A 57671-nucleotide genomic window follows, 5' to 3' on the forward strand; every position below is an offset into this window, starting at 1 on the left:
TTCGCTCGACTTGCATGTATTAGGCACGCCGCCAGCGTTCATCCTGAGCCAGGATCAAACTCTCCAATAAAGTTAGTTTGTCTAGCATCTAAAATAAAAATTGACGTTTCACGTTGTTTGTTTCGTTTAGTTTTCAAAGTTCAATATCGCGTTTCAGCGACTTTTATAATATATCATAGTATATTATTTTCGTCAACAAGTTTTTTCGATAAATTGTATCTCTCATTTGCTGACTCTGCCTATTATATAGGCTTTCTCTTCCCTATGCAAGTATTATTATAAAAAAATAAAGAGAGGGAAAATCCCCTCTCTTATTCTTCTGAAGAAACCTCTTCACTCGTTTCTTCCTCTTCATCTTTTTGTGCTTTTGCTACCGTCGCTACCTCTTGGTCTTCCTCTAATCGAATTAGACGAACACCTTGTGTATTACGTCCCATTTGAGAGATTTGATCAACTGGCATACGAATAATAACGCCTGCCGCTGTAATTAACATAATATCTTCTTCACCTGTAACAGATTTAACAGCTACTAATTTACCGTTCTTATCTGTAATGTTACAAGTTTTCAGACCTTTACCACCGCGGCTTTGCAGACGGTATTCATCAATCGGTGTACGCTTTCCGTAACCATTTTTCGTTACAATTAGAACATTTACATCCTCTTCGACAATTTCCATACCTACAACTTGGTCTTCATCGCCCAACGTAATAGCTTTAACACCTGCAGCATTACGTCCCATAGAACGAACATCTTGTTCATTGAAACGAATTAGCATACCGTTACTTGTCCCGACAATAATATCCTTATCACCCGATGTTAAACGTACAGATATTACCTCATCCTCTTCACGAAGAGAAATTGCAATTAAACCATTTGTACGTATATTTGCAAATGATGAAAGTGGCGTTCTCTTAGAAACCCCTTGTTTTGTCGTAAAGAATAAGAACTGATCGTCACCAAATTCGCGAATCGGAATAATAGCGTTAATCCACTCACCCTTATCTACCCCTAATAGGTTAATAATTGGTAGTCCTTTTGCAGTACGACTATACTCTGGAATTTCATATCCTTTCGTACGGTATACTTTACCCTTGTTTGTAAAGAATAAAATATGATCATGAGTAGACGTTGTTAATAAATGTTCAACAAAGTCATCATCATTCGTACCCATTCCTTGCACACCACGTCCCCCACGGTTCTGTGTTTTGTACGTAGAAGCTGGTAACCTCTTAATATAACCGTTATGAGTTAACGTAATCGCAATGTTTTGTTCAGGAATTAAATCTTCATCTTCAATAAATTCCATACCGCCAATTGTAATTTCTGTTCGTCTCTTATCATTGAAACGCTCTTTTACTTCTGTTAATTCTTCACGAATAATCTCAAGAACTTTTTCTTCATCTGCTAAAATCGCTTTTAATTCAGCAATTAACTTCATTAAGTCTTGATATTCTTGCTCAATTTTTTCACGTTCTAATCCAGTTAAGCGTTGCAGACGCATATCTAAAATTGCTTGCGCCTGTTTCTCACTTAAACCAAAACGTTCCATTAAGCCTTGCTTGGCAATATCTGCCGTTTTTGAACTACGAATTAACGTAATAACTTCATCAAGATGATCTAAAGCAATTCGTAATCCTTCTAAAATATGAGCACGTGCTTCTGCTTTTTCTAATTCATAAGCAGTACGTCTACGAATTACTACCTTCTGATGCTCTAAATAATGATATAGATTTTGTTTTAAATTTAGTACTTGTGGCTCCCCATTTACAAGAGACAACATATTAATACCGAAACTTGTTTGAAGCGCTGTATGTTTATATAGATTGTTTAATAGTACGTTTGCATTAGCATCACGACGTACTTCCATGACAATACGCATACCATTACGATCTGATTCATCACGTAAATCTGTAATACCTTCAATTTTCTTATCGCGAACTAATTCTGCGATTTTTTCAATTAATCGTGCCTTATTAACTTGATAAGGTAGTTCAGTTACGATAATAGATTGTTTACCGTTTGACTTCTCTTCAATTTCAACCTTAGCACGAAGCATAATGGAACCGCGACCTGTTTCATAAGCTCTTCGAATTCCACTTCTTCCTAAAATTAAACCTGCCGTCGGAAAGTCTGGACCGGGAATATATTCCATTAATTCTGCGATAGTAATATCAGGATTATGACTTAATGCCAGCACACCATCAATTACTTCGCCAAGCTGATGCGGCGGTATATTTGTTGCCATACCAACAGCAATACCTGTTGTACCGTTTACTAATAAATTAGGGAAACGCGCTGGTAGTACTATCGGTTCTCTTTCGGAACCATCATAGTTATCTTGATAATCAATTGTATTTTTTGAAATATCACGTATTAATTCCATAGAAATCTTAGACATTCTTGCCTCTGTATAACGCATTGCAGCTGCTGAATCTCCATCTACAGAACCGAAGTTACCATGCCCATCTACAAGCATATAACGTTGACTAAAATCTTGCGCCATACGTACCATTGTTTCATAAACGGCTGAATCACCATGAGGGTGATACTTACCGATTACTTCACCGACAATACGTGCTGATTTCTTATACGCTTTATCAGCTGTAATTCCTAAATCATTCATCGCATATAAAACCCTACGATGCACAGGTTTTAATCCATCACGAACATCTGGTAATGCACGAGATACGATAACACTCATTGCGTAATCTAAAAATGAGGTACGCATTTCATGACTAATATTAATTTCTCGAATTCGTGCTTGTTGTTGATTGTCTGACATCAACGAGCACCTCCTCTTACATTTCCGTTACACATACATTGATTTATATGTAGAAGACAGGAATACTTAGATTCCTGTCATTACTCATTTAAATATCAAGGTTCTTCACGTATTTTGCATTCTCTTGGATAAAGTTACGACGTGGCTCTACTTTATCTCCCATTAAAATTTCAAATGTTTCGTCTGCTTCAATTGCATCTTGAAGGGAAACTTGAAGTAATGAACGTACTTCTGGGTCCATTGTCGTCTCCCATAGCTGAGTTGGATTCATTTCCCCTAGACCTTTATAACGCTGAATCCCTGGCTTAGGTTGGGCCGGTAATTCTGCTAAGATTTTTTCAAGTTCCTTATCGTTGTAAGCATATTGAATTTTTTTACCTTGTTGTATTTTAAACAACGGCGGCTGTGCAATATAGATATAACCACACTCAATTATTTGACGCATATAACGATAGAAGAACGTTAATAATAGGGTACGAATATGTGCACCATCAACATCGGCATCGGTCATAATAATAACCTTATGATAGCGTGCTTTTTCAATATCGAAGTCTCCACCAATATTTGTACCAATCGCCGTAATAATTGTACGAACTTCATCATTTGATAAAATCTTATCTAAGCGTGCCTTTTCCACATTAATAATTTTACCCTTCAGCGGTAAAATTGCTTGGAAATGACGATCGCGTCCTTGTTTTGCAGATCCACCCGCAGAGTCACCCTCTACGATGTAAATTTCACTAATTGCTGGATCTTTCGAAGAGCAATCAGCTAATTTACCAGGTAAACTTGAAACTTCTAACGCACTCTTTCGACGTGTCAATTCACGCGCTTTTTTCGCAGCTACACGTGCACGTGCAGCCATCGTACCTTTTTCTACAATTTTTCGCGCTACATTAGGATTTTCTAGTAAGAACTTTTCAAACGCCTCTGAGAATACAGACTCTGTAATTGTTCTCGCTTCACTATTCCCAAGTTTTGTCTTCGTTTGTCCTTCAAATTGTGGATTTGGATGCTTGATTGATACAATTGCTGTTAAACCTTCACGAACATCCTCACCAGTTAAATTACTGTCCGCATCTTTTAAAATGCTATTTTTACGACCATAGTCGTTGATTACACGAGTTAAAGCTGTTTTAAAACCTACCTCATGTGTACCACCTTCATACGTATGGATGTTATTCGTAAATGAGTAAATATTATTTGTGTATCCCTCGTTATATTGAAGAGAAACCTCAACCTGAATACCATCTTTTGAACCTTCTACGTACACAGGCTCTTCATGAATCGGTTGTTTTGAGCGATTTAAATGCTCAACGTATGATTTAATTCCACCTTCGTAATGGAATTCTTTCTTTTGCTTATGTTCACGTTTATCTTCAATTGTTAATTTAATATTACGATTTAAAAACGCTAATTCACGCATACGAGTTGCTAGCGTATCAAAATCGTATACTGTTGTTTCTTGGAAAATTTCTGGATCTGGTTTAAATCGAGTTATTGTTCCTGTTTGATCTGTGTCACCAATGACTTTTAAATCCGCAACCGGAATACCTCTTTCGTATTTTTGGTAATGGATTTTACCTTCACGATGTACAAATACTTCTAATTCTGTTGATAGAGCATTTACAACCGATGCCCCAACACCATGTAAACCACCAGAAACTTTATAACCGCCACCGCCAAATTTACCACCGGCGTGGAGAACAGTCATAATAACTTCTACAGCTGGACGTCCCATTTTTTCTTGTATACCAACCGGAATACCACGCCCATTATCCGTTACACGAATACTATTATCTTCTTCGATACTAACATTAATTTCATCACAATAACCTGCAAGTGCTTCATCAATACTATTATCTACGATTTCCCACACAAGATGGTGAAGCCCTTTTCCACTTGTAGATCCAATATACATACCAGGGCGTTTCCGAACTGCCTCTAGTCCTTCAAGCACCTGTATCTGACTTTCATCATATGCATTTTCTTGCATTTGCTTTTGTTCCATTGACACAAAGATCACCTACTTTTCCATTTAAACAGGGGTTATTCCCTATCTATTTCACAATCTACAGTGCCGTTCGTTACATGAATTGTTTTCGCTTCTTTTAATGTTTCGTGTTCAATTCCGTCGACACTCGTCGTTGTAACAAATGTTTGCACTTTTCCTTGAATTGTATTTAAAAGATGTGATTGACGATAATCATCTAATTCTGATAAAACATCATCCAACAAAAGGATTGGATATTCTTTAACCTCTGAATAAATCAATTCAATTTCAGCTAATTTTAGGGATAGTGCGGTCGTTCGTTGTTGTCCTTGCGAACCAAAGACTTGAACATTTTTACTATTAACGAAGAATTGTAAATCGTCACGATGAGGACCAATTAAAGTCGTACCACGGAAAATTTCACGTTGTTTCACAGATTGAAAACTTTCATAGTATACTTCTTTTATTTTCGACAAATCCATTGATTCTGATACATCTACACTTGGTTTATAGACAATTTCTAACTCTTCTAATCCACGGCTTATACCTCGATGAATTGGAGCTGCCCATTCCTGTAGCAAATGCAAAAATTCAAAACGTTTTTGCAGTATTTTCGCACCATGCTCAATTAGTTGAAGTGTAAATACATCCAACATCGTTTCCTCATTCTTACTATTCCCTTGCATTTTTTTCAACAAGTGATTTCGTTGCGTGAGCACCTTTTGATATTGACTTAATTCATACAAATATACAGGAGCTATTTGTCCTAATTCCATATCTAAAAAGCGTCTTCTTACTTGAGGGCTTCCTTTTACAAGATTTAAATCTTCTGGGGCAAACATGACAACGTTCATCACGCCAATATATTGACTTAACTTTTGTTGTTCAAGTTGATTTAATTTTGCCTTTTTACCTTTTTTCGAAATATTTAATTCCAAAGACAAAGAACTGTTTCTTTTTTGTAATTTCCCCTTTATTTGACCAAAATCTTCATCCCAGCGGATAAGTTCGCGATCATTAGAGGTTCTATGAGATTTCGCCATCGCTAAAACATAAATAGCTTCCATCAAATTTGTTTTCCCTTGTGCATTTTCGCCGATAATTACATTTACCTTATCTTCAAAGGAAAGCTCTAATTTTTCATAATTGCGATAGTTTTTTAATTGTATTTCTGAAATAAACAAAGGGCTCCCCCTTTATGCCTGAACTTGGAAAGTTCCGCTTCCTGGAATTTCAATAACATCATTCGCATATAGTTTGCGACCTCTTCTATTTTCAAGTTCGTTGTTCACGTACACTTCATATTCTTGTAAAAACCATTTTACAGCGCCACCTGTATCAATTACATCAGCTAACTTTAAAAATTGTCCTAGTGTAATATACTCTGTTGAAATTTTAATACGTTTCATAAAATCGCTCACTTTCTGAAAGTGTTCATTCTTTCATTGTACTAAATAAACTAGCATTAGGAAAGTAATACCCAAAAATCAAATAAGGGCCACTAGCATCTTTAAACTAGCAACCCTTATTCCTTACCTAGTAAGTACGAACCGGTAAAATTAATTGAATAATTGAATCATCATTTACTGTACGAATTAAGAACGGTCTCATTGCCCCAGTAAAGCTAACTTTAATCTCTGTACTATCCAAAGCTTTTAATGCATCCATCATATATTTTGCACTAAAAGATATTTTTAACTCTTCTCCATCTACTTTTTCGCATTGTACTTCTTCGACAACTTTTCCGATTTCTGGTGAATTCGAAGAAATCTCTAGCATTTCTTGCTCTAAAGTTGATAATTTAACAACGTTATTGCGGCCATCTCTTGCTAATAGTGAAGCACGATCAATTGCTTGTAGGAATTCTTTTGTATTTACAAAAATATCCGTTTTACTCTCTGCTGGAATTAAACGTGTCGTATCAGGATAATTTCCTTCTAACAATCTTGAGAAGAATAATAAATGTTTTGTACGGAATAATACTTGATACTCCGTAATAACGATATCTACCATTTCTTCAGACTCATCTAAAATTTTACTTAATTCATTTAAGCTCTTACCTGGAATAACAACATTAGCTTGGAATTCATCTGCAATGTTATGTCCTTCAATTTTTGCTTTTCGAAGTGCCAGTCTATGACTATCTGTTGCAATACAAGTTAACTCGCTGTTATATACCTTCCAGTTTACACCTGTCAAGATCGGTCTTGTTTCAGAAGTAGAAACTGCAAATACAGTTTGTCTGATCATATGCTTAAGTAAATCTGTTGGTATCTTAAATACATGATGTTCTTCAATCTGTGGCAATAACGGATATTCTGCAGAATCTAAACCATTTAAGTTAAACTCTGATTTTCCAGATTTTATTTTTGTCATAAAATGATTTTCTACAGAAATTTCGACAGTGTCTTTAGGTAGTTTTTTTACAATCTCACTAAAATATTTTGCCTGTAAAACAATGCTTCCTGATTGAACAATTTCTACGATTTCTTTTCCATCTTCTTCGACTGGAATAAACGATTCAATAGAAATATCAGCATCGCTTCCTGTTAATGTAACCCCTTCTTCAGTAGCTACAACTTTAATTCCCGTAAGGATGGGGATTGTTGTACGAGAAGAAACTGCCTTCATTACATCTTGTACACCTCTTACAAGATAGTCTTTTTGTATTGTAAAACGCATAAAGAAAAACCTCCGGTAAGTATAAGATTTTATTTAATTAATAAAGATAAAAAAATAGTAGTAATAGTAATAGGGCTTGTGGATATGTGGATAACCCCTATAAAGGATGTAAAAACAGTCTATCTACATGTGGATAGACTGTGCGTAAAACAAGGTAAGTTATTCACACTATTCAGCTACTACTTTAAAATACCATTAATTTCTTCAACTTGCTTTTGTAATTGCGTATCGGTTTTTAGTAGTTTAGAGATTTTTTCATGGGCATGGATAACTGTTGTATGATCACGTCCACCAAATTCTTCACCTATTTTTGGTAAAGAGGAATCTGTAAGCTCGCGCGATAAATACATTGCAATTTGGCGAGGAAACGCAACTGATTTGGTACGTTTTTTCGCTTTAAAATCTTCTAATTTCACTTGATAAACATCCCCGACAGCTTTTTGAATATCATAAATAGAGATAATTTTTGGCTTAGAATTTGGAATAATATCTTTAAGTGCTTCAGCTGCTAAATCAGCATTAATATCTTTATTAATTAAAGATGAATAAGCTACAACTCGGATAAGTGCACCTTCTAATTCACGAATATTTGAATCAATTTGATTTGCGATATAAAGCATAACTTCATTTGGTATATCAAGCCCTTCAGCTTTTGCTTTTTTGCGTAAAATCGCAATTCGTGTCTCTAAATCTGGCGGCGTAATATCTGTAATAAGCCCCCATTCAAAGCGGGAACGAAGACGATCTTCTAAAGTCGGAATTTCTTTTGGTGGTCGATCACTAGAAATTACAATTTGTTTACTTTCTTCGTGTAATGCATTAAATGTATGGAAAAACTCTTCTTGAGTTTGTTCTTTTCCAGCAAGAAATTGAATATCATCTATCAATAAAACATCTACGTTGCGATATTTATTACGAAAATCAACAGCCTTATTATCACGAATAGAGTTAATAAATTCATTTGTAAATTTTTCTGATGATAAATATACAACTTTTGCATTTGGATTATGTTCAATTACATAATGACCAATTGCGTGCATTAAATGCGTCTTTCCAAGCCCAACTCCCCCGTAAATAAAGAGTGGGTTATACGCTTTAGCTGGCGCCTCGGCTACAGCTAATGAAGCTGCATGGGCAAAACGGTTACCAGAGCCGATAACAAATGTATCAAATGTATATTTTGGATTTAACATGCTCTGTGGTAAATGAGCTGAATCATCTTGTGCTGGATTCGGCTTAACTGGAGGCAGATCAATATCCTCTTCAGCTTGACTTTGGGGAATAATAAAGCGAATTGCTAATTTTGCCCCTGTTAAATCGTATAGTGTTTCTGAAATTAGTTCGGAGTAATGAGATTCTAGCCAGTCACGAGCAAATTCATTTGGAGCTGTAATCGTTAATACGTCTTTCTTCAAGTTATGAGCCGTTGTTGATTTTAACCATGTCTCATAACTAGGCTTGCTTACCTTTTTTTCTAATTCTTTTAAGGCACTATTCCATAAATCAGAGATATTTTCCAAAGGTGTCCCTCCTTTACTAAGATGGTAAAAGAATAAGGTTGCGCAACAAATGTACAACCCAATAAATATAAAATGTATATTTATACGAAACGTATTTTAAAACCTAAAAACGTCGTTTGTATATGAGATAGGGTTTTCGACAAAAAAAGCAAATGTGGACAACTATTTACCCACATGTGATTAAAACTGTCCACATGTTATACACAAACTGTGGATAAAATAAAGGTGTGGAAAACTTATTCAAAGTGAAAACACAACTATAATATCAAAAAAAAGTGGCTATAGCAATGAATTTAAGAAAGTTATCCACAAAATCAATACCTTGTGGAATAAACTTGTCCACAACACGATATACTGTGTAAAAGTGCGAAAAAAGTTTGTGGATATAAAAAACGTGAAAAAACATTTATCCACAAGGAAATATAGGTGCTGTGTAAAAGTATGTGAATAGGTTCAAAATGAATATTTGATGAAAATTTCTAGAACCATTGACATTTTCCTAGTTGATTAACTATAATTTATAGGACTGTCTTTAACAGATATTCCTCAGGGAGGTGTCATATAATGAAAAGAACTTACCAACCAAATAAACGTAAGCGCAGCAAAGTACATGGTTTCCGCAGCCGTATGAGCACAGCGAACGGACGTAAAGTGCTAGCAGCTCGTCGTCGTAAAGGAAGAAAAGTATTATCTGCGTAGACCACTGATCGTTCAGTGGTCTTTTTTTCTAATAATAGTGAATTTCCGCTGATGAAATACAGGAGTGTCAATTGATATGAAGAAAAAACATCGTATAAAGAAGAATGATGAATTCCAGGCGGTTTTTCAAAAAGGAAAATCAAATGCGAATCGTCAGTTTGTTGTATACCAATTAGATAAAGAAGAACAGCCAAACTTTCGCATCGGCCTTTCTGTTAGCAAGAAAATTGGAAATGCAGTAGTTCGTAATCGAATTAAGCGCATGGTCCGTCAGGCTATTACAGAGTTAAAAGATGAGATAGATTCTGGGAAGGATTTTGTTATAATAGCAAGGAAGCCTTGTGCAGAGATGACATATGAAGAAGTAAAGAAAAGCTTAATTCATGTCTTTAAACGCTCTGGTATGAAAAGAATAAAAAGGTAGCGTAAGGAAATGAATTACACTATATACATACCGATACAAGGAGGAGTAGGCTTTGAAAAAGAAATTAGGTTTACTAGCCATGGTCGTTGCATTAATGGCGATTGCCACCGGTTGTAGTGAAACGGGTCAGCCGATTACATCGAAAAGTACTGGGATTTGGAATGAATATTTCGTATATCCGCTTTCTCAGTTAATCACGTATTTTGCCGACTTATTTAACAGTAATTACGGTTTAGCAATTGTTATTACAACTCTTATCATTCGTTTTGCATTATTACCACTAATGATTAAACAAACGAAGAGTACGAAAGCGATGCAAGCGTTACAACCGGAAATGGTGAAGTTAAAAGAGAAATATAGCTCTAAAGATCAAGCGACACAGCAAAAACTGCAGCAAGAAATGATGCAGTTATATCAAAAAAATGGTGTAAATCCATTAGCTGGTTGTTTACCAATCTTTATTCAAATGCCAATTCTGTTCGCTTTTTATCATGCAATTATGAGAACAGCTGAAATTAAACAACATAGTTTCTTATGGTTCGATTTAGGACATGCAGACCCGTTCTATATCTTACCGGTCGTTGCAGCAATTACGACATTTATTCAGCAAAAGCTTGCAATGGCAGGAACAGCTGGTCAAAATCCGCAAATGGCAATGATGCTTTGGCTTATGCCGATTATGATTTTAATCTTTGCAATTAACTTCCCAGCCGCATTATCACTTTACTGGGTTGTTGGTAATATCTTTGGTATTGCTCAAATGTACTTTATCAAAGGGCCAGAAATTAAGGCTAGCAAAGCTGGAGGCTCAAGCAAGTGAGTGTAATTACTGCTAAAGGACAAACAGTCGAGCTGGCAGTAGAGGATGCTTTAAGGCAATTAAATACATCAAAAGATCGAGTAGATATAAATATTGTCGATGAGGGTAAAAGAGGATTCTTAGGTTTATTTGGGAATCGTCCTGCAGTAGTAGAAGTTGTATTGAAGAAAGATCCAATTCAAGAATGTGAAGAATATTTAAGAAATGTTATTCACGATATGGGTGTGGAAGTTGAGATTAGTAAAATTGTAAAAGGACGCGAAATTGAATTTACAATTTCTGGTGATAATGTAGGTGTTTTAATTGGGAAAAGAGGTAATACATTGAACTCTTTACAGTATTTAACAAAACTTGTCGCGAATCGTAACACGAAGCAGTATATCGGTATTACACTAGATGCTGAAAATTATCGTAGTAAAAGAAAAAGTACGTTAGAATCACTTTCTTATCGATTAGCGAAACAAGTATTTAATACGAAAAAAAGAGTTATTTTAGAACCGATGCCATCTTTTGAACGAAAGATTATTCATCAGGCATTATCAAATCATCAAGGTATCAATACAACTTCTGAAGGAAATGAACCACATCGGCATGTTGTAATATCTCCTAAATGACCGGTTGCTCAAATGAGTGCCGGTTTTTTTGAGCGGAAAATAGATGTGGATAACTAAAAAACACTAAACTTATCCACTGTGAATAAGTTTAGTGTTTTTTACATGGGGATATAATAAAATGAGTTATTCTTCTTTTGTAGATAGGTTCGTTATGGTATCCTAATAATTTAGTGAAAGAAATAATCATGTTGAAATAGAGATAAATAAGCAAGTGAGGTGAAAGGACATGGAATTTGATACAATTGCTGCGATTTCCACAGCGCTTGGAGAGGGTGCAATTGCCATTGTTCGAGTAAGTGGGGATGATGCGGTTGAGAAAGTTAATCGTATTTTTAAGGGGAAGGATTTAACAGAGGTTCCTTCTCACACTATTCATTATGGTCATATTGTTGATTTAGATACAAATCAAGTTATTGAAGAAGTTATGGTGTCTATTATGCGCGCACCAAGGACTTTTACACGTGAAAATATAGTGGAAATTAACTGTCACGGTGGACTTGTTTCAGTAAATAAAGTATTGCAACTTATTCTAGCACAAGGAGTACGATTGGCAGAACCGGGCGAATTTACAAAACGTGCTTTTTTAAATGGACGTATCGATTTATCACAAGCAGAAGCTGTTATGGATTTGATTCGAGCAAAAACAGATCGTGCGATGAATGTAGCAATTAATCAAATGGAAGGGCGATTATCTAAATTAATTGGTCTTTTGCGTCAAGAAATATTAGAAACATTAGCTCATGTTGAGGTAAATATAGATTATCCAGAATACGATGATGTAGAAGAGATGACACATAATATTTTAATTGAGAAAGCGACGCATGTTCGTTCGGAAATCGAAAAAATATTAGAAACATCAAAACAAGGGAAAATTTTACGTGAAGGTATTGCTACGGCAATTATCGGTAGACCTAACGTTGGGAAATCATCGTTATTAAATAGTCTTGTTCAGGAGAAAAAGGCAATTGTAACTGATATTGCAGGAACAACTCGTGATGTTATTGAAGAGTACGTTAACGTGCGTGGTGTACCTCTTAAACTTATAGATACAGCCGGTATTCGGGAGACAGAAGATGTTGTTGAACGAATTGGTGTGGAACGTTCAAAAGAAATGATGAGCCAAGCGGATTTAGTATTAGTTGTTGTAAACTATAGCGAGGCTTTAACAAATGAGGATGAAGATCTATTCCGTGCGGTACAAGGAAAAGAATTTATTGTTATTGTGAATAAGACTGATTTACCGCAAGCGATTGATATGGAACGTGTTACAGAGTTAGCCGCGGGAAATCGTGTTATTACAACATCCTTAATTGAAGAACAAGGAATAGATGAACTCGAAAAGGCAATAGCTGATTTATTCTTTGAAGGAACAATCGATTCTGCAGATATGACATATGTTTCTAATGCGAGACATATTGGATTATTAACACAAGCAGGAAAAACAATCGGTGATGCAGTTGAGGCGATTGAAAATGGTGTACCAATTGATATGGTACAAATTGATTTAACAAGAACGTGGGAAATACTTGGTGAAATTACTGGGGACACAGTGCATGAAAGCTTAATTGACCAGTTGTTCTCTCAATTTTGTTTAGGAAAATAATATAGTGAAGTTGTAGAAAGATAGAGATTATTAGGAGGAATAAACAATGGGATACAATGCCGGTTCATACGATGTCATAGTAATCGGTGCAGGTCATGCAGGATGTGAAGCTGGTCTTGCGGCAGCACGAATGGGCTCAAAAACATTAATGTTAACAATTAACTTGGATATGGTAGCATTCATGCCATGTAACCCTTCTGTTGGTGGACCAGCAAAAGGGATTGTTGTTCGTGAAATTGATGCATTAGGCGGAGAAATGGGACGTAATATTGATAAAACTCATATTCAAATGCGTATGCTAAATACAGGTAAGGGACCAGCCGTACGTGCACTTCGAGCGCAAGCTGATAAATTCTCTTACCAACATGAATTAAAGAAAACAATTGAAGAAACACCAAACTTAACGTTGTTCCAAGGAATGGTAGAGCGTTTAATCGTTGAAGAAGGTGTATGTAAAGGGGTAGTTACACAAGCTGGTGCAGAATATACAGCAAAGACAGTTGTAATTACAACTGGAACATTTTTACGCGGCGAGATTATCATGGGAGACTTAAAATATTCAAGTGGTCCAAATAATCAGCAACCGTCTATTACATTATCTGAGCATTTAGAGGAGCTTGGATTTGATCTTGTGAGATTTAAAACAGGGACACCTCCTCGTGTAAACAGTAATACAATTGACTACAGTAAAACAGAAATTCAACCAGGTGATGATAAGCCACGTGCATTCTCTTTTGAAACAACGAAATTTATTATGGATCAAATTCCATGTTGGTTGACATATACAAGTACAGAAACACACCGTTTAATAGATGAAAATTTACATCGTTCAGCTATGTATTCTGGTATGATTAAAGGAACAGGTCCTAGATACTGTCCTTCTATTGAAGACAAAGTAGTAAGATTTAATGATAAACCACGTCATCAAATTTTCTTAGAGCCAGAAGGGCGTAATACACAAGAAGTATATGTACAAGGTTTATCCACAAGCTTGCCAGAAGATGTACAACGTGACATGCTTAGAACAATTCCAGGCCTAGAAAATGTTGAAATGATGCGTACAGGTTATGCAATTGAATATGATGCAATTGTGCCAACACAACTATGGCCAACACTTGAAACGAAAAAGATTAAAAATTTATATACAGCAGGACAAATTAATGGAACTTCTGGTTACGAAGAGGCGGCCGGACAAGGGCTTATGGCTGGAATTAATGCAGCATGCCGTTCTTTAGGTAAAGAAGAAGTTGTTTTAGGTCGCGAGGATGCTTATATTGGCGTCTTAATTGATGATCTTGTAACGAAAGGTACAAATGAACCATATCGTTTATTAACGTCTCGTGCAGAATACCGTCTATTATTACGCCACGATAATGCTGATCTTCGTTTAACTGAAGTTGGTCGTAAAATTGGATTAATTAAAGAAGAGCGCTATGAGCGATTTACAAATAAAAAATTACAAATTGAACAGGAAAAGGAACGTTTAAGCAGCATTATTATTAAACCACGCCCTGAAGTTCAAGAATTAATTCGCAATATTGGCGGAAGTGAATTGAAAGATGGAATACGTGCAAGTGACTTATTACGTCGTCCAGAGATGACATATGAGCATATTCATCTTTTAGTACCAAGTGAAGTAGAATTAAGTGATGAAGTTAAAGAACAAGTTGAAATTCAGATTAAGTATGAAGGATATATTGAAAAATCTTTACAGCAAGTAGAGCGTATGAAGAAAATGGAGAATAAAAAAATCCCTGTAGATATTGATTATGATGCGATTTCTAGCATTGCTTCAGAAGCTAGACAGAAATTGAAAGATGTTCGTCCACTTTCAATGGGGCAGGCTTCACGTATTTCTGGCGTAAATCCAGCGGATATTTCCATTTTACTTGTGTATATAGAACAAGGAAAAATTGCACGCGTATCGAACCAATAAATAGTAAGGAGATATTGCTAGATGAACATAGAACAATTTCAATCTATGCTAGAAGAGAAGGGAATCACCCTCTCTTCTAGACAGTTAGAGCAGTTCAAAATCTACTTTGAAACATTAGTAGAGTGGAATGAAAAAATGAACTTAACGGCTATTACAGAAAAAGAAGAAGTATATTTAAAACACTTTTTTGATTCCATTACAGCTGCTTTTTATTATGATTTTTCAAAACCATTCTCAATTTGCGATGTTGGTGCAGGGGCTGGATTCCCAAGTATTCCTTTAAAAATTTGTTTCCCGCATTTAAAAGTAACAATTGTAGATTCGTTGCAAAAACGTATTAATTTCTTAAATCACTTAGCACAAAAGTTAGAATTAAGTGATGTTGCATTTTGTCACGATCGTGCTGAAACGTTTGGGAAAAAAGAAGGTGTACGTGAATCATACGATATTGTAATGGCACGTGCAGTTGCGCGTCTTTCTGTATTAAGTGAGCTATGTTTACCGCTTGTAAAAGTTGGAGGAACATTCATTGCAATGAAAGGTGCAGCAGCAAACGAAGAAATTGAAAATGGCAAGTATGCTTTAGAGGTGCTAGGCGGAGAGTTAAAAGAGATGTCTACGTTCCAATTACCGTTTGAAGAGAGTGAACGTAATATTTTATTAATCGAGAAAAAGCGCAAGACACCAAAGAAATATCCACGCAAACCGGGAACACCCAATAAATTACCTATTGAAAAATAAATCTTATTAGACGTAAGATTAAATTATATAAATGAAAACGTAAATGTTTCATAGGAAACATTTTATGGAGAATAGTCAATAGGCCTAAAAGGTGGTGGAATATGTATGAAAAATACGTTTTCTCGTTTATTTGGCTTTGGAGATAAAGAGAGCGAATTCGAATTACAAGACGAAAGCCATGAAGAGATAGATAAAAAGGTATATGAAGAAATACAAGAAATTCCGATAGTAAATATTACCCCTAACCGTTATCAACCAAGAACAGTTTTTGATGATGCGCGTATTGATGAGCTAGCATTAACAATTCGTACACATGGACTTATTCAGCCGATTGTTGTAAGGCAATATGAGGATGATAAGTACGAGATTATTGCTGGAGAAAGACGTTTTCGCGCGGCAACAAAGTTAGGTTGGGAAAAGGTTCCTGCAATTATAAAGAACTTAAATGATACAGAGACAGCTTCTGTAGCTTTAATTGAAAACTTGCAACGTGAGGAACTAACGGCAATCGAGGAAGCTGTGGCATATCAAAAGCTGATTGAGTTACATAATTTAACACAAGAAGCATTGGCACAACGACTTGGAAAAGGACAATCTACAATCGCAAATAAGTTGCGATTGTTAAAGTTGCCTGAAGAAATAAAAAGTGCATTATTAGAAAAAAGCATTACAGAACGTCATGCCCGCGCTCTCATTCCTTTAAAAAATGAGGAATTACAACTGAAAGTTTTACAGGAAATTGTGGAGAAACAACTAAATGTAAAGCAAACAGAAGAACGAATTGCGAAGTTACTAGAGGAAGCGAAACCGAAGCGTAAGGCAAAGCAAAAAGCAGTAAGTCGAGATACGAGGATTGCTATGAATACAATTAGACAATCTTTACAAATGGTTACTGAAAGTGGTTTGAATGTTAATTCTGAGGAAGAAGAATTTGATGAGTACTATCAAATTACAATTAAAATTCCAAAGAAAAAATAATAATGACGTGCTAGAGACCTTATCCTATTGGAGAGGTCTCTTTTACTATATTTTCTTGTTAAATGAAGAAGGAGTTTAGAAATAAATTTTGAAGTTTAATAAAGGACGTAAAAGAAAAAGTTTTATTTCATGTTACAATAAACGTAATTGTTACTAGAATAAGATAGAAAGGTTGAAAGTAGGTGACATCATGGGAAAAATCATTGCTATTGCTAATCAAAAAGGCGGTGTTGGAAAAACAACAACATCTGTTAATTTAGGGGCTGGATTGGCGCAAGTAGGTAAAAAAGTCCTTCTTGTAGATATTGATGCTCAAGGAAATGCAACGACTGGTGTGGGAATTGAAAAATCTGAATTAGATCAATGTATTTACAACGTTCTTGTGGAAGATGCAGATGTTCAAGGGGTTATACAGAAAACCGCAACTGAAAACTTAGATGTTCTACCCGCTACAATTCAATTAGCTGGTGCTGAAATTGAATTGGTACCGACTATTTCCCGGGAAGTACGTTTGCAAAGAGCATTACAGCCAGTTCGTGATAAATATGACTATATTATTATCGACTGTCCCCCATCTTTAGGGTTATTAACGATTAATGCATTAACAGCAGCGGATTCTGTTATTATTCCTGTACAGTGTGAATATTACGCACTAGAAGGGTTAAGTCAGCTATTAAATACAGTTCGACTTGTACAAAAACATTTAAATAAAAATTTAGCAATTCAAGGTGTATTGTTAACAATGTTGGATGCCCGTACAAATTTAGGAATCCAAGTTATAGATGAAGTGAAAAAGTATTTTAGGGATAAAGTATATCGCTCGATTATTCCGCGTAATGTACGCTTGAGCGAGGCTCCAAGTCATGGGAAACCTATTATGCAGTATGACGCTAAATCAAGAGGAGCAGAAGTATATATAGATTTAGCAGAGGAAGTGATTGCAGGTGGCTAAAGGATTAGGAAGAGGAATTAATGTGTTTTTTCCTGATTTAGATGTGAAAGAAGAGGAAACAATTCAGGAGATTCTTGTAACTGAATTAAGGCCGAATCCATATCAACCGCGTAAACACTTTAATAAAGAGGCGATTCAGGAATTAGCAATTTCGATTAAGGAACACGGTATTCTACAACCATTAATTGCTAGGAAGAGCATTAAAGGATATGAAATTGTTGCAGGTGAAAGACGATTTCGTGCTGCGAAAGAGGCTGGTTTAGAAAAAGTACCTGCGGTTGTAAGACAATTAAATGAACAGCAAATGATGGAATTTGCTTTGTTAGAAAACTTACAACGAGAAGATTTAAATCCTATGGAAGAGGCAATGGCATACCAGATGTTAATGAATGAGCTAAATGTAACGCAAGAACAATTAGCGAAACGTCTTGGTAAAAGCAGACCTTACATTGCAAATTATACTAGGTTATTAAGCCTACCTTCTTTCGTACAAGATATGATTGCAAATGGTCAACTTTCAATGGCTCATGGGAGAACTTTACTTACGATAAAAGATGAAGAACAATTGAAGTCCTTATTGAAACGCATTGAAAAAGAAGGATTAAATGTTCGTCAATTAGAGAAAATCGTCCAAGAGATTAATCAACACGTTTCACGTGAAACAAAAAAAGTGAAAAAAGAGCGAAATATATTTTTCGTAGAACGTGAAACGTTCTTAAGAGAAAAGTTTGGCACAGATGTGAAAATTAAAGAGACGAAAAAAGAAAAAGGTAAAATCGAAATTGAATTTTTTAATAAAGAAGATTTAAATCGTATTTTAGAACTATTAGCACAGAAAAATTAAAAAGCAAACCATCTTATTATTTATAGATGGTTTGCTTTTTTTAATGCGGATAATTTTTGATCCGTCTCTTTTATACTTTGTGCGATTACATCAGCCATTTTCATGACTAAACTTAATCTTGTATTTTGAAGAACGAAAAACTCCATAAACCCATTTAGATTGACGATACCGTGTATGTGCAAATCACCAACTGCAGGTAATTTCTTATTCATAGCAGCTCCAGGTTTACTAGGTCCCTTTCCAGTAGTGATCGATCCGATATTTTGGGACTTTCCTAAACATGCATCAACAGCAATTATAAATGCAGTAGGATATTCTTTCTGTATATTCTGAATTTTCTCTTCTAAATTTAGCGCATGTACTGGCTCATCTAGTGTACCGAATACTTGGAGGTTTTGGATGTCTATTTGTTCAAGTTTTGTACCAACTAATGGGCCGAGTGCGTCACCTGTAGAGCGATCTGTGCCGATACAAACGAGAATGAGTGGTATATTAGTTTTAATAGGAATATGGGTAAGTAAGAAATTACTGATTATCTCGGAGGCTTCTAGATCTTGGTGCATAACGTTTTGAGTTTCTTTCTCAAAAAATGGTAAGCGAAAACTTCCAATATTCATGAAGCACCCATCCTTTTAATAAATTTTCAATATATGTTATATGGTGAGGAAAATGGAAAGTTATAAGTGCATAATTTTTGCAAAATGTGAATGAAAACGGAAATAATAGTACTAGTATATATATATTCGTTCCATTTTATACCTGGATGTCGGGGATAAAATAGGATTAAAATCATAAAATTTTTTCAGCAATTAGGGGACTTCTGATACAATAATAAGGGTAACTAAAAAGAAATTTTAGCTAGAGAGGTAGAGGTACATGGATTTATTAGCGAAGTGGTTTAATTCTATGAAACAGTATTTATTAGATGCTGATCGTTGGGCTCATATTGGAGTTGCGACATTAAAAATATGTATTATTTTAACAATTGGTGCAGTTGTTGTGCGAATTGCAAGAGCGGTTGTACGAAATGCGTTTCGCATGGGAAGTCGTTCTCCAATTCAAATTTCAGAACGTCGTACAGTTACAGTAGCGAAATTACTTGAAAATATTGTAGCGTACGTTGTTATGTTCATTATGCTAATTGCTATTTTAGGTGTGTTTGATATTAATGCATCAGGTTTATTAGCGGGTGCTGGGGTAATTGGTTTAGCAGTCGGATTTGGTGCTCAAAGTTTAGTGAAAGATGTTATTACAGGTTTATTTATTTTGTTAGAAGATCAGTTTTCGGTTGGCGATTATGTTAAAATCGGTCAATTTGAAGGAGTCGTTTTAGAAATTGGACTTCGTACAACGAAAGTAAAGAGTTGGACAGGTGAAATTCATACTTTACCAAATGGAAGTATTGTTCAAGTTACTAACTACTCAGTTAGTAATAGTGTAGCGTTTGTTGATGTATCTATTTCATATGAGGCTGATATTGCGAAAGCAGAGCAAGTTATTGAAGATTTATTAGTAGAATTACCTTCAAAGTACGAAAAAATGGTAACAACACCTCAATTATTAGGTGTGCAAACATTAGCTGCATCAGAAGTTATATTACGTGTTATTGCTGAAGTAGAACCGATGCAACATGCAGTTATTGCAAGGGCACTTCGTAAAGAGATTAAAAATCGTCTTGATTTACATGGAATTGAAATTCCATATCCACGTATGGTTTTATATAATCGTGAAGAATTAGTTAGTGGAAAAGCAATTTAGTATGGAGAGGAGTTTGGAGAGTGGAGCAAAAGGAATATAACTTGTATGATGTTGTGGAAATGAAGAAAGCCCATCCATGTGGCGAGAATCGTTGGAAAATTATTCGTATGGGAATGGATATCCGCATTAAGTGCGAGGGGTGTGACCATTCAGTAATGATTCCTCGAAGAGAGTTTGATCGTAAGGTGAAAAAAATACTTGTGAAGCACGAAGAATAGAGGGAGAGTAACAGTTACAGTAGGTAACTGTTACTTTTTTTCGTTTGGCGGAAACTTGTCATTTTTTTCGTTACTATCTATAATGATGAAAGATTGAGACATAGGAGTGAAAAATATGGGATTAACGGCTGGGATTGTTGGATTACCTAACGTAGGGAAGTCCACTTTATTTAATGCAATTACACAAGCAGGAGCAGAATCTGCGAACTATCCATTCTGTACAATTGATCCAAACGTAGGGATTGTAGAAGTACCAGATGAGCGTTTAAATAAATTAACGGAATTAGTAGAACCGAAAAAGACTGTTCCGACTGTATTCGAGTTTACTGATATTGCAGGTATTGTAAAAGGTGCTAGTAAAGGTGAAGGTTTAGGAAATAAATTCTTATCTCACATTCGTCAAGTAGATGCAATTTGCCAAGTTGTTCGTTGTTTTGAAGACGAAAATATTACGCACGTTTCAGGGAAAGTAGATCCAATTGATGATATTGAAACAATCAATTTAGAGCTAATTTTAGCGGACTTAGAGTCTGTTGATAAGCGTATCGAGCGTGTTGCGAAATTAGCAAGACAAAAAGATAAAGAAGCAGTATATGAGCATGAAATTTTAGTTCGTTTAAAAGAAGCTTTTGAAGAGGGAAAACCAGCTCGTACTGTTGAATTTACAGAAGAGCAGATGAAGGTTGTTAAAGGCCTTCATTTACTTACAACAAAAGAAATGTTATACGTAGCGAATGTAAGTGAAGACGATGTTATCGATCCTTCGGAAAATAAATACGTACAAATGGTAAAAGAATTTGCAGCAAATGAAAATTCTCAAGTAATCGTTGTATGTGCAAAAATCGAATCAGAAATCGCTGAATTAGACGAAGAAGAGAAAAAAGTATTCCTTGAAGAATTAGGAATTGAAGAGTCTGGTTTAGATCAATTAATTCGTGCAGCATATGACCTATTAGGACTTGCTACTTACTTTACAGCTGGCGTTCAAGAAGTACGTGCTTGGACATTTAAACAAGGAATGAAGGCACCGCAATGTGCTGGTGTTATTCATACAGACTTTGAGCGTGGATTTATTCGTGCAGAAACAGTTTCTTACGATGACTTAATGACAAACGGTTCTATGACAGCTGCAAAAGAAGCTGGAAAAGTACGTTTAGAAGGAAAAGAATATATCGTAAAAGACGGAGATGTTATGCACTTCCGTTTTAACGTTTAATTTAATATTTCCTAGGAAAAATAAAGATATGAGCTTGGCAAATATATTATATGTTTGCCAAGTTTTTTATGTATTGGTGAGTTGATTCATATAACTTACTATGATATAATCTAAACTCGTGAGTAATTACTATAAATTAATTGCTCCTTGCCCATTACGGGCCGTTTAGACCAAAAGGAGGTGAAAGTGTAATGAGAAAGTACGAAATTATGTACATCATTCGTCCTGGCGTTGAAGAAGAAGCTCAAAAAGCTTTAGTTGAACGTTTTGCAGGTGTTTTAACAAACAATGGTGCAGAAATCATTAACACGAAAGAGTGGGGTAAGCGTCGTTTAGCTTACGAAATCAACGACTTACGTGAAGGTTTCTACATGATCTTAAACGTGAAATCTAACGCAGAAGCGATTAATGAATTCGACCGTTTAGCTAAGATCAACGAAGACATCCTTCGTCATATCGTTGTTAAAGAAGAAGAAAAATAATTGATATATAAGGGAGAGTGGTTCGATTGATGAATCGTGTTATCCTCGTTGGTCGTTTAACTAAGGACCCTGACTTACGTTACACGCCCAATGGTGTTGCAGTAGCTACTTTTACGTTAGCTGTGAATCGCGCATTTGCCAATCAACAAGGTGAGCGTGAAGCTGACTTTATTAATTGTGTAATATGGCGTAAACAAGCAGAAAACGTAGCAAATTATTTGAAAAAAGGTAGCTTAGCAGGCGTAGATGGACGTCTTCAAACTCGTAATTACGAGGGACAAGATGGTAAACGTGTATACGTAACAGAAGTTCTTGCGGAAAGCGTGCAATTTTTAGAGCCGCGTAATGGCGGTGGGGAGCAACGTGGTTCATTTAATCAGCAACCATCAGGAGCTGGTTTCGGTAACCAAGGCTCTAACCCATTTGGTCAATCTAGTAATTCAGGTAACCAAGGTAACTCTGGATTTACGAAGAATGACGATCCATTTTCAAATGTAGGTCAACCGATCGACATTTCCGACGACGATTTACCGTTCTAATACAGTAAATTTGTTAGTTTTAACAAAGAATGGAGGGAAATAGACATGGCAGGACGCAAAGGTGGACGTGCGAAACGTCGTAAGGTGTGTTTCTTCACAGCTAACGGCATCACTCGCATTGACTATAAAGATGTTGATTTATTAAAACGTTTCGTTTCTGAGCGTGGTAAAATTTTACCTCGTCGTGTAACAGGAACAAGCGCGAAATACCAACGCAAACTTACAGTTGCAATTAAACGTGCTCGTCAAATGGCACTTTTACCATATGTTGGTGAATAATAGCGTATGAAATGCACAGTAGAGTCGGACTCTACTGTGCATTTTGCTATGCTTTTCTTTTTTGAAAGAGAGGTTAAAATGTGAAACAAGCAAGATTTATTACTGAAGGTGCCGCGTTGTTGGCTATATATGCAATGTTATTGCTTATATCTATGTATGTTCCGATTTTGGGTACAGTTGTAACTTTTGCGTTGCCGTTACCATTTATACTATTAATGATAAGACATAAACTATCTAATGTGCTCGTGGTTTTTGTAGCGGCACTTTTTGTTACTGTTATTGTGAGTCAACCGATGAATTTAGTGAAGACAATTATGTTTGGATTGATAGGGATTGTTTTAGGATATATGTATAAAACAAGAAAAAAGCCAGTGGAAATCTTAATAGCTGGGACGCTTGCATACTTAATTGGTTTTGTACTTATTTATGTTGCGAGTATAAAGTTTTTCAACATAGATATAATGAAGCAAATGCAAAGTATATTTAGTGAAAGTATGGCGAAAAGCGAAAAGATAGTAAGTGCTACAGGTATGCCGATTAGTAAGGAACAAAAAGAGTTACTTGCACAAATGAACGATATATTACAATCGTTACTTCCGAGTATACTTGTGCTAGTTTCAGTATGTTTTTCTTGGATGACAGTGATAATATCAGATAGTGTTTTGAAAAAGTTAAAACATGACGTTATATCTTGGCCTAAATTTAAAGATATACAATTACCAAAGAGTATCATTTGGTATTACGTTATATTTATTTTGTTAGCAACTTTTATAAAAGTAGAACCAACATCATATTTACATATGGTATTTTCTAACCTAAATGTCATATTTGCACTATTGCTTGTACTGCAAGGTCTGACATTTATCGCCTTTTTAGCGTATAGAAAAGGTTTTACTAAAGGGGTTCCTATTATTAGTTTTATTGCATGCATGTTTATTCCGATGCTGTTTCCTCTTGTGACAATCTTAGGTATAATTGACTTAGGGATTTCATTGCGTTCTAAAATAGGGGGATAAAATAATATTCCTTATACTATTTTAATCTGTTTAACTAACTGGAAGGTGAGTTAGTTTTACTTTATAGGAGTTGTATACATGCCTGAATTTGATAAGAAACAGTGGTTTTTATATCCTGTTTATGTATTGGCATTTTTTGTGTTTGTGCTCATTTCAATTCTCTGTTATTTTCATTTAATTATGGGGATAGCTGCTTTTGTCATTTTTTGTATCGTATTCTTTATCGTTATACGATTTGAACTTAATTTTCAAAGGAATTTCGAAAAGCATACGACAGATATGATTACAAGAGTAAAGAAAGTAAGTAATGAAGCATTTAACCAAATGCCGATTGGTATTTTGTTATACAATAAGGATTATGGGATTGATTGGGCAAATCCTTATTTATCTTCATGTCTGGGACAGCATGCATTAGCTGGATGGCACCTTTACGATGTATCAGAAACATTACTTCTTTTCATTAAAGGAGAAACTTCTGATGATATAGTCTCTTTAAATAATCGAAAGTTTCGCGTTTTTGTAAGGAAAGAAGAAAAGTTAATTTATTTCTTTGATGTAACGGAACAAACAGAAATCGAAAAGATGTACGAGGATCAAAGGACTGTTTTGGCTGTCATCTATTTGGATAATTATGATGAAGTTACACAAGGATTAGATGATCAATTACGTACGAATATAACAAGTCTTGTGACATCGCGACTAAATGAATGGGCGCTTAAGTATGGGGCGTATTTAAAACGTGCATCTTCAGAAAGATTCTTCGTTGTGCTAAATGAAAGTATTTTGACGCAGATGGAAAAAGGGAAATTTAGTATTTTAGATCAGGTGCGTGAAGAAACATCTAAAAGGAATATACCACTTACATTAAGTGTGGGTGTCGGATCAGGTGATTTACCTTTATCAGAGCTTGGAGCAATGGCTCAATCTGGTTTAGATCTTGCGCTTGGGCGTGGGGGAGACCAAGTAGCTATTAAACAAGCGACAGGTAAAGTTAAGTTCTATGGAGGTAAGACAAATCCGGTTGAAAAACGTACCCGTGTACGCGCTAGGGTCATTTCGCATGCGTTAAAGGATTTAGTATTAGAAAGTAGTAATGTCATTATTATGGGGCATAGGGCTCCCGATATGGACGCAATTGGTGCTGCGATTGGTATTTTAAAAGTGGCTCAATTAAATGAGCGTAAAGGATATATTGTGTTAGATGAAAATGATTCCGATAAAGGAATTAAGCGTTTGATGGACAAAGTGAAACAAAATGAGGAGTTATGGTCTCGTTTTATTACTCCAGAGCAAGCGATGGAATTTGCAAATGATGAGTCGTTACTTGTTGTTGTCGATACGCATAAACCTTCTATGGTGATGGAGCAAAAACTGTTACATAAAATTGAAAATGTAGTAGTTATTGATCATCATCGCCGTGGAGAAGATTTTATTGAAGACCCATTGCTAGTTTATATGGAACCATATGCTTCTTCAACAGCAGAATTGGTTACAGAATTACTTGAGTATCAACCTAAAAATTTAAAGATGACAATGTTAGAAGCGACGGCATTGTTAGCGGGTATTATTGTCGACACGAAAAGTTTCACATTCCGGACAGGGGCTCGTACATTTGATGCTGCTTCTTATTTACGCTCACATGGTGCAGATACTGTACTTGTACAAGAACTTTTAAAGGAAGATATGGATCAGTATTTACGGGTTGCAAAAGCTATAAAAAATGCGTACATTTATAAAAATGGAATTGCGATTGCTAAAGTTGATAGTGATGATTACTACGATCAAGTGCTTATTGCGCAATCGGCAGACACGTTATTAACGATGACAGGGATTATTGCATCATTTGTTGTTGCGAAACGTGGCGAGAACCTCATTGGAATTAGCAGCAGGTCTTTAGGTGAAGTGAATGTGCAGCTAATTATGGAAAACTTAGGCGGTGGCGGGCATTTGACGAATGCAGCCACACAGATGAAAAATGTTACAGTAGATGAAGCTGAGGAGAAGCTTCGATTTGTTATTGATGACTATTTACAGGGAGGCACACAATCATGAAAGTAATTTTTCTAAAAGACGTAAAAGGTAAAGGTAAAAAAGGAGAAGTAAAAAACGTACCAGATGGCTATGCAAATAACTTCTTATTAAAACAAGGATTAGCTGCTGAAGCAACAAATAGCAGTATGAAAACTTTAGAAGCTCAAAAGCGTAAAGAAGAAAAAGATGCAGCAGCAGAGCTTGAAAATGCAAAAGAGTTAAAAGAGACTTTAGAGAAATTAACTGTAGAATTAAAGGCGAAATCTGGAGAAGGTGGCCGTTTATTTGGTTCTATCACAAGTAAACAAATCGTAGATGCAATGCAAAAATCACACAAGATTAAGCTTGATAAACGTAAATTTGAAATGGACGATGCAATCCGCGCGTTAGGTTATACAAACGTTACTGTGAAATTGCATCCACAAGTAACAGCAACAGTAAAAGTTCATGTTAGTGAACAATAAAAATAAATTAAGCAAGGAGGATTGCGTATGAGTGATGTACTTGCTGATCGTACCCCTCCGCATAATATAGAGGCTGAGCAGGCGGTTTTAGGGGCCATATTGATTGATCAAGATGCGTTAACTTCAGCATCAGAGTTATTGGTACCTGATTCGTTCTATCGAACGAAACATCAAAAGATTTTTGAAGTCATGCTTGGGCTATCTGATAAGGGAGAGCCGATCGACTTAGTAATGATGACATCAGCAATGGCTGATCAAGGATTACTAGAAGAAGTTGGTGGGGTTTCTTACTTAGCAGAGTTAGCAGAAGTGGTGCCAACTGCAGCTAACGTAGAATATTACGCACGCATCATCGCTGAAAAGGCGCTTTTACGTCGTTTAATTCGCACGGCGACTCATATTGTATCGGATGGATACGAGAGAGAAGATGATGTGGATGGTCTTTTAAATGAGGCTGAGAAAAAAATATTAGAAGTATCCCATCAAACGAATGCAAAAGCATTCCAAAACATTAAAGATGTTCTTGTAGATGCTTATGACAAAATTGAACTTTTGCATAATCAAAAGGGTGAAGTTACTGGGATACCAACTGGGTTTACTGAATTAGATAAGATGACAGCAGGTTTCCAACGAAATGATTTAATTATCGTGGCAGCACGTCCATCAGTAGGGAAAACGGCATTTTCATTAAATATTGCACAAAACGTAGCGACGAAAACGGATGAAAATGTAGCGATTTTTAGTTTGGAGATGGGTGCTGATCAGCTTGTTATGCGTATGCTTTGTGCAGAAGGGAATATTGATGCACAAAGACTTCGTACTGGCTCATTAACTTCCGATGATTGGGCAAAATTAACAATGGCAATGGGGAGTCTCTCAAATGCTGGTATATATATTGATGATACGCCAGGTATTAAAGTAAATGAGATTCGAGCAAAATGTCGTAGATTAAAGCAAGAACAAGGTCTTGGTATGATTTTGATTGACTATTTGCAGCTTATTCAAGGAAGTGGGAAATCAGGAGAAAACCGTCAGCAGGAAGTATCTGAGATTTCTCGTACCTTAAAAGGGATTGCACGTGAATTGCAAGTGCCTGTTATTGCTTTATCACAGTTATCTCGTGGTGTAGAATCTCGTCAAGATAAACGCCCGATGATGTCTGATATTCGTGAATCTGGAAGTATTGAGCAGGATGCTGATATTGTAGCTTTCCTATATCGTGAAGACTACTATGATCGAGAAACGGAAAACAAAAATACAATTGAAATTATTATTGCAAAACAACGTAACGGTCCAGTAGGTTCAGTGGAACTTGCATTCGTCAAAGAGTTCAATAAGTTCGTTAACTTAGAACGTCGTTTTGAGGATGGACATGCTCCACCGGCATAAAGGCAGTATAAAAAAGAAACACATTTCTTATAATAAGATGTGTTTCTTTTTTTTTTATAAGAAAGATAAGGCTTTCATAAGTTAAATATATAATTCTTACGAACGAAAATGTTTTTTTGTGAAAAAATGTTCGCTTTTCGGTTGACTTCTCTTTCGGTTTTGGTACAATTATATTGTTTGAATAGATCGTTTGAAAATTGCGGAGGTGCTTTAATAATGTCTTCAGTAGTAGTTGTAGGAACACAATGGGGCGATGAAGGAAAAGGTAAAATCACTGATTTTCTTTCTGAGCATGCGGAAGTAGTTGCAAGATATCAAGGTGGAAATAACGCGGGACATACAATTGTTTTCGGCGGAGTTAAATATAAATTACACTTAATTCCATCTGGTATTTTCTATAAAGAGAAAATTTGTGTAATCGGAAACGGATTAGTAGTAGATCCAAAAGCATTACTTGAAGAGTTAAAATACTTACACGATCGTGGTGTAAGTACTGATAATTTACGTGTAAGTAACCGTGCACATGTTATTTTACCTTACCACTTAAAGCAAGATGAGTTAGAAGAAGCAAGTAAAGGTGATAACAAAATCGGTACAACGAAAAAAGGTATCGGTCCTGCATATATGGATAAAGCTGCTCGTATTGGTATTCGTATGGCTGATCTTTTAGACCGTGAAGCATTTAAAGAGAAGCTTGAGCGCAATTTAGTAGAAAAAAATCGTTTATTTGAAAAAATGTACGATACAGAAGGTTTCACTGTAGAAGAAATTTTCGAAGAGTACTTCGAGTACGGGCAACAAATCGCGCAATATGTATGTGATACATCTGTTGTATTAAATGATGCATTAGATAATAATCACCGTGTATTATTTGAAGGTGCGCAAGGTGTTATGCTTGATATTGACCACGGTACGTACCCGTTCGTTACATCTTCTAACCCAATTGCTGGTGGTGTAACAGTTGGAACTGGAGTTGGTCCTGCGAAAGTTACTCGCGTTGTAGGTGTATGTAAAGCATATACAAGCCGCGTTGGTGATGGTCCATTCCCTACTGAGCTTCATGATGAAATTGGTCATCAAATTCGTGAAGTTGGTCGCGAGTATGGAACGACAACTGGTCGTCCACGCCGCGTAGGTTGGTTCGATAGCGTTGTTGTAAGACATGCACGTCGTGTTAGTGGTTTAACGGATCTATCATTAAATTCTATCGACGTTTTAACAGGTATTCCAACTCTTAAAATTTGTGTTGCTTACAAATACAATGGTGAAGTTATTGATGAAGTTCCAGCTAACTTAAACATTTTAGCAAAATGTGAGCCTGTATATGAAGAGCTTCCTGGTTGGGAAGAAGATATTACTGGTGTAAAATCATTAGATGAACTTCCTGAAAATGCACGAAAATACGTAGAACGTGTTTCTGAGTTAACAGGAATTCAAATATCTATGTTCTCAGTTGGACCAGATCGTAACCAAACAAATATTGTTCGTAACGTATACGAAGCTTAATTAATAGTGTTTAGAAAAAACTCATGTCCGCATGAGTTTTTTCTTATTCTTTTATAAAAAAACGAAAAAAGTATTGCAATAAATACAGAATACATGTTATGATACATCTTGTCGTCACGAAAATATGACGTTGGTGAGTATGAGCCATTAGCTCAGTTGGTAGAGCATCTGACTTTTAATCAGAGGGTCGAAGGTTCGAGTCCTTCATGGCTCACCATTTTATTTTTCGTGGCCCGTTGGTCAAGTGGTTAAGACACCGCCCTTTCACGGCGGTAACACGGGTTCGAATCCCGTACGGGTCATGTTTTTTTTTGCTTATTTTTGGTCCCGTGGTGTAGTGGTTAACATGCCTGCCTGTCACGCAGGAGATCGCCGGTTCGACCCCGGTCGGGACCGCCACTTTTGTTTATACCACCATTAGTGGTTTTATATATAGTTTTGGCTCGGTAGCTCAGTCGGTAGAGCAGAGGACTGAAAATCCTCGTGTCGGCGGTTCGATTCCGTCCCGAGCCACTCTCAGGATATTAAGTGGGCCCACTTAATATCCTTTTTATTTATGTAATTTTACAAAACTGAGTAGTTATTTTAAAATAGAACGAGGAGCCTCTAGCAGTTGAAGCTAGAGGTTTTTCTATAGATCGTATAAGATGCCGTGTAAAAGTGGATCATACATGAGTCTATGAGAATAGAGGAGAAAATACTTAAACAAAGGATGCGGTCATATAGGACATACTATGTAAACATCAATATGTTTAGGGATTATTGACCATATTTTTATAAGGAGGAAATAGACGATGATGGGAAAGAAAATTTTAGTAGTTGATGATGAAAAGCCGATTGCAGATATTTTGAAGTTTAACTTAGAAAAAGAAGGTTTTGAAATAGTAATGGCACATGATGGTGATGAAGCAATTGAAAAGGCTAATGAAGAGCAACCAGATATGGTTTTATTAGATATTATGCTACCAGGTAAAGACGGCTTAGAGGTTTGCCGTGAAATACGTAAAAGCTCAGAAATGCCGATTATTATGCTTACAGCAAAGGACTCTGAGATTGATAAAGTATTAGGGCTTGAGCTTGGGGCAGATGATTATGTAACGAAGCCATTTAGTACAAGGGAATTACTTGCTCGTGTGAAGGCGAATTTACGCCGCCATCAACAAGGTGGTGCTGCGGAAAAAGAAGAAAATACAGAAATGGTTATTGGACCAATTGTGATTAATCCAAATGCATATAGTGTAACGAAGCGCGAGGAAAATATCGAGCTTACACATCGTGAATTTGAGTTGCTACATTATTTAGCGAAACATTTAGGACAAGTTATGACACGCGAACATTTATTACAAACAGTTTGGGGTTATGACTATTTTGGAGATGTGCGCACAGTAGACGTTACAGTACGTCGTTTACGTGAAAAAATTGAAGATAATCCAAGCCATCCTACTTTAATTGTAACTAGACGTGGAGTAGGGTATTACTTGCGTGACCCAGAGCAGGAATAGTATATGAAGAAAGTTGGTTTTTTTCAATCTATTCATTTAAAATTTGTGCTTATATATATGCTATTAATATTAATAGCGATGCAAGTTATTGGAGTATATTTCGTAAGGGAATTAGAGAAGAGCTTAGTACAAGGTTTTAGGGATTCTTTAACACAGCAAACAAACTTATTATCATATAATTTGAAGCAAGAGTTTAAAAAAAGTTATACAAAAGCAGAAACAGAGTCAACAGATGAAACGATTAAAACGTCAATTCGAAAATTTGCCTCTGATCAGAAGAAAGTTATACAAGAGGTAAGTGTATTTGATTCGCACAGAAAGTTACTGGCTATTTCAGATGAATCAAAGCAGAATAAGGTGAATCGAACATCAACTGATATAGCTGTTCAGCGAGTGTTAGTACAAAAAAAGCCAGAAGTGAAAATTGAGAAGGATGGTAGTACAGGTCATCGTGTTCAAGTTATGCTTACTCCGATTCTAGATGATAACGGTAAGGATGCGCTTGGTGTTATTTACATTGTGGCATCTATGGAAGATGTATATAAACAAATGAAGGATATAAATCAAATTTTTGCTACGGGAACAGTAATTGCTTTATTAGTAACGGCCGTACTTGGGATTTTATTGGCTCAAACAATTACAAGACCAATTTCAGATATGCGGAGACAAGCAATCGAAATGGCAAAAGGAAATTATTCCAGAAAAGTAAAAGTGCATAGCCATGATGAAATTGGACAACTGGCATTATCCTTCAATAATTTATCGAAAAAATTACAACAAGCTCGTTCTTCTACAGAAAGTGAAAGGCGTAAATTATCATCTGTTTTATCACATATGACAGATGGAGTAATTGCTACTGATCGAAAAGGGGATATTATTTTACTAAATGACCCTGCGGAAAAGATGTTAAATGTTTCTCGTGAAACAGCGCTCGATCAATCTGTTTTAGAGGTATTAGGGATACAGGAAGAATTTACGCTCGATCATTTATATGAAGAGCCAGATTCTGTTTTATTAGATTTTAGTACGAGAAATGAACCATATATTTTACGTGCTAGTTTCTCTGTTATTCAAAAAGAAACAGGGAAGGCAAACGGCTTAATTGCTGTACTATATGATGTAACAGAGCAGGAACGTATAGAACGGGAACGCCGTGAGTTTGTGGCAAATGTCTCTCATGAATTAAGGACGCCATTAACGACGATGCGCAGTTATTTAGAGGCACTTACAGATGGAGCATGGCAGGATCCAAATATTGCACCACAATTTTTAACGGTTACACAAGAAGAAACAGAAAGAATGATTAGACTTGTCAATGCGTTGTTACAGCTATCTAAACTGGATAGTACAGAGCATCGTTTAATGAAAGAATGGGTCGACTTTACTGATTTCTTTAATAATATTATTGATCGCTTTGAAATGTCTAAAGAGCAAAATGTAAGTTTCAAACGATCTTTCTCTAAGAAATCTAGATTTATTGATATGGATACTGACAAAATTACTCAAGTGCTGTATAACATTATTTCTAACGCATTAAAGTATTCACCAGAAGGTGGAACAGTAACATATCGTTTACGTGATCGCGGTGATTTATTAGAAATTAGTGTAAGTGACCAAGGAATGGGTATTCCAAAAGAAAACGTTGATAAAATCTTTGAACGTTTTTATCGCGTAGATAAAGCTCGTTCAAGACAAATGGGTGGTACGGGACTTGGATTAGCAATTGCAAAAGAAATGATTGAGGCACATGGTGGCTCTATTTGGGCGAAGAGTGAAGAAGGAAAAGGGACAACTATTTATTTCACGTTACCAATGGCAGCAGATGAAGAGGACGATTGGGAATGAGTATGGAAAACTTTAAAACAATAGTTTTAATTAACCTAGTTGTAATTAGCCTATTTCTTACTTTTAATCTATGGACGTATGTGCCAGATTCTACATCCATGCAAAACGCGAAATTTGTACAGGGGAATGAAGGAATGAACCAAACTAAAATTTCCGATGTTGTCCGTCCTACTTCTATTATCGTGCATAAAGATAAAAATCATTATGGGAGCAGAAGAGAGGCAGATATAGAATCAATCTATAAGCCCCTGGAAGTAGGGGAACTACATGATTTTAGAGAGATATCAATCACTAAGGGTGATTTCCTTTCATATGTGCATGGTGAAGGGAAAGTTGAACTTGTTTTCCCTACCGATATCCCATTTGATGCAGTTAAATCCATGTTTAACATGAAAGAGAAAAGTACAGATAAGCCTAAACATTTTAATCGTATTCTCCTTGATCCTTCTAGAAGTAAGGATCAAGAAATTAAAATTAACTTTGTTTCTGATGGTGATAACTTTAAAATATACGAGGCAAAATTAAGTGGCTTGTATTTAAAAGATATTGTAAATGCCCAAAATCAATTTATAGTATCAGCAAAACCTTATTTTGATTATCAACTCAATGATATGAAAAAATTATTTTTACCAGATGGAACGACAGAGTTAAGCAATATAACATATATTTCATCTAATTTAGCAGTTGATACGTTTAAGAATGCTCTGTTTAGTGATCCTCGTTATTTAAGTCCGATTACCGAGATGTCGAAAGAAACATTTACAGATGGTATTAGATCCATGGAAATTGAAAACGATCGTCACATGCTAAAGTATAAAAACTCTTCTGTCTTAACTGAGAAAACGATAGATAATTTAATGCTTTTACAAAAAAGCTTTGAATTTGTAAGTGGTCACAGTGGGAGTTTGGATTCATATCGTTTGGACTATATGAATAAAGGAGAGACAGTATTTCGCTTAAATGAAGATGGATATCCAGTATTCAATGCAGATGGATTAGCGGAATTAAGACAAGTATGGGGATCAGAAGAAGTAATGGAATATGAAAGACCGTTGCTATCTTTAAATACTAAAGGTATAGAACAGAAGGTTACTCTTCCGTCAGGGCATGTTGTAATAGCATCCCTAGAAAATAATCCAGAGATAAAGAAACAAGTAATTAAGGATATTGGCATTGGATACAAGTTATCACTAGATGGGCAAGTGGTTCGACTACAACCAATTTGGTATGTAAAGCTTGTTGAAGATGAAACAGGTAAACAGAAAATCTATGAGTGGAGTGAGGGAGGACTAAATGGATTGGGATCGGATTAAAACCATATTTATTGTGACCTTTTTTGTTTTGGATCTCTTTCTCATTTTCCAATTCATTCAAAAGCAAGATAGTAATCAATTGGAGCTTATTGCAGAAACAAAGATAGATCAAGAATTAAAAGCAAATAAAATTACGATGGGAAATATCCCTAAAGAACCGAAAAAAGAGTCATTTATTAGAGCGGAAAATAAAGCCTTTAAAGAAGAAGATATACAGTCTTTGAAAAATCAAACGGTGCATATACAAAATATGTACAAGATAGAAAGTAAGCTAAAAGAGCCTTTTTTAAATACGAAATCATTATCAAAAGATAAGTATAATGAATTTTTGAAGAACTATGTATTGGATGGACAAAAGTATGAATTTGGAGCGGTGAAAGACTCTAAAATTTATTTCTTCCAAAAATATAAAGATAAGCCTATTTTCTATAATAATCAGGCGATGATTGTTGTGGAATTAAATGAAAAAAATGAACTTGTTTCATATACGCAGACAATGCTAACTGATTTAAAAGAAATGGGCGAAGGTGAAAAAACGAAAGAGCAAGAAATTATTACGGCTCAAACAGCTTTAGAAAATTTGTATTTAAAAAATAAAATTCATGGAAATACGCATGTTAAAGAAGCGCAAATTGGTTATGCCACTCTTACCGCATCTACTTCTAATAACCAAGTACTTGCTCCAACGTGGAATTTAAAAACGGAGCAGAAGCAGGACTTCTTTGTGAATGCAATTGAAGGACAAGTTATGGAATTAGGAGAAAAGGAAAATCAAGTGGTTGATGAACATACTGGAGTGAGAAAGAATGGGGTTGCATTTTAGCGTACTTGCAAGTGGAAGTACAGGAAATATGCTATACGTAGGAACCGATGAAAAAAAATTACTAGTTGACGCAGGTTTAAGTGGTAAAGCAACAGAGGCTTTATTTAAACAAGCAGAACTAAATATAAATGATGTATCAGGTATTCTTGTAACGCATGAGCATAGTGATCATATTAAAGGATTAGGTGTATTGGCACGTAAATATGATTTACCTGTTTATGCGAATGAGAAAACATGGAATGCAATGGAACATTTAATAGGAAATATCCCAACTGAACAAAAGTTTATTTTCTCAGTTGGTGATGTGAAAACATTTGGTGATATTGAAGTCGAGTCATTTGGAGTTTCTCATGATGCGGCAGAACCGATGTTTTATGCTTTCCATAACAATAATAGGAAATTAGCGCTTATTACAGATACGGGATACGTAAGTGACCGTATGAAGGGCGTTATTAAGGGAGCTAATGCTTTTGTATTTGAAAGTAATCATGATGTAGAAATGCTTCGTATGGGACGTTATCCATGGAGCATTAAACGACGTATTTTAAGTGACGTTGGGCATGTTTGTAATGAGGATGCTGCATTAGCGATGGCAGATGTAATTACAGATGAGACAAAGCATATTTATTTAGCTCATTTAAGCTTAGATAATAACATGAAAGAACTAGCGCGTATGTCAGTATCACAAGTACTAGAGGAAAAAGGATTTGGAGTGGGTGAATCCTTTGAAATTCACGATACAGATCCAAAAATGCCTACAAAAATTCAATACGTATAATTCTTCATTTTAGTAAACAATAAAGGTGAATATAGTTGTTTTCAGGAAGATAGGTGAACAAATATGTCCTTTATTGATGAAGAAAGTTATCGTATGAAACGTGCAGGAAAAAAGAAGCACAAAGGTATAGTTCTTTCGAGTATAGCGGGAACAATTGTAGGAGCTTCTTTATTTGCGTTTGGAGCGCCTTTATTTTCGAATTCTGCTGATACGCTTCCGCAAGCTGAAGCAAGCGGAAGTAATATGGCTGAAGCTCAAGGGATTAAACAGATTAGCTTTGTAGATGCTGTTGATCGTGCATCTGAAGCTGTTGTGGGTGTTATTAACATTCAACGAGATAATTTTTCAGAGGCAGATTCAGAGGCCGGTACAGGATCAGGAGTAATTTATAAAAAGACAGATGGTCAAGCTTATATTGTAACGAATAATCATGTTGTAGCTGGAGCGAATCGTATTGAAGTAAGTCTAAGTGATGGTAAGAAGGTTCCTGGAAAAGTATTAGGAACCGATGTAGTCACAGATTTAGCTGTATTAGAAATAGATGCAAAGCATGTGAAAAAAATAATTGAAATTGGCGATTCTAATACTGTTCGCAGAGGAGAACCAGTTATTGCGATTGGAAACCCACTTGGACTGCAATTTTCTGGAACAGTTACACAAGGTATTATTTCAGCTAATGAACGTATTGTCCCTGTAGATTTAGATCAAGATGGACATTATGATTGGCAAGTAGAAGTGTTACAAACAGATGCAGCGATTAATCCGGGGAATAGTGGTGGTGCGCTTGTAAATGCAGCAGGACAATTAATTGGTATTAATTCAATGAAAATTGCTGCAAAAGAAGTAGAAGGAATCGGCCTTGCTATTCCGGTGACTAGAGCTGTTCCGATTATGAATGAACTTGAGAAGTATGGAAAAGTAAGAAGACCGTATGTTGGGATTGAACTTAGGTCATTAAATGAAATCCCAAACTATTATTGGTCAAAAACATTACATTTACCAGGTACTGTAACAGAGGGCGTTTGTATTTTGGATGTGAAAAGTCCTTCGCCAGGTGCGGATGCTGGTTTAAGAGAACATGATGTTATTGTGGCAGTAGATGGAAAACCGATTCGCGATATTATTGGATTCCGTACGGCCTTATATGATAAGGAAATTAATGATAAAATGACTCTTACGTTTTATCGTGGTACAAAAAGAGTAACAACAACAGTGAAATTAGGCATTCAAAAGTATTAAAAACAGGAGGGCCTACCTCCTGTTTTCTATTGTAGAAAAGTGAGGTGTAGAAAATGAATTTACCTTGTTGTTTAGAACATGTTGAATTAGCGTTAGATATTATTGTGGATGAGTGTGAAGTTGCACCAGTTATCAACAATGTGGATAACTCAGGAAAAGAGAAAAAAACATGTGAATTTTGTCAAAATGAGGCGACATATGTTGTATCGAACACAGATTCTCACACAATATGTGGGTAGTATTTGTGGATATGTGGATAAGTTTTGTGGATAACATGTTTGTAAGGTGGAGGATACGTGTGAATATCTCGATTATTTCAATTGGGAAATTAAAAGAAAAATATTTGAAACAAGGTATAGCAGAATACTTAAAACGATTATCTGCATACGCAAAAGTAGAAGTAATTGAATTACCTGATGAAAAGGCGCCAGAAAATTTAAGTGAAGCAGAAATGTTAATTGTAAAGGAAAAAGAAGGTATACGTATACTCGATAAAATTTCTGATGACACGCATGTGATTGCATTAGCTATAGAAGGAAAGCAAAAGTCATCAGAAGAATTTGCGGTAAGTCTAGATCGCCTTGCTACATACGGAAAGAGTAAAGTCGCATTTGTAATTGGTGGATCACTGGGACTAAGCTCAGAAGTGATGAAGCGTTCAAATGAATCACTTTCTTTTTCAAAGATGACATTGCCACATCAATTAATGCGATTAGTGTTGCTTGAGCAAGTGTATAGAGCTTTTCGGATTAATCGTGGAGAACCGTATCATAAGTAATGTATTCTATGTAAAACACTGATATTATCATATTTATTTTATTATGCCTATAATTGGAGGCTATGTGAATGGTAAGTGATCAGACGAGATATTCTAGACTCGCAAATATAACAAAAATAATAAATACGAAATTAGAACTACGTGACGTATTGCAGCGTGTGACAATGGCGATATCAGAGGAAATTGTTAGGTGCGATGCTGTTGGAATTTATTTACCCCAGGAAGATGGAACATTTAGAGGGTTTGCAGGAAAACCAGAGACTATAAATGGCGTAACGCTCGATACTCAAGTAATTGATCCTGAAATAGACTTACTGGCAAAAGAGGTTATTGAAACGAAAAAAACCATCTATATTCCTGATACCTCAAAGGATCATCGACCAGATCCGAGACCGGTTAATGCATTCAAAATTAAGTCCTTATTAGCTCTGCCTATCTCATTTGGGCAAGAGTTATTTGGTCTAGTTTTTTTATTTGATTATGGAATTCCGATGAATTTAACAGATTCAGAAATTCAAAGTGTTGAAGCTTATGTAAATATGGCTGCGGTTGCAATTCAAAACACAAATAATTTAAAACAAAAGGAAAACCTTATTGCTGAGAAGCAGCTGTTACTAAATGTTACACGTGATTTATCAATGTGTTCCTCGATACAGGAGAGTTTTGATAAATGCTTTTTTTACCTAGAACAGATTTTAGAGAGTAAAAATATGACTGCCCATCTTCTAGATCCGCTAGATAAAACAACAATTAAAACAACGAAATTAAGTAAGGGCTGTCATTGGACAGAAGCGGATTGGACAGAGAAAAGCTATGAAGCCAAGATTCAAGAAGTTATTCAAACAAAAAATATAGATAGTAAGGGTCTATTGATGATTCCATTGGTTTCAATTGGAGAAGTATTAGGGGTAATCGTCGTTGGCAAAGAAGGAAAAGCTCACAATTATGATCATTCTCAACTTCAACTAGCAAAATCTATCGTTGATGCCACAGCCCCTACGTTTTCGAATTTGTCATATATGGATCAACTAGAAAGCATAGTGGAAGAGCGAACGAGAGAGCTAGCTGCTGCTAATGAAAAAGTTACAAGTGTGATTGAATGTATTACGGATGGATTTTTTATTTTAAATAATAAATGGGAATTTACGTACGTAAATAAGCACCAATATTTTCCGAAAAGAAAAACAGCAAAAGATGTATTAGGAAAGAATATATGGGATGTTTTCCCGAGTGAAATCGACACAGTTATGTATAAGGAATTTCATCGTGCGATGTCAGAGCGAACTACAGTTCATTTCGAATTTCTTTCTACTGCAGATGAATATTGGCACGAAGTTATTGCATACCCGTATGATGATGGTATTTGTTGTATTTTTAAAAACATAACGGAAAAAAAGAAATATGAACAGGAATTGAAAAGATTATCCAACATAGATTTAATAGGGCAAATGGCAGCAGGTATCAGCCATGAAATTAGAAATCCAATGACAACAGTACTAGGATTTTTACAGTTATTAAAAGAAGAGAATACCTATGAGAAACATAATAAGTACTTTCATTTAATGATTGAAGAACTTAACCGTGCCAATTCTATTATTACTGAATTTCTCTCAATGGGTAATACAAGGAAATCGGATTTGCAGATGTTAGATTTAAATTCAATTATCCACGATATTATTCCTTTAATAAAGATTGATACGTACAATCAAAATAAATATATTCAAGTCGATACAAATGACATTCCAGAATTACTTTTAAATCGTAATGAAATACGGCAATTATTAATGAATCTATATCGTAATGGCTTAGAAGCGATGAATACAGGGAAAGTTCTAACCATTAGCACTTACAAGGAAGGTCAAAATTGTGTGGTGCTTGCAGTGCGGGATCAAGGAAAAGGTATCAGGCCTGAAGTATTAGAGAAACTGGGTACGCCGTTTTACACGACCAAAGATAATGGAACTGGATTGGGGTTAGGTGTATGTTATGCCATTGCTGCCCGCCATAATGCAAAAATAGAAATTCAAACAGGATCGGAAGGCACTACCTTTTTTGTTAAATTTAATTATGAAAATAATAAAAAATAACCTTATTTAGAATAGTTACGATGAACCGTATCATAAATAAATTTATTCTTTGCATATAAAAGGATAAAAAGACCATTGGACAAAAATTACCGATGGTCTTTTAAATATTATTAGATGGTATGTAGATTTCCTAAAATAAGTATGTTTCTATTTCCATAAAAATATGCTGTAATATGAAGAGGAAAAAGTATAAGTAGTTAGAGAAGTGAGGAATTAAAGGTGAAGAAGTTTAAGAAGTTTTACTTGGAGATTACGAGTGTATGTAATCTTGCGTGTAGCTTTTGTCCGCCGACGGAAAGGCAGAAGCAATTCATTTCTGTGGAGGATTTTGCTAAAAGATTAGACCAAATTAAACCTCACACAGACTACATTTATTTGCACGTGAAGGGTGAGCCGTTGCTCCACCCGAAAATAGATCAACTATTAGACTTAAGTCATGAAAAAGGGTTTAAAGTTAATATTACAACGAACGGAACGTTAATTAATAAGAGAAGACATAGGCTGTTAAATAAGCCTGCGTTAAGACAAATGAATTTTTCACTGCATAGTTTTGATGGACATCCAGGTTCGCAAGATAAAGAGGGCTATGTAAGGAGTATACTTTCCTTCATTAGGGAAGCGACAAGTCAATCAGATTTAATTGTATCGTTAAGGTTATGGAATTTAACTCAGGATAATAAAACGAATGCTGAAATCCAGAAAAATAGAGAGTTATTATCTATAATTGAAAATGAATTTGATCTATCTTATCAAATTGAAGAGAAGCTTACACCAGGAAAAGGTATAAAAATTGCAGAACGTGTCTTTATTAATCAAGACTATGAATTCCAGTGGCCAGCATTACATGAAGAAGAGGATGATGGGAAAGGATTCTGTCATGGACTTCGTAATCAAGCGGGTATTTTAGCGAATGGAACAGTTATTCCTTGTTGTTTAGACGGTGAAGGGATTATTAACCTTGGGAATATTAATAATGATTCATTTTCTAACATTATCGAAGGTGAAAGAGCAACAAACATTGTCGATGGATTTTCGAAAAGAGTTGCGGTTGAAGAACTTTGCAGGAAATGTGGATATCGCAAACGGTTTGGGAAGTAAATATGAAATAAGCCCTCATAAAGCGAGGGCTTATTTTTTATACTTGATAAGAATGCTCTAATTTATCAATTAATGAACCAACGTAAGAAACAGCTTTACGGATTGCATCTGGTTTTGACATATCTACTCCGGCATGTTTCATTGTACCACCAGCGATCAATAGCAGGTTGTACTTCCTCTTTAATCATTTGAGCTACTGCAGTGGATGCAGTGTGTGCTGCCTTTTTTGTAGTATTTCTAGTAACGATTTACGGAAAGGTTCAAGTTTTGTTTCTTCAGTTAAATATTTTTCAATTGTTCCTTCGCCGAATATGAGGATTTCATTATGAATAAAGGATAGTGCAGTATGTACTTTCGTCCATAAAGCAGAAATTTTGGAAGAGTTCGCTTGAATACTTGGATTTGTACGATCAGTAGATTCTTTTAAACTTGCATATGAGTACAGTTTTGTTAACGTCATTAAAAGTTCTTCTTCTAAAAGTAGGCAATTTAATAAAGTGTGGGAGCTAGTATGTAAATGTCCTTTAAATGAATCAAGTTTCTTTATATCATTTTCCAATGCGTTTAATGCAGTATGCTATTCGGCATCAGAATTATACAAATCGGATAAATCCCATGTTAGTTCAGCAGGTACCTCTGCGCAATTAAGACGATTTTCTATTACATTTTTCAAGTCGTATATCCTCCTTCTTAAGACTATCTAAAAATATAACGATAGAAAATTCTGTTAAATTAAAATGTTTTTCATTTTTATATACAAAAAAGAAGGACAAGCATGAAAATACTTGTCCTTCAAGTTAATTTAAGAATTAATATACTTTGTCACCATTGAAAATCGAGTTTTTCACGACAACATAATCTACAGTACGAATAGCATCTAATTTTGTTCCACCAGCGTAAGAGATAGAAGATTGAAGATCTTGTTCCATTTCGATTAACGTATCTTCTAAAGAACCTTTATGCTCAACGAACATTTTCTTACCTTCAACGTTTTTCTTCTCACCCTTTTGGAATTCAGAAGCAGAACCGAAGTATTCTTTATAAAGTTTTCCATCTCTTTCAATTGTTTCCCCTGGAGACTCTTCGTGACCAGCGAATAGAGAACCGATCATGACCATAGTTGCCCCAAATCGAATAGATTTAGCTACGTCGCCGTGTGTACGAATACCACCATCAGCGATAATTGGCTTGCTTGCAGCTTTTGCACACCAGCGAAGTGCAGCTAGCTGCCAACCACCAGTTCCGAAGCCTGTTTTAATTTTAGTAATACAAACTTTACCAGGTCCAATACCAACTTTTGTTGCATCGGCACCAGCATTTTCTAATTCTCTTACCGCTTCTGGAGTTCCAACGTTTCCAGCGATAACGAAGCTCTCTGGTAAATGTTTTTTAATATGTTGAATCATGTTGATCACAGCATTAGAATGACCGTGTGCGATATCAATCGTGATATATTCAGGTGTCAGTTGCTCAGCAGCTAATTGTTGTACGAATTCATATTCGTCCTCTTTTACACCAACGCTGATAGAAGCGATTAATCCACGTGATTGCATATCTCTAATGAATGAGATTCGTTTCTCTGGTTGGAAACGATGCATGATATAAAAGTAGTTGTTCTCAGCTAAATAAGTTGCAATTCTTTCATCAATAATCGTTTGCATATTTGCAGGTACGACAGGTAATTTAAATTTATGTTTTCCTAAAGTGACAGTTGTATCACATTCAGAGCGGCTATTTACAATACATTTTGCAGGAATTAATTGAATATCTTCATAGTCGAATACGTTTTCCATCATTTACACCCCTAAAATACGAATATTTTATTTTTATTAATTAAAAATGTTCGTCCATAGGATAATTTACATTATTTTTATTAAGAAGTCAAAGGTTTAATTATTAATTTGGAATTTAAATTTTATTTAATGTTTTTTGTATTTAAATGTCTATAATGTATTTTAATGTTTATTGGTTTACTGTAGAATTATATTTGGAAAATAGTAGATATATATATTAATTATGGGAGAGGTTTTATGGGACGTTTAGTTTATATGGATTGGCTACGCGTATTAGCAACAATTGCGGTCGTTACAATTCACGTTTCTGCTGGTTATGTTTCTATGTTAGATGCAAGTAACGTATCGCGTTGGATGGCTGGTAATTTTTATGATTCATTTTCACGTGCTAGTGTTCCGATATTTGTAATGATTAGCGGAGCTTTATTGTTAAGGGGAGCAAAAGATAGTTCTATTGGGGAATTTTTAAAGAAACGTGCAAGTAAAGTAATCATACCTTTTATAGGTTGGAGTGCTATATTTTACATCTATGGAGCTTGCGTAGGATATTTTCCGGCTTCTTTAAAACAGGGGGTAAAGTATTTTTTAACAAATAGTATTGGTTTACATCTATGGTTCTTATACATGATTGTAGGAATATACCTAATCGCCCCTTTACTGAAAGTATTCGTGAAAAATGCTAAAAAGAGAGAGATAGAATATTTTTTAATTTTATGGTTATATGCATCTGTTATAGTCAAACTAGTAAATTATTATTATCCTATCAACTTTAATATCGAACTATTTTATGTGACAAACTATGTAGGATATTTTCTACTAGGTTATTACTTATCTAATTATGATATTGCAAAAAAATGGAGAAACCTATCTTATATTGGGGGAATTTTAGGGTTTATTGGTACGTTCTTTATTACATACTATTATACAGTCAAAGCTAATGGGCAATTGGACCAATATTGGTATGAATATTTTGCGCCAGGTGTTGTACTTATGGCAATTGGATTATTTGTCTTTTTTAAATACACTTTCCAAAATTCGGAAAGACAATTACCATTTTTATTACGTGGTATAAACCAAGCAAGTCTTGGAATTTATATTCTTCACTTTTTCTTATTAAATAACTATCTATACATAGTTATTCCAAAGGTAGATGCCCATGTACATGCAATACTGGCAATACCTATAAATGTAATGATTACACTTTTTCTGAGTATGATAATAACTTTAGTATTGCAACGAATACCATTTGTAAAAAGGTTAGTTCCGTAAATATATTTTATCTAAAAAAATATATTTTTCATTATGTAGGTGGGCAGGCTTATTATTAAGACTGCCCTTTTCTATGTTGTTTTAAAAAATAATATAAAAAGAGTTATACTTAGGTTAAGATGATATTTCAACGAATTGCAAATATTAGTTTGATATATCATCTTAGTATAATTAAGTGTAGGAGAATAAAAAATATAATTATTAAATAAAGAATAAAATGAGGTTAGTACATGAGTAAAAGAAGCTTTGCTGAGTATACATTAAGTAAAGAAATTATAAGAGCACTTAATGGTTTAGGTTATAATCATCCAACAGAAGTACAAGGTGAGGTTATTCCAGTCGCATTACAAAAGAAGGATCTTGTTGTGAAGTCCCAGACTGGAAGTGGAAAAACAGCTTCATTTGGTATTCCACTTTGTGAAATGGTGGAGTGGGAAGAGAATAAACCACAAGCATTAGTTTTAACACCAACGAGAGAGCTTGCGGTACAGGTAAAAGAAGATATTACAAATATAGGTCGATTCAAAAGGATTAAGGCTGCGGCAGTTTATGGGAAATCTCCATTTGCACGTCAAAAATTAGAATTAAAGCAAAAGACACATATTGTAGTTGGGACTCCTGGTCGTGTGTTGGATCATATTGAGAAGGGTACCCTTTCTTTAGAGTGTTTGAAGTATTTAGTTATTGATGAAGCAGATGAGATGCTAAATATGGGCTTTATCGATCAAGTAGAGGCAATTATTGATGAATTACCTACAAAAAGAATGACGATGTTATTTTCAGCAACACTTCCAGAAGATGTTGAGAAATTGTCTCGTACATATATGAATTCACCAATTCATATTGAAATTAAAGCAGCTGGGATTACGACGGATAAAATTGAACATACTCTTTTTGAGGTGATAGAAGACGAGAAGCTTTCACTACTTAAAGATGTAACAACGATTGAGAATCCTGATAGCTGTATTATTTTCTGCCGTACACAAGAAAATGTAGATCATGTATATAGACAATTAAAACGAGCTAACTATCCTTGTGACAAAATACATGGTGGTATGGTACAAGAAGATCGTTTTGAAGTCATGGATGATTTTAGAAAAGGAAAATTCCGTTATTTAGTAGCAACAGATGTAGCTGCGAGAGGAATTGATATTGATAATATTACACATGTTATTAATTATGATATTCCACTTGAAAAAGAAAGCTACGTACATCGTACTGGAAGAACGGGACGAGCTGGAAATAGTGGAAAAGCTATTACATTTATAACACCATATGAAAATAGATTTTTAGAAGAGATTGAGGAGTATATTGGATTTGAAATTCCAAAGGCAATTGGACCTTCAAAAGAAGAAGTTATGAAAGAGAAAGCTGCATTTGAAGAAAAGATACATGCTAAACCAATTATAAAGAAAGATAAAAATGCAGATATCAACAAAGGCATTATGAAGCTGTACTTTAATGGCGGGAAGAAAAAGAAAATTAGGGCGGTAGATTTCGTCGGTACAATTGCTAAAATTAAAGGTGTTACAGCAGAAGATATAGGTATTATTACGATACAAGATAATGTTTCTTACGTTGAAATATTAAATGGAAAAGGACCACTTGTCTTGAAAGTCATGAAGACTACAACGATTAAAGGGAAACAACTAAAAGTTCATGAAGCAATTAAGTAAATAAAAAACTATCCACTTTAATAGGTGGATAGTTTTTTATTTATGATTCTTTTAAATCATCCACTAGTTGCTCCGCTAAACGTCTATACATATTACTCATAGTCACGAAGGATGTTAGTAGTAGAAATTTTTCTAGCTTTGTATCTTCTAAGGAAGAAATCTCATTTACTTCTGTAACACGGTTATTTACGTCTTGTTTAAAGCTTTCGACATTGCTTTCAGTAAGAGCAAGATAATTTTTGTATAACGTATTTAATTCGAATGAATCATCATTTAATAAGGAGTCATTTATAGTTTCTAATGAACTTTTTATGTCGTTAATGGAGAGAGCTCCCTTTAATTGATAAATTAGGCTAATTAAAATCATATGCTCTTTTGAATACTTTTTATTTTTGATAGGGATGAATAGTTTCCCTTTTGCGTAATTATTAATCATCGTTTTTGTTAATACTTTTTCATCATCAGTTCTCGTTGTATCTGCATAAGTATTCTCAAATAGTTGGACAACTTGGTCTACATATAAGTCAACATTTGGAATATCCTCAAGTTTAATGTTTTTTTCTAAATGTAATGTCTTAAGTAATTCATTTATATTTTCCACGTAGAATCCCTCACTTTTATAACTTAGTGGAACTTAATGTTTAATATATCTTTAAATATGGTATTACGAAACAAATGAATTGTAAATGTTGACCTTAAAAAGAAATGTGTATATAATTACATGTAGTTATCAAAACTACATGTAATTATATGAGGGGTGTTATTATGAATACTTATGTAAGGGAACCAGTTAATGCATTTACTCACTTAGGTGGAGCGATATTATCATTTATTGCGTTATTAGCTATGCTTGTGAAAGTTTCTATCAAGATGCCATCATTTGCTGCAATTACAGCTGTTATTTTGTTTGGTATTGGAATGATGGTCCTTTATACGGCGTCAGCTGTATATCATAGTGTTGTGGCCAATGAACGTGTTATATACTTCTTTAGGAAGCTAGATCATTCTATGATTTTTATATTAATTGCAGGTACATATGCACCCTTTTGCTTAATTACATTAAATTCAGCAAGTGGTTTGCTATTATTTTGTTTAGTCTATGCAACTGCGATTTGTGGCATTGTATTTAAAATGTTTTGGTTTAATTGTCCAAGGTGGTTATCGACAGCAATTTATATTACGATGGGTTGGTTAATTGTTTTATTCTTTGCACCGTTAGCTGAGAATTTAAGTACAGGAGGCATTATTTTCTTAGTACTTGGTGGCATTTTTTATACAATTGGTGGATTTATTTATGGAACAAAGCCAAAATGGTTAGAGTTTAAATATATGGGGCATCATGAAATTTTTCATGTTTTTGTATTATTAGGTAGTCTTGCGCATTTTCTAAGTGTATATTGTTACGTAATTTAATAAAAAAACGCCACATAATAAAAATTATGTGGCATTTTTTTATTACCTGATTAGAATCGTATATGTTATAAAATTATTATGGGATAAAATGTAAGTTTCTGTGTTCGCATGTTAAACATAGGATAAGAAATATGTGATATACTTTGAGAAGTTTATAATGAATGAAATATGGAGGACTATAATTATGGCAATACTTGTAACAGGTGGAGCAGGATATATTGGTAGTCATACATGTGTAGAATTACTAAATAGCGGTTACGAAGTTATAGTAGTGGATAATCTTTCGAATAGCTCGGTAGAATCTATAAATCGAGTAAAAGAAATAACAGGAAAACAATTTAAGTTTTATAAAGAAGATGTTTTAAATCGCGAAGCGCTTGACGCAATTTTTGAAGAAAATTCAATTGAAGCAGTTATTCACTTTGCAGGATTTAAAGCTGTAGGGGAGTCAGTAGCGATTCCATTAACATATTATCATAACAACATTACAAGCACGTTAGTGCTATGTGAAGTAATGCAGAAACATAATGTAAAGAAGATAATCTTTAGTTCATCTGCAACTGTATATGGTATCCCGGAAACGTCACCGATTACCGAGGAGTTTCCATTAAGTGCAACAAATCCATATGGTCAAACGAAATTAATGATTGAGCAAATTATGCGTGATGTAGCATTTGCAGATGCAGAATGGAGTATCGCATTACTTCGCTATTTCAATCCATTTGGTGCACACGAAAGTGGGCGTATCGGAGAAGATCCAAATGGAATCCCAAATAACTTAATGCCATATGTAACGCAAGTAGCGGTAGGTAAGTTAAAAGAATTAAGCGTATTCGGAAATGACTATCCAACGAAAGATGGAACAGGAGTCCGTGATTACATCCATGTTGTGGACTTAGCAAATGGTCACGTAAAGGCGCTTGAGAAAGTACTGAGTACAACAGGAGTAGATGCTTATAACCTGGGCACAGGCATGGGCTATAGTGTACTAGAGATGGTTGAAGCATTTGAAAAAGTTTCGGGCAAGAAAGTTCCTTATAAAATTACAGAGCGTCGCCCAGGTGATGTGGCAGTATGTTTTGCTGATGCATCGAAAGCAAAGCGTGAATTAGGCTGGGAGGCAACACGCGGATTAGAAGAAATGTGTGCTGACTCTTGGAAATGGCAATCAAATAATAAAAATGGCTATTTAGAAGTTTAATGATGAATATAAAAAATGACCTTTGCATAAAAGCAAGAGGTCATTTTTTATATTCATTTTCTACTAAGTTTATTAGCGAACCTAGAAAAGAACGTTCGCTGTTTTAAATGATATGATTTTACAATATCTTATGCTAGAAGGTAGTAGAATGAGATAGAGTAATGTATTATTTTATTAATTTTTTATGGGAATTGAAAGCGTATTATTGAAATGTATTCCAACACTTGTATCATTGCTAGAGTCCGTTTATAATCAAGGAATCCTAGTTCATGTTTTGATAGGATTATTTATTATTGAAAGCGTTTTAAGTTCACTCCTTTTTTGAGGTAGGAGGTCTGACTTATTTAGATAAAAAATTATGTATGTAGTTTTAAATGGGAAGAAAAATAATATAAGTATCATTTTATAGTGTGGGGAGGTTAAAAGTGTGAAAGGTAAAGATTTTCACACGAATATATATGGGTTATGTAGGATTATTACTTTCAGGGGCAGCTTTATTTTTAAATAGTCTTGTTATATTAGGGAAAGCAGAGATGAAAAGTGCGGGTGTTTTTAATTTATTTGTGGGTGCACTACAAATTATTATTCCGTTTTATTTGATTATGATTTCTGACCAAAGCAATTGGACAGTGTATTCATATGCGGCTACTTTCTTATTTGGATTAACTTATTTATATGTAGGTGTTACTTTTATAAAAGGAATGGATAGTAGTGGCCTAGGATGGTTTTGTATTTGGGTAGCAATTATTGCCTTATTCTATATGGTTGTTTCATTTGTTCAATTCCATGATGTTGTTAATGCGTTAACGTGGTTTATGTGGGCATTACTTTGGTATTTATTCTTTGTATTAAATACACAAAAGAAGAACATTAATCAATATCTTGGAAGGATTGCCTTCGTACAATCATGGGTAACATTGACTTTACCTTCACTCTTTTATTTTATGGGAGTGTGGGGAGAGGGATTCGTATATGAATTATGGGTTTATGTATCTGTAATTTCTATTTTATACTTCTGTTATTGTATTTATAAATATCGAGTACGTTAATATATTATCTGTATAAAGGCATGGAATCGTTAAACGAATTCCATGCTTTTTATATGTTAGCACTTATAATAGAGAGGTAGTATTTTACAATTTGCTAAAGTGGGGATGATGAAGTTGAAAAAAGTATTGGTGCTAGGGGGAACAAGATTTTTTGGTAAACATTTAGTAGAAGCACTTTTGCAAGAGGGGCACGATGTAACGATTGCGACGAGAGGAATTACGGAAGATTCTTTTGGCAGTAGAGTAAAAAGACTTATTGTAGATAGGGAAGATGAAAAACAACTAGCAGAGCGTCTAGAAGATAAAAGTTATGATATTGTATACGATAATTTATGCTATAGCTCGAATGCAGCGAAAGTAATATGTGAAGTGTTACGAGGGAAAACGAAGAAATATGTTATGACATCTTCAATGGCCGTCTATGAACCTGCCCTAAGCTTATCAGAAGAAGACTTTAATCCGTACGAGTATGCAATCGCGTATGGAGATAGGAATGACTTCAATTATGGTGAAGGAAAGAGATTAGCTGAAGCCGTTGTATTTCAACATGCAACATTCCCAGTCGTTGCAGTGCGTTTTCCAGTTGTTATTGGAGAAAATGATTATACGAAAAGGTTACAATTTTACGTTGAATGTACTGTGAACCAAAAACCTATCGTTGTGGATCATGTAGATGGAACTTTGTCATTTATACATGAAAAAGAGGCAGGAGAGTTTCTAGCTTGGTGCGGAATGGCAAATGTGAGAGGACCAATTAACGCCTGTAGTAACGGAGTAGTTTCTATGGAAGAAATTATTCATTTCATAGAAGAGAAGACAGGAATAAAAGCACTCATTCAGAAAGCTGGGGGAAATATAGCTCCTTATAATGAGGTAACTAACTGTACGTTATATAATGGAAAGGCTCGTGAATTCGGATTTTTGTTCCGAGAGCTGAAACTAGAAATAAAAAATATTTTAAAACATTATATAAATACAATGAAGTAATCATAAATCCCCCGGTGGCAATCCGGGGGATTCGGGAGGATTTCGACAATACTGATTTTACATTACCAAATTTACCTTATACGTACGACTAATGTTTTTGTGATTGAATTGCTTGTAAATACTTCTCGTTTACTTGGTCCCAGTTTACTGTATGCCACCAGTTGGTAACAAACTCTGGGCGCCTATTTTGATACTTTAGATAATAAGCATGTTCCCATACATCAATTACGAGTAAGGGGATTTTCCCTTCTTGCAAAGGCGTATCTTGATTTGGTGTACTCATAACAGAGAGTTCCTCACCGTCAAGAACAAGCCATCCATAGCCACTTCCAAAACGACTAATAGCTGCTTTGGAAAGTTGATCTTTTAAGTTGTCAAAGGTATTGAAATAATAATCAATTACTTTTGCAACGTCTCCATTAGGCTCACCGCCACCTCGTGGGCTCATCACTTCCCAAAAAAGACTATGACAATAGTGACCACCACCGTTATTTCGTACAGCTGTAACAATTTCCTTCGGTAAAGCATCTAAATTACATAGCAATTCTTCTAAAGATTTATTATGTAATTCAGTATAATTTTCTAAAGTAGCATTTAAATTGTTTACGTATGTCGCATGGTGCTTTCCATGATGAATGGCAAGTGTATTGCTATCAATATGTGGCTCTAGTTCATCATAGTCATATAAAAGCTTTGGCAATTGAAATGAAGACATAACATTCCCTCCTTTCGACTTAAAAAAGTTGGTCTAGGTAAAAATACTTTACCTGAGTCAAAAATACACCCATTTTCCATATAAGTCAATAGTAATTCTATTAATTTTCTGAAAAATATTACAATAAAAGTAACACTCTCACTTTCATTTGTGACTCCTATCCTTTTTGCTTATACTGTAAAGTAGCAGGGTTTTGTTGAAATAGAAGGAGATTGTTTATGAGTAAAACGAAACAATTAATAGAGGAAGCAAGTAATTTTATTACGATTTGTTATAAGGAGCTTCATAAAGAAAAATTGATAGAAGAACGTATAAAAGAAATTCAAATTGAGATAGAGAAGACAGGGACATATGAGCATACATTTGAAGAACTTGTTCATGGTTCACGAATGGCATGGCGTAACAGTAATAGATGTATTGGGAGACTATTTTGGAGTAAGATGCATATATTAGATGCGCGCGAAGTAAATGATGAAGAGGGTGTATATAATGCATTAATTCATCATATTAAATATGCAACGAACGACGGGAAAGTTAAACCAACCATTACGATTTTTAAGCAATATCAAGGTGAGGAAAATAATATAAGAATTTATAATCACCAATTGATTCGATATGCAGGATATAAAACAGAAACGGGAGTGATTGGTGATGCTCATTCCGCTATATTTACGGACTTTTGTCAGGAGCTTGGTTGGCAAGGAGAAGGTACGAATTACGATGTATTGCCACTTGTGTTTTCTATAGATGGAAAAGCGCCTATATATAAAGAAATTCCGAGAGAAGAAGTAAAAGAAGTGCCAATTGAACACCCAGAATACCCTATTTCATCACTTGGAGTAAAATGGTATGGTGTTCCAATGATTTCAGATATGCGTTTAGAAATTGGCGGTATTTCTTATACAGCCGCTCCGTTCAATGGATGGTATATGGGAACAGAAATTGGGGCGCGCAACTTAGCAGATCATGATCGTTATAATTTACTTCCGGCTGTTGCGGAGATGATGGATTTAGATACATCGAGAAACGGTACCTTATGGAAAGATAAGGCGCTAATTGAGTTGAATATTGCCGTACTACACTCCTTCAAAAAACAAGGAGTTAGTATTGTTGATCACCATACTGCTGCACAACAATTTCAGCAATTTGAGAAGCAAGAAGCTGCTTGTGGTCGTGTTGTAACAGGTAATTGGGTATGGCTTATTCCACCATTATCTCCAGCTACCACCCACATTTATCATAAACCGTATCCGAATGAAATTTTGAAGCCAAATTTCTTTCATAAATGATATTTAGTGTAGGTTTTTTCTGTGAAATATAATTTTTTTAAATTACTGTTATGTAGCAAATGGAAGCCTTTACTCTCGGTTATTTTTGGAAGAGGCTTTTTGAACCAAGGAGTTCCTTATGTTATAATCAAATTTCTGTTTCGAAGACCTTATAGAAATATAAGGTCTTTTGTTTTGCTTTTTTATGTAAGAGGAAGAGATTCTTTCTTTTTAATAAGGGATTTGGCATATTTTTAGGGACAACATAAGTATGTGGGAAGTCGATAAAATGTTATGCATATATAATTATTGTGTTTTGGTTTTAAACAATAAAACATAATAAAGTTGTTTTTTTAGATTGCTGAGGAAGGAGGAAGTGTAAATGAGGATGAAGAGTCGAAAAACTGATTGGCCTGTATTTATTATTAGTGGTGGTTCACTTTTATTATTTGTAATTGCAGTTTTTTTGAACAAGGATTATGTAGAGAGTGCGATTAATAAAAGTTTCGCTTTTTCAATTAAATATTTCGGTGCCTTCTGGCAAGTTTTATTATTAGGTACATTTATTGTTGCGATGTGTATGGCGTTCTCCAAATATGGGAGAGTTAAGCTTGGAGGATTAGAAAAACCTGAGATTAGTACGGCAAAATGGCTTGCTATTATTATGTCTACATTACTTGCCGGAGGTGGCGTTTTTTGGGCAGCAGCAGAGCCAATGTATCATTTGATGACGGTGCCACCAATACATGATGGTATATCTGCTGGAACGAAAGAAGCAGTCATGCCTGCTTTAGCACAAAGTTATATGCATTGGGGATTTTTAGCATGGACGATTTTAGGTACAATTAGTGCGGTAGTTATGATGTATGGACATTATCATAAAGATATGCCGCTAAAACCTCGAACGCTTTTATATCCTATTTTTGGGGAAAAATTAAGAAAGAGCCTGCTTGGAACGATAATTGATGCAGCTGCAATTATTGCAGTAGCTGCAGGTACAATTGGCCCAATTGGATTTTTAGGTTTACAAGCAAGTTATGGATTACAAGAATTATTTGGAATTTCTGATGTGTTTACTACTCAATTAGCAATTATTGTTTGTGTGGTGGCCGTGTCTACCATATCGGCAGTAACAGGTATTGATAAAGGGATTCAAATTATAAGTAATTTAAATGTTAGATTAGCAATTGTATTAATGGCATTCATATTACTATTTGGGCCAGGTGGATTTATTATTGATTCGTTTGTTTCTTCGTTTGGATTTTATGTAAATGAGTTTATACCGATGAGCACATACCGTGGTGATACAAGTTGGTTAGGATCTTGGACAATCTTTTTCTGGGGATGGTTTATTGGATACGGACCAATGATGGCAATTTTAGTGAGTCGAATTTCAAGAGGGAGAACGATTCGAGAAATCATCGTTGCAATTGGAATTATCGCACCTATTATTACAACGTTTTGGTTTACTATATTAGGTGGATCAGGCGTGTTTTATGAGTTGATGAATCCTGGGTCTATCTCGGACGCATTAAGTGAATCTGGTATGCCGGCAGCTATGATTGCAATTACAGGACAATTGCCACTTTCTAATATTATTGGACCAGCATTTCTTTTATTAACAATTTTATTTGTAGTGACAACAGGAGATTCAATGGCGTATTCCATTTCCATGGCAGTGACTGGAGACGGAGATCCTAGAATTAGTTTGCGAATTTTTTGGTCGCTTATTATGGGCGCAGTTGCAGCAATTCTTTTATATATGGGTGAAGGAAGTATTAATGCGCTACAATCGTTTATCGTGGTGACGGCAGTTCCGGTATCAATTTTGTTATTCCCAATGCTATGGTTAGCACCTAAAGTTGCGGGAGAATTAGCATTAAAACAAGGTATTGTAAAAGAAGAAGATAAAACTGCATTCTTATTTCAGAAGGCTAGTAAATCAAAATAAATAAAAACATAAAAGAGGAAGCATCTTAAATGAGATGCTTCCTCTTTTACGTTTAATCTAATACTTTTCCCTTTGTTTCTGGTACACATAGTAGCATTGTAATTAACCCGATTGGGTAGATGATAAAAATCAAGGACAATGCTCCAAGTAAGTTGCCACCTGTAGCGAGTAAGCCAATAATAACAGGCCCAAATCCAGCTAACCCACGTCCTGTTCCGAAAATAAAGTTTTCAGCGGTAGAGCGAGCTTCAGCAGGATAGTTTTCAGCTAAAATTGCCCCAAATCCTCCCATCATTCCATTTGCAAAGAATCCAAGCAATGCACTTCCCCATAATAATAATGTTGAATCTGTGAATAAGAAGAAGTAAATGAGACAGTATACTGTACCGCCAATATAATAGATTGCAAAAGTTTTACGGCGACCAATTTTATCAGCTAGAATACCAAAGATTGCAATTCCAATTAGCATACCGATGGTAGAAATGAACATCCAGCCACTTGCTTTTGCTAATGTATAGTTATATTTATTTGCTAAAATAGTGGGCATCCATGTGAAGATTCCGTAATATCCGAAGTTTTGGATAAACGACATAATAATGAGACCGATTGTTGTAATTGTTACTTTTTTATTGGCAAATAACTTTCGAAGTGGGAATTTTTTTATATGTTTTAGTTGTTCTGCTTCAGTAGTTGTTAATTTACCTGTAGCTTCTTTTTGCAACAGTTCCTTTTTGTAGCGTTGTTTTTGCTCCCATATTTTCGGTTCACTTAAACTTTTACGGACATAGACAGCTAGTAAAGCTGGAATTAATCCAAATAAGAAAACGGCTCTCCATCCAAAGTGCGGGACAATAAATGCTGGAAGGAGTGAAGCAACCAGTACACCAAATTGCCATCCAAGTGCAACAACAGATGTCGCTTTAGCGCGCATTTCTTTAGACCATGTTTCTGTTACAATGGCCATTCCGATTCCGAATTCACCACCAACACCCATTCCAACTAAAAAGCGCAGAATTAATAATTGCCAGTAGTCTGTTGCGAAATAAATGAGTGCGGTTGCTAGTGAAAACAGTAAGATTGTGAAGGCCATTGTACGAATACGGCCAAATAAATCAGCAATAAATCCAAATAAATAAGAACCAATTAACATCCCTATTGTGGTAGCTAATGTTAAGTTTCCACCTTCAACAGGACTTAAGTGAAACTCTTTTAAAATATAGACAAGTACGAAAGATAATAGCAACATATCTAAACCTTCTGCTGCATATCCTAGCGCAGAACCAAATAATGTTTTATATCTTTTCGCTTTCGTCTCCTCTGTTATTTGTTGTACATCAGTAGTGACGTTCATTATTACTCCTCCTTATTTTCTACAGTCGCTATGGAAGAATAACAAAAGGCCTTCTCACCTGATATGATGAGAAGGCCAAAAAAGCATACGTATCCCCCAAAAAGAACATACGTATATTATATTCCGACTTCCTTCTCAACCTCACGGGGTTGGGTTAAAGGACTGTATTATATTACTTTATTTTTAGCACTCTTCTATTGTATTGTCAAATAAAGAGGAAGTTATTATGTGTAAAATATTTCAAAAAATATTTCGTTCTTCTTGACGCCGACTTCATTATTTTCCCATAATAAAACTAACTAAATAAAAAGGAATGAATCAAAGATGCTAAATTTAGTACTCATGATGATTGAACGAGTCGGACTTATAGTTATTTTAGGATTTTTACTCTCTCATATTAAAACTTTCAGACGCCTCCTTCATAAACAGGATGGCTATGTAGATAAGCTGAAGCTTATTTGTATTTTTTCGGTATTTACAATTGTAAGCAATTACACTGGGATTGAAATAGCAGGAAATACGATTATGAATGAAAACTGGTTACAAGGTGTTTCTTCGTCAAGTACAATTGCGAATACGCGTATTATGGGTGTCGGTATTAGCGGCTTACTTGGTGGCCCTATTGTAGGGGTTGGAGTAGGATTTATTGCTGGTATTCATCGTTATATGCTTGGTGGTACGACAGCGCTAAGCTGCGCAATCTCTTCTATTTTAGCTGGGATTATAACTGGTTATATCGGATATATTTTCAAAAAATATAATCGTACAATTACTCCTAAATTTTCAGCAGTTTTAAGTGTTTTTATCGTATCTTTAGAAATGCTTATGATTTTATTAATTATAGAGGATGGAATTAGCGTTGTGAAAACAATAGCGATACCAATGATTCTTGTAAATAGTTTTGGAAGTTTTATTTTACTTTCTATGATACAAGCTATTTTGCGTCAGGAGGAGAATGCAAAGGCACTGCAGACTCATAAAGTATTACGTATTGCAGATAAAACGTTACCGTATTTCCGCCAAGGCTTAACAGAAGAATCATGTAAGCATGTGGCACAAATTATTCACCGTTTTACAGGAACAGATGCGGTATCCTTAACAGATACAGAGAAAATATTAGCTCATGTTGGATTAGCATCAGATCACCATATTCCTTCACATAGTTTAATAACCGGTTTGTCGAAAGAAGTGTTAAACACAGGGAAAATAATGAAAGCGAAATCACGTGAGGTTATTAATTGTCAACATGAAGGCTGCCCTTTGCAAGCGGCGATTGTAATTCCACTAACTTCGCATGGAAATACGATAGGGACATTAAAACTCTATTTCAAAAATCCTAACCAGTTAAGTCGTGTGGAAGAGGAATTAGCAGAAGGGTTAGCAAAAATATTCTCCACGCAGTTAGAGTTAGGAGAAGCTGAGTTGCAAAGTAAATTACTTCAAGATGCGGAGATAAAAGCATTACAAGCGCAAATTAACCCGCACTTTTTATTTAATGCGATTAATACAGTATCAGCTTTATGCCGAACAGATGTAGAAAAAGCAAGGAAGTTATTATTACAGCTTAGCGTATATTTCCGTTGTAATTTGCAAGGGGCACGTCAGTTATTGATTCCACTAGAACAAGAATTAAACCATGTACAGGCATACTTATCCCTAGAACAAGCAAGGTTCCCAAATAAGTATGAGGTAAAGATGTATATTGAAGATGAGCTAAAGACAACTTTAGTACCACCATTTGTTCTTCAACTATTGGTTGAAAATGCATTGCGACATGCTTTTCCGAAGAAGCAACCAGTATGCGAAGTGGAAGTGCATGTTTTTGAAAAAGAGGGTATGGTTCACTTTGAAGTAAAAGATAATGGACAGGGAATTGAGGAAGAACGTTTAGAACAATTAGGAAAGATGGTAGTTTCGTCAAAGAAAGGGACTGGAACAGCTTTATATAATATTAATGAACGTCTTATTGGATTATTTGGAAAAGAAACGATGCTTCATATCGAAAGTGAATTAAATGAGGGGACAGAGATTACTTTTGTTATTCCAAA

52 protein-coding genes, 4 tRNA genes, 1 rRNA gene and 1 pseudogene (1 of these 58 running past the window's edge) are annotated in these 57671 nt (G+C 35.2%); 44 read left to right on the plus strand and 14 right to left on the minus strand.

Annotated features, from left to right (window positions below):
- From AU379_RS17415 to dnaA, 7 genes are all read right to left on the minus strand, one after another.
- Window positions 1–70 (minus strand): 16S ribosomal RNA (locus AU379_RS17415); the annotation flags it as partial.
- A 241-nt stretch (window positions 71–311) separates the two neighbouring features.
- Window positions 312–2783: a DNA gyrase subunit A gene (gyrA, locus tag AU379_RS17420; protein ID WP_001282864.1), complete on the minus strand. Its 2472-nt coding sequence runs from the start codon at window positions 2781–2783 to the stop codon at window positions 312–314.
- An 88-nt stretch (window positions 2784–2871) separates the two neighbouring features.
- Window positions 2872–4794 (minus strand): DNA topoisomerase (ATP-hydrolyzing) subunit B, encoded by a 1923-nt coding sequence (gyrB, locus tag AU379_RS17425; protein WP_000435982.1) that lies wholly within the window; start codon window positions 4792–4794, stop codon window positions 2872–2874.
- A gap of 38 nt (window positions 4795–4832) precedes the next feature.
- Window positions 4833–5960 (minus strand): DNA replication/repair protein RecF, encoded by a 1128-nt coding sequence (recF, locus tag AU379_RS17430; RefSeq protein ID WP_000470745.1) that lies wholly within the window; start codon window positions 5958–5960, stop codon window positions 4833–4835.
- A gap of 12 nt (window positions 5961–5972) precedes the next feature.
- Window positions 5973–6185, minus strand: a complete 213-nt coding sequence (gene yaaA / locus AU379_RS17435) for a S4 domain-containing protein YaaA (protein ID WP_000821364.1) — start codon at window positions 6183–6185, stop codon at window positions 5973–5975.
- A 127-nt stretch (window positions 6186–6312) separates the two neighbouring features.
- The gene (dnaN, locus tag AU379_RS17440) at window positions 6313–7458 is read right to left on the minus strand and encodes a DNA polymerase III subunit beta (RefSeq protein ID WP_044585055.1); all 1146 of its coding nucleotides are present in this window, start codon (window positions 7456–7458) and stop codon (window positions 6313–6315) included.
- A gap of 179 nt (window positions 7459–7637) precedes the next feature.
- Window positions 7638–8978, minus strand: coding sequence for a chromosomal replication initiator protein DnaA (gene dnaA / locus AU379_RS17445; protein ID WP_000428017.1), 1341 nt, complete (start codon window positions 8976–8978; stop codon window positions 7638–7640).
- 564 nt (window positions 8979–9542) lie between these two features.
- Here dnaA and rpmH point away from each other — a divergent pair.
- The 10 genes from rpmH to spo0J all read left to right on the plus strand — a co-directional run bounded on the left by rpmH (window position 9543) and on the right by spo0J (window position 18589).
- Entirely contained in the window at window positions 9543–9677 is a 135-nt protein-coding gene (gene rpmH / locus AU379_RS17450; RefSeq protein ID WP_000831901.1) for a 50S ribosomal protein L34, read from the plus strand.
- A 76-nt stretch (window positions 9678–9753) separates the two neighbouring features.
- Window positions 9754–10101, plus strand: a complete 348-nt coding sequence (gene rnpA, locus AU379_RS17455) for a ribonuclease P protein component (RefSeq protein ID WP_000726622.1) — start codon at window positions 9754–9756, stop codon at window positions 10099–10101.
- A 52-nt stretch (window positions 10102–10153) separates the two neighbouring features.
- A complete protein-coding gene (gene spoIIIJ / locus AU379_RS17460) occupies window positions 10154–10921 on the plus strand; it encodes a YidC family membrane integrase SpoIIIJ (protein ID WP_000727737.1) in 768 nt (255 codons plus the stop codon).
- Window positions 10918–11535 (plus strand): RNA-binding cell elongation regulator Jag/EloR, encoded by a 618-nt coding sequence (gene jag, locus AU379_RS17465; protein WP_000111516.1) that lies wholly within the window; start codon window positions 10918–10920, stop codon window positions 11533–11535. The genes spoIIIJ and jag overlap by 4 nt, the downstream gene beginning before the upstream one ends.
- 226 nt (window positions 11536–11761) lie before the next feature.
- Window positions 11762–13138 carry a tRNA uridine-5-carboxymethylaminomethyl(34) synthesis GTPase MnmE gene (gene mnmE / locus AU379_RS17470; RefSeq protein ID WP_000393770.1) on the plus strand — a complete coding sequence of 459 codons (1377 nt, stop codon included), beginning with the start codon at window positions 11762–11764 and terminating at the stop codon, window positions 13136–13138.
- Window positions 13139–13184: 46 nt separating this feature from the next.
- On the plus strand, window positions 13185–15074 hold the full coding sequence (gene mnmG / locus AU379_RS17475; RefSeq protein WP_000541055.1) for a tRNA uridine-5-carboxymethylaminomethyl(34) synthesis enzyme MnmG: 1890 nt from the start codon (window positions 13185–13187) through the stop codon (window positions 15072–15074).
- Between the two features lie 21 nt (window positions 15075–15095).
- The gene (gene rsmG / locus AU379_RS17480) at window positions 15096–15815 is read left to right on the plus strand and encodes a 16S rRNA (guanine(527)-N(7))-methyltransferase RsmG (RefSeq protein ID WP_001019628.1); all 720 of its coding nucleotides are present in this window, start codon (window positions 15096–15098) and stop codon (window positions 15813–15815) included.
- 105 nt (window positions 15816–15920) lie between these two features.
- A complete protein-coding gene (noc, locus tag AU379_RS17485) occupies window positions 15921–16793 on the plus strand; it encodes a nucleoid occlusion protein (RefSeq protein WP_000799016.1) in 873 nt (290 codons plus the stop codon).
- 190 nt (window positions 16794–16983) lie between these two features.
- Window positions 16984–17745 (plus strand): sporulation initiation inhibitor protein Soj, encoded by a 762-nt coding sequence (gene soj, locus AU379_RS17490; RefSeq protein WP_000516115.1) that lies wholly within the window; start codon window positions 16984–16986, stop codon window positions 17743–17745.
- Window positions 17738–18589 carry a stage 0 sporulation protein Spo0J gene (gene spo0J / locus AU379_RS17495; protein WP_001051829.1) on the plus strand — a complete coding sequence of 284 codons (852 nt, stop codon included), beginning with the start codon at window positions 17738–17740 and terminating at the stop codon, window positions 18587–18589. The genes soj and spo0J overlap by 8 nt, the downstream gene beginning before the upstream one ends.
- A 20-nt stretch (window positions 18590–18609) precedes the next feature.
- Here spo0J and yyaC read toward each other — a convergent pair whose 3' ends face one another.
- Window positions 18610–19206, minus strand: coding sequence for a spore protease YyaC (gene yyaC, locus AU379_RS17500; RefSeq protein WP_001020715.1), 597 nt, complete (start codon window positions 19204–19206; stop codon window positions 18610–18612).
- A gap of 259 nt (window positions 19207–19465) precedes the next feature.
- Here yyaC and AU379_RS17505 point away from each other — a divergent pair, with 259 nt between their 5' ends.
- The 25 genes from AU379_RS17505 (at window position 19466) to AU379_RS17625 (ending at window position 40950) form a co-directional block, all read left to right on the plus strand.
- Window positions 19466–20347 carry a mechanosensitive ion channel family protein gene (locus AU379_RS17505; RefSeq protein ID WP_000364815.1) on the plus strand — a complete coding sequence of 294 codons (882 nt, stop codon included), beginning with the start codon at window positions 19466–19468 and terminating at the stop codon, window positions 20345–20347.
- Between the two features lie 20 nt (window positions 20348–20367).
- Window positions 20368–20565 (plus strand): DUF951 domain-containing protein, encoded by a 198-nt coding sequence (locus AU379_RS17510; RefSeq protein WP_000435485.1) that lies wholly within the window; start codon window positions 20368–20370, stop codon window positions 20563–20565.
- A 115-nt stretch (window positions 20566–20680) separates the two neighbouring features.
- Window positions 20681–21781, plus strand: a complete 1101-nt coding sequence (ychF, locus tag AU379_RS17515) for a redox-regulated ATPase YchF (RefSeq protein WP_000524672.1) — start codon at window positions 20681–20683, stop codon at window positions 21779–21781.
- A gap of 191 nt (window positions 21782–21972) precedes the next feature.
- Entirely contained in the window at window positions 21973–22263 is a 291-nt protein-coding gene (gene rpsF / locus AU379_RS17520; protein WP_001233778.1) for a 30S ribosomal protein S6, read from the plus strand.
- Window positions 22264–22289: 26 nt separating this feature from the next.
- Window positions 22290–22802, plus strand: a complete 513-nt coding sequence (ssb, locus tag AU379_RS17525; RefSeq protein WP_000981966.1) for a single-stranded DNA-binding protein — start codon at window positions 22290–22292, stop codon at window positions 22800–22802.
- Window positions 22803–22847: 45 nt separating this feature from the next.
- Entirely contained in the window at window positions 22848–23081 is a 234-nt protein-coding gene (rpsR, locus tag AU379_RS17530) for a 30S ribosomal protein S18 (protein ID WP_000918873.1), read from the plus strand.
- Window positions 23082–23161: 80 nt separating this feature from the next.
- The gene (locus tag AU379_RS17535; RefSeq protein WP_044585053.1) at window positions 23162–24097 is read left to right on the plus strand and encodes a YybS family protein; all 936 of its coding nucleotides are present in this window, start codon (window positions 23162–23164) and stop codon (window positions 24095–24097) included.
- Between the two features lie 78 nt (window positions 24098–24175).
- Window positions 24176–26149, plus strand: a complete 1974-nt coding sequence (locus AU379_RS17540; protein ID WP_001113788.1) for a DHH family phosphoesterase — start codon at window positions 24176–24178, stop codon at window positions 26147–26149.
- Window positions 26146–26592: a 50S ribosomal protein L9 gene (gene rplI / locus AU379_RS17545; RefSeq protein WP_000864228.1), complete on the plus strand. Its 447-nt coding sequence runs from the start codon at window positions 26146–26148 to the stop codon at window positions 26590–26592. The genes AU379_RS17540 and rplI overlap by 4 nt, the downstream gene beginning before the upstream one ends.
- Window positions 26593–26619: 27 nt before the next feature.
- Window positions 26620–27981, plus strand: a complete 1362-nt coding sequence (dnaB, locus tag AU379_RS17550) for a replicative DNA helicase (RefSeq protein ID WP_001286148.1) — start codon at window positions 26620–26622, stop codon at window positions 27979–27981.
- A gap of 216 nt (window positions 27982–28197) precedes the next feature.
- The gene (locus AU379_RS17555; protein WP_000100238.1) at window positions 28198–29487 is read left to right on the plus strand and encodes an adenylosuccinate synthase; all 1290 of its coding nucleotides are present in this window, start codon (window positions 28198–28200) and stop codon (window positions 29485–29487) included.
- Window positions 29488–29628: 141 nt separating this feature from the next.
- Window positions 29629–29704 (plus strand) — tRNA-Lys (locus tag AU379_RS17560).
- Window positions 29705–29717: 13 nt separating this feature from the next.
- Window positions 29718–29789: transfer RNA gene (locus tag AU379_RS17565), tRNA-Glu, on the plus strand.
- A 21-nt stretch (window positions 29790–29810) separates the two neighbouring features.
- A tRNA-Asp gene (locus tag AU379_RS17570) sits at window positions 29811–29886 on the plus strand.
- 41 nt (window positions 29887–29927) lie between these two features.
- Window positions 29928–30000 (plus strand) — tRNA-Phe (locus AU379_RS17575).
- Window positions 30001–30281: 281 nt separating this feature from the next.
- Window positions 30282–30989, plus strand: coding sequence for a cell wall metabolism DNA-binding response regulator WalR (gene walR / locus AU379_RS17580; protein ID WP_000971865.1), 708 nt, complete (start codon window positions 30282–30284; stop codon window positions 30987–30989).
- 3 nt (window positions 30990–30992) lie between these two features.
- Window positions 30993–32834 carry a cell wall metabolism sensor histidine kinase WalK gene (walK, locus tag AU379_RS17585; protein WP_000755367.1) on the plus strand — a complete coding sequence of 614 codons (1842 nt, stop codon included), beginning with the start codon at window positions 30993–30995 and terminating at the stop codon, window positions 32832–32834.
- Window positions 32831–34147 (plus strand): two-component system activity regulator YycH, encoded by a 1317-nt coding sequence (gene yycH / locus AU379_RS17590; RefSeq protein ID WP_000061563.1) that lies wholly within the window; start codon window positions 32831–32833, stop codon window positions 34145–34147. The genes walK and yycH overlap by 4 nt, the downstream gene beginning before the upstream one ends.
- Window positions 34128–34970 (plus strand): two-component system regulatory protein YycI, encoded by an 843-nt coding sequence (locus AU379_RS17595; protein WP_000383740.1) that lies wholly within the window; start codon window positions 34128–34130, stop codon window positions 34968–34970. The genes yycH and AU379_RS17595 overlap by 20 nt, the downstream gene beginning before the upstream one ends.
- Window positions 34954–35748 carry an MBL fold metallo-hydrolase gene (locus AU379_RS17600; protein WP_000522837.1) on the plus strand — a complete coding sequence of 265 codons (795 nt, stop codon included), beginning with the start codon at window positions 34954–34956 and terminating at the stop codon, window positions 35746–35748. The genes AU379_RS17595 and AU379_RS17600 overlap by 17 nt, the downstream gene beginning before the upstream one ends.
- A gap of 63 nt (window positions 35749–35811) precedes the next feature.
- Window positions 35812–36987, plus strand: a complete 1176-nt coding sequence (locus tag AU379_RS17605) for a S1C family serine protease (RefSeq protein WP_000008042.1) — start codon at window positions 35812–35814, stop codon at window positions 36985–36987.
- A 53-nt stretch (window positions 36988–37040) separates the two neighbouring features.
- On the plus strand, window positions 37041–37226 hold the full coding sequence (locus tag AU379_RS17610) for a CxxH/CxxC protein (RefSeq protein ID WP_001052831.1): 186 nt from the start codon (window positions 37041–37043) through the stop codon (window positions 37224–37226).
- Between the two features lie 59 nt (window positions 37227–37285).
- Entirely contained in the window at window positions 37286–37765 is a 480-nt protein-coding gene (gene rlmH, locus AU379_RS17615) for a 23S rRNA (pseudouridine(1915)-N(3))-methyltransferase RlmH (protein ID WP_001027003.1), read from the plus strand.
- A 68-nt stretch (window positions 37766–37833) separates the two neighbouring features.
- Window positions 37834–39852: an ATP-binding protein gene (locus tag AU379_RS17620; protein WP_000253110.1), complete on the plus strand. Its 2019-nt coding sequence runs from the start codon at window positions 37834–37836 to the stop codon at window positions 39850–39852.
- Between the two features lie 219 nt (window positions 39853–40071).
- Window positions 40072–40950 carry a radical SAM/SPASM domain-containing protein gene (locus AU379_RS17625; RefSeq protein ID WP_000713633.1) on the plus strand — a complete coding sequence of 293 codons (879 nt, stop codon included), beginning with the start codon at window positions 40072–40074 and terminating at the stop codon, window positions 40948–40950.
- Window positions 40951–40987: 37 nt separating this feature from the next.
- Here the strand turns inward: AU379_RS17625 and AU379_RS17630 are convergent, their stop codons facing one another.
- The 3 genes and pseudogenes from AU379_RS17630 to guaC all read right to left on the minus strand — a co-directional run bounded on the left by AU379_RS17630 (window position 40988) and on the right by guaC (window position 42743).
- Complete coding sequence (locus tag AU379_RS17630) at window positions 40988–41092, minus strand: oligoendopeptidase F (RefSeq protein ID WP_009327392.1); 105 nt, start codon at window positions 41090–41092, stop codon at window positions 40988–40990.
- Window positions 41093–41158: 66 nt separating this feature from the next.
- A pseudogene (locus AU379_RS17635) lies at window positions 41159–41623 on the minus strand (oligoendopeptidase F); the annotation flags it as partial.
- Window positions 41624–41759: 136 nt separating this feature from the next.
- Window positions 41760–42743: a GMP reductase gene (gene guaC / locus AU379_RS17640; RefSeq protein WP_000432447.1), complete on the minus strand. Its 984-nt coding sequence runs from the start codon at window positions 42741–42743 to the stop codon at window positions 41760–41762.
- Window positions 42744–42980: 237 nt separating this feature from the next.
- On the opposite strand from guaC, the gene AU379_RS17645 reads away from it, so the two are divergent.
- The gene (locus AU379_RS17645) at window positions 42981–44012 is read left to right on the plus strand and encodes an acyltransferase family protein (protein ID WP_000533187.1); all 1032 of its coding nucleotides are present in this window, start codon (window positions 42981–42983) and stop codon (window positions 44010–44012) included.
- 230 nt (window positions 44013–44242) lie between these two features.
- Window positions 44243–45688, plus strand: coding sequence for a DEAD/DEAH box helicase (locus tag AU379_RS17650; RefSeq protein WP_000044733.1), 1446 nt, complete (start codon window positions 44243–44245; stop codon window positions 45686–45688).
- Between the two features lie 40 nt (window positions 45689–45728).
- Here the strand turns inward: AU379_RS17650 and AU379_RS17655 are convergent, their stop codons facing one another.
- Window positions 45729–46289, minus strand: coding sequence for a DUF1836 domain-containing protein (locus tag AU379_RS17655; protein ID WP_000427884.1), 561 nt, complete (start codon window positions 46287–46289; stop codon window positions 45729–45731).
- Window positions 46290–46453: 164 nt separating this feature from the next.
- Here AU379_RS17655 and AU379_RS17660 point away from each other — a divergent pair, with 164 nt between their 5' ends.
- The 4 genes from AU379_RS17660 (at window position 46454) to AU379_RS17675 (ending at window position 50338) form a co-directional block, all read left to right on the plus strand.
- Complete coding sequence (locus tag AU379_RS17660) at window positions 46454–47101, plus strand: hemolysin III family protein (protein WP_001099728.1); 648 nt, start codon at window positions 46454–46456, stop codon at window positions 47099–47101.
- 184 nt (window positions 47102–47285) lie between these two features.
- Window positions 47286–48302, plus strand: a complete 1017-nt coding sequence (gene galE, locus AU379_RS17665; RefSeq protein WP_000996548.1) for a UDP-glucose 4-epimerase GalE — start codon at window positions 47286–47288, stop codon at window positions 48300–48302.
- A gap of 458 nt (window positions 48303–48760) precedes the next feature.
- A complete protein-coding gene (locus AU379_RS17670; RefSeq protein ID WP_000542569.1) occupies window positions 48761–49351 on the plus strand; it encodes an AmiS/UreI family transporter in 591 nt (196 codons plus the stop codon).
- A 105-nt stretch (window positions 49352–49456) separates the two neighbouring features.
- Window positions 49457–50338: an NAD-dependent epimerase/dehydratase family protein gene (locus AU379_RS17675; RefSeq protein WP_033685748.1), complete on the plus strand. Its 882-nt coding sequence runs from the start codon at window positions 49457–49459 to the stop codon at window positions 50336–50338.
- A gap of 88 nt (window positions 50339–50426) precedes the next feature.
- Here AU379_RS17675 and sodA read toward each other — a convergent pair whose 3' ends face one another.
- Complete coding sequence (sodA, locus tag AU379_RS17680; protein ID WP_061139571.1) at window positions 50427–51053, minus strand: superoxide dismutase [Mn]; 627 nt, start codon at window positions 51051–51053, stop codon at window positions 50427–50429.
- 218 nt (window positions 51054–51271) lie between these two features.
- On the opposite strand from sodA, the gene AU379_RS17685 reads away from it, so the two are divergent.
- Window positions 51272–52342, plus strand: coding sequence for a nitric oxide synthase oxygenase (locus tag AU379_RS17685; RefSeq protein WP_061139572.1), 1071 nt, complete (start codon window positions 51272–51274; stop codon window positions 52340–52342).
- 361 nt (window positions 52343–52703) lie between these two features.
- A complete protein-coding gene (locus tag AU379_RS17690) occupies window positions 52704–54272 on the plus strand; it encodes a BCCT family transporter (protein WP_001242442.1) in 1569 nt (522 codons plus the stop codon).
- A gap of 52 nt (window positions 54273–54324) precedes the next feature.
- Here the strand turns inward: AU379_RS17690 and AU379_RS17695 are convergent, their stop codons facing one another.
- Window positions 54325–55623 (minus strand): MFS transporter, encoded by a 1299-nt coding sequence (locus AU379_RS17695; RefSeq protein ID WP_001103408.1) that lies wholly within the window; start codon window positions 55621–55623, stop codon window positions 54325–54327.
- Window positions 55624–55947: 324 nt separating this feature from the next.
- Between AU379_RS17695 and lytS the strand changes: the two genes are divergently transcribed.
- On the plus strand, window positions 55948–57671 hold the 5' portion of the coding sequence (lytS, locus tag AU379_RS17700) for a two-component system sensor histidine kinase LytS (RefSeq protein WP_000933589.1). It continues 46 nt past the right edge of the window; 1724 of the gene's 1770 nt are visible here — the first part of the coding sequence; the start codon lies at window positions 55948–55950; its stop codon lies beyond the right edge, outside the window.

The organism is Bacillus sp. JH7 (assembly GCF_001563515.1).
Taxonomy (GTDB): domain Bacteria; phylum Bacillota; class Bacilli; order Bacillales; family Bacillaceae_G; genus Bacillus_A; species Bacillus_A cereus.

Coding starts and splice junctions, on each gene's coding strand:
- AU379_RS17620 (WP_000253110.1), top strand. CDS start 37,834: ATGGTAAGTGATCAGACGAGATATTCTAGACTCGCAAATATAACAAAA.
- dnaB (WP_001286148.1), top strand. CDS start 26,620: ATGAGTGATGTACTTGCTGATCGTACCCCTCCGCATAATATAGAGGCT.
- AU379_RS17690 (WP_001242442.1), top strand. CDS start 52,704: ATGAGGATGAAGAGTCGAAAAACTGATTGGCCTGTATTTATTATTAGT.
- walK (WP_000755367.1), top strand. CDS start 30,993: ATGAAGAAAGTTGGTTTTTTTCAATCTATTCATTTAAAATTTGTGCTT.
- AU379_RS17505 (WP_000364815.1), top strand. CDS start 19,466: ATGGATTTATTAGCGAAGTGGTTTAATTCTATGAAACAGTATTTATTA.
- AU379_RS17675 (WP_033685748.1), top strand. CDS start 49,457: ATGATGAAGTTGAAAAAAGTATTGGTGCTAGGGGGAACAAGATTTTTT.
- sodA (WP_061139571.1), bottom strand. CDS start 51,053: ATGTCTTCATTTCAATTGCCAAAGCTTTTATATGACTATGATGAACTA.
- rpsR (WP_000918873.1), top strand. CDS start 22,848: ATGGCAGGACGCAAAGGTGGACGTGCGAAACGTCGTAAGGTGTGTTTC.
- galE (WP_000996548.1), top strand. CDS start 47,286: ATGGCAATACTTGTAACAGGTGGAGCAGGATATATTGGTAGTCATACA.
- noc (WP_000799016.1), top strand. CDS start 15,921: ATGAAAAATACGTTTTCTCGTTTATTTGGCTTTGGAGATAAAGAGAGC.
- AU379_RS17630 (WP_009327392.1), bottom strand. CDS start 41,092: ATGAAACATGCCGGAGTAGATATGTCAAAACCAGATGCAATCCGTAAA.
- AU379_RS17600 (WP_000522837.1), top strand. CDS start 34,954: ATGGGGTTGCATTTTAGCGTACTTGCAAGTGGAAGTACAGGAAATATG.
- AU379_RS17645 (WP_000533187.1), top strand. CDS start 42,981: ATGGGACGTTTAGTTTATATGGATTGGCTACGCGTATTAGCAACAATT.
- ychF (WP_000524672.1), top strand. CDS start 20,681: ATGGGATTAACGGCTGGGATTGTTGGATTACCTAACGTAGGGAAGTCC.
- AU379_RS17650 (WP_000044733.1), top strand. CDS start 44,243: ATGAGTAAAAGAAGCTTTGCTGAGTATACATTAAGTAAAGAAATTATA.
- rnpA (WP_000726622.1), top strand. CDS start 9,754: ATGAAGAAAAAACATCGTATAAAGAAGAATGATGAATTCCAGGCGGTT.
- dnaN (WP_044585055.1), bottom strand. CDS start 7,458: ATGCGTTTTACAATACAAAAAGACTATCTTGTAAGAGGTGTACAAGAT.
- AU379_RS17695 (WP_001103408.1), bottom strand. CDS start 55,623: ATGAACGTCACTACTGATGTACAACAAATAACAGAGGAGACGAAAGCG.
- AU379_RS17555 (WP_000100238.1), top strand. CDS start 28,198: ATGTCTTCAGTAGTAGTTGTAGGAACACAATGGGGCGATGAAGGAAAA.
- yaaA (WP_000821364.1), bottom strand. CDS start 6,185: ATGAAACGTATTAAAATTTCAACAGAGTATATTACACTAGGACAATTT.
- soj (WP_000516115.1), top strand. CDS start 16,984: ATGGGAAAAATCATTGCTATTGCTAATCAAAAAGGCGGTGTTGGAAAA.
- rpmH (WP_000831901.1), top strand. CDS start 9,543: ATGAAAAGAACTTACCAACCAAATAAACGTAAGCGCAGCAAAGTACAT.
- AU379_RS17660 (WP_001099728.1), top strand. CDS start 46,454: ATGAATACTTATGTAAGGGAACCAGTTAATGCATTTACTCACTTAGGT.
- rpsF (WP_001233778.1), top strand. CDS start 21,973: ATGAGAAAGTACGAAATTATGTACATCATTCGTCCTGGCGTTGAAGAA.
- rplI (WP_000864228.1), top strand. CDS start 26,146: ATGAAAGTAATTTTTCTAAAAGACGTAAAAGGTAAAGGTAAAAAAGGA.
- gyrA (WP_001282864.1), bottom strand. CDS start 2,783: ATGTCAGACAATCAACAACAAGCACGAATTCGAGAAATTAATATTAGT.
- yyaC (WP_001020715.1), bottom strand. CDS start 19,206: ATGAATATTGGAAGTTTTCGCTTACCATTTTTTGAGAAAGAAACTCAA.
- AU379_RS17610 (WP_001052831.1), top strand. CDS start 37,041: ATGAATTTACCTTGTTGTTTAGAACATGTTGAATTAGCGTTAGATATT.
- AU379_RS17605 (WP_000008042.1), top strand. CDS start 35,812: ATGTCCTTTATTGATGAAGAAAGTTATCGTATGAAACGTGCAGGAAAA.
- AU379_RS17540 (WP_001113788.1), top strand. CDS start 24,176: ATGCCTGAATTTGATAAGAAACAGTGGTTTTTATATCCTGTTTATGTA.
- rsmG (WP_001019628.1), top strand. CDS start 15,096: ATGAACATAGAACAATTTCAATCTATGCTAGAAGAGAAGGGAATCACC.
- yycH (WP_000061563.1), top strand. CDS start 32,831: ATGAGTATGGAAAACTTTAAAACAATAGTTTTAATTAACCTAGTTGTA.
- mnmG (WP_000541055.1), top strand. CDS start 13,185: ATGGGATACAATGCCGGTTCATACGATGTCATAGTAATCGGTGCAGGT.
- walR (WP_000971865.1), top strand. CDS start 30,282: ATGATGGGAAAGAAAATTTTAGTAGTTGATGATGAAAAGCCGATTGCA.
- AU379_RS17685 (WP_061139572.1), top strand. CDS start 51,272: ATGAGTAAAACGAAACAATTAATAGAGGAAGCAAGTAATTTTATTACG.
- guaC (WP_000432447.1), bottom strand. CDS start 42,743: ATGGAAAACGTATTCGACTATGAAGATATTCAATTAATTCCTGCAAAA.
- gyrB (WP_000435982.1), bottom strand. CDS start 4,794: ATGGAACAAAAGCAAATGCAAGAAAATGCATATGATGAAAGTCAGATA.
- mnmE (WP_000393770.1), top strand. CDS start 11,762: ATGGAATTTGATACAATTGCTGCGATTTCCACAGCGCTTGGAGAGGGT.
- AU379_RS17595 (WP_000383740.1), top strand. CDS start 34,128: ATGGATTGGGATCGGATTAAAACCATATTTATTGTGACCTTTTTTGTT.
- AU379_RS17670 (WP_000542569.1), top strand. CDS start 48,761: ATGGGTTATGTAGGATTATTACTTTCAGGGGCAGCTTTATTTTTAAAT.